Source organism: Halopseudomonas sp., assembly GCF_038130085.1.
GTDB lineage: Bacteria > Pseudomonadota > Gammaproteobacteria > Pseudomonadales > Pseudomonadaceae > Halopseudomonas.
In genome coordinates this window covers 54,634-112,304 of sequence record NZ_JAYPMU010000010.1, presented here as the reverse complement: position 1 = coordinate 112,304, position 57,671 = coordinate 54,634, and the positions used below count along the sequence as shown (strand labels likewise).

53 protein-coding genes (2 of these 53 only partly in view) are annotated in these 57,671 nt (G+C 61.5%); 31 read left to right on the top strand and 22 right to left on the bottom strand.

Features of this window, described 5'->3' with window-relative positions:
• The 6 genes from AAFM31_RS09770 to AAFM31_RS09745 form a co-directional block, all read left to right on the top strand.
• Nucleotides 1-294 carry the 3' portion of a rhodanese-like domain-containing protein gene (locus tag AAFM31_RS09770; protein WP_341707729.1) on the top strand. The gene continues 129 nt to the left of window position 1, outside the view, so 294 of the gene's 423 nt are visible here — the last part of the coding sequence; its start codon lies off the left edge, out of view; its stop codon occupies nt 292-294.
• Between the two features lies 1 nt (nt 295).
• A complete protein-coding gene (grxC, locus tag AAFM31_RS09765) occupies nt 296-553 on the top strand; it encodes a glutaredoxin 3 (protein WP_341707728.1) in 258 nt (85 codons plus the stop codon).
• Between the two features lie 51 nt (nt 554-604).
• Nucleotides 605-1,093: a protein-export chaperone SecB gene (gene secB, locus AAFM31_RS09760; RefSeq protein ID WP_341707727.1), complete on the top strand. Its 489-nt coding sequence runs from the start codon at nt 605-607 to the stop codon at nt 1,091-1,093.
• A gap of 142 nt (nt 1,094-1,235) precedes the next feature.
• Nucleotides 1,236-1,745, top strand: coding sequence for a disulfide bond formation protein B (locus AAFM31_RS09755; RefSeq protein WP_341707726.1), 510 nt, complete (start codon nt 1,236-1,238; stop codon nt 1,743-1,745).
• Nucleotides 1,746-1,870: 125 nt separating this feature from the next.
• Nucleotides 1,871-2,344 (top strand): sigma D regulator, encoded by a 474-nt coding sequence (rsd, locus tag AAFM31_RS09750; protein WP_341707725.1) that lies wholly within the window; start codon nt 1,871-1,873, stop codon nt 2,342-2,344.
• A gap of 28 nt (nt 2,345-2,372) precedes the next feature.
• Complete coding sequence (locus tag AAFM31_RS09745) at nt 2,373-2,891, top strand: hypothetical protein (RefSeq protein ID WP_341707724.1); 519 nt, start codon at nt 2,373-2,375, stop codon at nt 2,889-2,891.
• Here the strand turns inward: AAFM31_RS09745 and AAFM31_RS09740 are convergent.
• The gene (locus tag AAFM31_RS09740; protein ID WP_341707723.1) at nt 2,875-3,354 is read right to left on the bottom strand and encodes a TIGR02444 family protein; all 480 of its coding nucleotides are present in this window, start codon (nt 3,352-3,354) and stop codon (nt 2,875-2,877) included. The two genes, AAFM31_RS09745 and AAFM31_RS09740, sit on opposite strands and share 17 nt — an antisense overlap.
• Nucleotides 3,355-3,395: 41 nt before the next feature.
• Between AAFM31_RS09740 and AAFM31_RS09735 the strand changes: the two genes are divergently transcribed.
• The gene (locus tag AAFM31_RS09735; RefSeq protein WP_341707722.1) at nt 3,396-5,309 is read left to right on the top strand and encodes an ATP-binding cassette domain-containing protein; all 1,914 of its coding nucleotides are present in this window, start codon (nt 3,396-3,398) and stop codon (nt 5,307-5,309) included.
• 14 nt (nt 5,310-5,323) lie between these two features.
• The gene (locus tag AAFM31_RS09730; RefSeq protein ID WP_341707721.1) at nt 5,324-5,770 is read left to right on the top strand and encodes a YaiI/YqxD family protein; all 447 of its coding nucleotides are present in this window, start codon (nt 5,324-5,326) and stop codon (nt 5,768-5,770) included.
• 4 nt (nt 5,771-5,774) lie between these two features.
• Here AAFM31_RS09730 and AAFM31_RS09725 read toward each other — a convergent pair whose 3' ends face one another.
• A complete protein-coding gene (locus AAFM31_RS09725) occupies nt 5,775-7,283 on the bottom strand; it encodes a methyl-accepting chemotaxis protein (protein WP_341707720.1) in 1,509 nt (502 codons plus the stop codon).
• The gene (locus AAFM31_RS09720; RefSeq protein ID WP_341707719.1) at nt 7,249-7,848 is read right to left on the bottom strand and encodes a DUF6436 domain-containing protein; all 600 of its coding nucleotides are present in this window, start codon (nt 7,846-7,848) and stop codon (nt 7,249-7,251) included. Before AAFM31_RS09720 ends, AAFM31_RS09725 begins: the two co-directional genes overlap by 35 nt.
• Nucleotides 7,849-8,213: 365 nt before the next feature.
• Between AAFM31_RS09720 and hemB the strand changes: the two genes are divergently transcribed.
• Nucleotides 8,214-9,227, top strand: a complete 1,014-nt coding sequence (hemB, locus tag AAFM31_RS09715) for a porphobilinogen synthase (RefSeq protein WP_341707718.1) — start codon at nt 8,214-8,216, stop codon at nt 9,225-9,227.
• Between the two features lie 16 nt (nt 9,228-9,243).
• The gene (gene ppk1 / locus AAFM31_RS09710) at nt 9,244-11,460 is read left to right on the top strand and encodes a polyphosphate kinase 1 (RefSeq protein WP_371833030.1); all 2,217 of its coding nucleotides are present in this window, start codon (nt 9,244-9,246) and stop codon (nt 11,458-11,460) included.
• Here the strand turns inward: ppk1 and ppx are convergent.
• Nucleotides 11,439-12,944, bottom strand: a complete 1,506-nt coding sequence (gene ppx / locus AAFM31_RS09705) for an exopolyphosphatase (RefSeq protein ID WP_341707717.1) — start codon at nt 12,942-12,944, stop codon at nt 11,439-11,441. The genes ppk1 and ppx overlap by 22 nt on opposite strands.
• A 151-nt stretch (nt 12,945-13,095) precedes the next feature.
• Between ppx and trxA the strand changes: the two genes are divergently transcribed.
• The 5 genes from trxA (at nt 13,096) to AAFM31_RS09680 (ending at nt 18,278) form a co-directional block, all read left to right on the top strand.
• Complete coding sequence (gene trxA / locus AAFM31_RS09700; protein ID WP_341707716.1) at nt 13,096-13,422, top strand: thioredoxin TrxA; 327 nt, start codon at nt 13,096-13,098, stop codon at nt 13,420-13,422.
• 213 nt (nt 13,423-13,635) lie between these two features.
• Nucleotides 13,636-14,901, top strand: a complete 1,266-nt coding sequence (gene rho, locus AAFM31_RS09695; RefSeq protein WP_088276203.1) for a transcription termination factor Rho — start codon at nt 13,636-13,638, stop codon at nt 14,899-14,901.
• Between the two features lie 169 nt (nt 14,902-15,070).
• Nucleotides 15,071-16,537: a 4-hydroxy-3-polyprenylbenzoate decarboxylase gene (ubiD, locus tag AAFM31_RS09690; protein ID WP_341707715.1), complete on the top strand. Its 1,467-nt coding sequence runs from the start codon at nt 15,071-15,073 to the stop codon at nt 16,535-16,537.
• Complete coding sequence (locus AAFM31_RS09685; RefSeq protein ID WP_341707714.1) at nt 16,537-17,508, top strand: 2Fe-2S iron-sulfur cluster-binding protein; 972 nt, start codon at nt 16,537-16,539, stop codon at nt 17,506-17,508. The genes ubiD and AAFM31_RS09685 overlap by 1 nt, the downstream gene beginning before the upstream one ends.
• An 8-nt stretch (nt 17,509-17,516) precedes the next feature.
• Complete coding sequence (locus tag AAFM31_RS09680; RefSeq protein WP_341707713.1) at nt 17,517-18,278, top strand: ABC transporter substrate-binding protein; 762 nt, start codon at nt 17,517-17,519, stop codon at nt 18,276-18,278.
• Here AAFM31_RS09680 and AAFM31_RS09675 read toward each other — a convergent pair.
• The 6 genes from AAFM31_RS09675 to AAFM31_RS09650 form a co-directional block, all read right to left on the bottom strand.
• Nucleotides 18,275-19,510 (bottom strand): heme biosynthesis HemY N-terminal domain-containing protein, encoded by a 1,236-nt coding sequence (locus AAFM31_RS09675; RefSeq protein WP_341707712.1) that lies wholly within the window; start codon nt 19,508-19,510, stop codon nt 18,275-18,277. The genes AAFM31_RS09680 and AAFM31_RS09675 overlap by 4 nt on opposite strands.
• Nucleotides 19,503-20,633, bottom strand: a complete 1,131-nt coding sequence (locus AAFM31_RS09670; protein WP_341707711.1) for a uroporphyrinogen-III C-methyltransferase — start codon at nt 20,631-20,633, stop codon at nt 19,503-19,505. The genes AAFM31_RS09675 and AAFM31_RS09670 overlap by 8 nt, the downstream gene beginning before the upstream one ends.
• 14 nt (nt 20,634-20,647) lie before the next feature.
• Nucleotides 20,648-21,403: a uroporphyrinogen-III synthase gene (locus AAFM31_RS09665; RefSeq protein ID WP_341707710.1), complete on the bottom strand. Its 756-nt coding sequence runs from the start codon at nt 21,401-21,403 to the stop codon at nt 20,648-20,650.
• Nucleotides 21,400-22,338 carry a hydroxymethylbilane synthase gene (gene hemC, locus AAFM31_RS09660; protein ID WP_341707709.1) on the bottom strand — a complete coding sequence of 313 codons (939 nt, stop codon included), beginning with the start codon at nt 22,336-22,338 and terminating at the stop codon, nt 21,400-21,402. Before hemC ends, AAFM31_RS09665 begins: the two co-directional genes overlap by 4 nt.
• 78 nt (nt 22,339-22,416) lie before the next feature.
• Complete coding sequence (locus AAFM31_RS09655; RefSeq protein WP_341707708.1) at nt 22,417-23,166, bottom strand: LytTR family DNA-binding domain-containing protein; 750 nt, start codon at nt 23,164-23,166, stop codon at nt 22,417-22,419.
• Nucleotides 23,147-24,286 carry a sensor histidine kinase gene (locus tag AAFM31_RS09650; RefSeq protein ID WP_341707707.1) on the bottom strand — a complete coding sequence of 380 codons (1,140 nt, stop codon included), beginning with the start codon at nt 24,284-24,286 and terminating at the stop codon, nt 23,147-23,149. Before AAFM31_RS09650 ends, AAFM31_RS09655 begins: the two co-directional genes overlap by 20 nt.
• Before the next feature lie 52 nt (nt 24,287-24,338).
• On the opposite strand from AAFM31_RS09650, the gene argH reads away from it, so the two are divergent.
• Nucleotides 24,339-25,733, top strand: coding sequence for an argininosuccinate lyase (gene argH / locus AAFM31_RS09645; protein ID WP_341707706.1), 1,395 nt, complete (start codon nt 24,339-24,341; stop codon nt 25,731-25,733).
• A gap of 110 nt (nt 25,734-25,843) precedes the next feature.
• On the opposite strand, the gene AAFM31_RS09640 is transcribed toward argH, so the two are convergent.
• The 7 genes from AAFM31_RS09640 to AAFM31_RS09610 form a co-directional block, all read right to left on the bottom strand.
• Nucleotides 25,844-27,196, bottom strand: a complete 1,353-nt coding sequence (locus AAFM31_RS09640; RefSeq protein ID WP_341707705.1) for a hypothetical protein — start codon at nt 27,194-27,196, stop codon at nt 25,844-25,846.
• A 140-nt stretch (nt 27,197-27,336) separates the two neighbouring features.
• Complete coding sequence (gene aguA / locus AAFM31_RS09635; RefSeq protein WP_341707704.1) at nt 27,337-28,437, bottom strand: agmatine deiminase; 1,101 nt, start codon at nt 28,435-28,437, stop codon at nt 27,337-27,339.
• A gap of 4 nt (nt 28,438-28,441) precedes the next feature.
• Entirely contained in the window at nt 28,442-29,320 is an 879-nt protein-coding gene (aguB, locus tag AAFM31_RS09630; protein ID WP_341707703.1) for an N-carbamoylputrescine amidase, read from the bottom strand.
• 165 nt (nt 29,321-29,485) lie between these two features.
• Entirely contained in the window at nt 29,486-30,265 is a 780-nt protein-coding gene (locus tag AAFM31_RS09625; RefSeq protein ID WP_341707702.1) for a M90 family metallopeptidase, read from the bottom strand.
• Nucleotides 30,266-30,892, bottom strand: a complete 627-nt coding sequence (locus AAFM31_RS09620; RefSeq protein ID WP_341707701.1) for a TetR/AcrR family transcriptional regulator — start codon at nt 30,890-30,892, stop codon at nt 30,266-30,268.
• Between the two features lie 9 nt (nt 30,893-30,901).
• Nucleotides 30,902-32,164, bottom strand: coding sequence for an FAD-binding oxidoreductase (locus AAFM31_RS09615; RefSeq protein ID WP_341707700.1), 1,263 nt, complete (start codon nt 32,162-32,164; stop codon nt 30,902-30,904).
• A gap of 93 nt (nt 32,165-32,257) precedes the next feature.
• Nucleotides 32,258-33,679, bottom strand: coding sequence for a glutamine synthetase family protein (locus tag AAFM31_RS09610; RefSeq protein WP_341707699.1), 1,422 nt, complete (start codon nt 33,677-33,679; stop codon nt 32,258-32,260).
• A 277-nt stretch (nt 33,680-33,956) separates the two neighbouring features.
• Between AAFM31_RS09610 and AAFM31_RS09605 the strand changes: the two genes are divergently transcribed.
• The 11 genes from AAFM31_RS09605 (at nt 33,957) to AAFM31_RS09555 (ending at nt 45,590) form a co-directional block, all read left to right on the top strand.
• Complete coding sequence (locus AAFM31_RS09605) at nt 33,957-34,718, top strand: gamma-glutamyl-gamma-aminobutyrate hydrolase family protein (RefSeq protein WP_341707698.1); 762 nt, start codon at nt 33,957-33,959, stop codon at nt 34,716-34,718.
• A gap of 7 nt (nt 34,719-34,725) precedes the next feature.
• A complete protein-coding gene (locus tag AAFM31_RS09600; protein WP_341707697.1) occupies nt 34,726-36,072 on the top strand; it encodes a glutamine synthetase family protein in 1,347 nt (448 codons plus the stop codon).
• Between the two features lie 62 nt (nt 36,073-36,134).
• A complete protein-coding gene (locus AAFM31_RS09595; RefSeq protein ID WP_341707696.1) occupies nt 36,135-37,499 on the top strand; it encodes an aspartate aminotransferase family protein in 1,365 nt (454 codons plus the stop codon).
• A gap of 116 nt (nt 37,500-37,615) precedes the next feature.
• Nucleotides 37,616-38,710 carry an extracellular solute-binding protein gene (locus AAFM31_RS09590; RefSeq protein ID WP_341707779.1) on the top strand — a complete coding sequence of 365 codons (1,095 nt, stop codon included), beginning with the start codon at nt 37,616-37,618 and terminating at the stop codon, nt 38,708-38,710.
• Between the two features lie 120 nt (nt 38,711-38,830).
• A complete protein-coding gene (locus AAFM31_RS09585; RefSeq protein WP_341707778.1) occupies nt 38,831-39,922 on the top strand; it encodes a polyamine ABC transporter substrate-binding protein in 1,092 nt (363 codons plus the stop codon).
• Nucleotides 39,923-40,056: 134 nt separating this feature from the next.
• On the top strand, nt 40,057-41,193 hold the full coding sequence (locus tag AAFM31_RS09580) for a polyamine ABC transporter ATP-binding protein (RefSeq protein ID WP_341707695.1): 1,137 nt from the start codon (nt 40,057-40,059) through the stop codon (nt 41,191-41,193).
• Nucleotides 41,190-42,089: an ABC transporter permease subunit gene (locus tag AAFM31_RS09575; RefSeq protein ID WP_341707694.1), complete on the top strand. Its 900-nt coding sequence runs from the start codon at nt 41,190-41,192 to the stop codon at nt 42,087-42,089. Before AAFM31_RS09580 ends, AAFM31_RS09575 begins: the two co-directional genes overlap by 4 nt.
• A complete protein-coding gene (locus AAFM31_RS09570) occupies nt 42,086-42,952 on the top strand; it encodes an ABC transporter permease subunit (RefSeq protein WP_341707693.1) in 867 nt (288 codons plus the stop codon). The genes AAFM31_RS09575 and AAFM31_RS09570 overlap by 4 nt, the downstream gene beginning before the upstream one ends.
• A gap of 222 nt (nt 42,953-43,174) precedes the next feature.
• A complete protein-coding gene (locus AAFM31_RS09565) occupies nt 43,175-43,780 on the top strand; it encodes a TetR/AcrR family transcriptional regulator (protein WP_341707692.1) in 606 nt (201 codons plus the stop codon).
• A gap of 38 nt (nt 43,781-43,818) precedes the next feature.
• A complete protein-coding gene (locus AAFM31_RS09560; protein ID WP_341707691.1) occupies nt 43,819-44,325 on the top strand; it encodes a DUF4334 domain-containing protein in 507 nt (168 codons plus the stop codon).
• 140 nt (nt 44,326-44,465) lie between these two features.
• A complete protein-coding gene (locus AAFM31_RS09555; protein WP_341707690.1) occupies nt 44,466-45,590 on the top strand; it encodes an aminotransferase class V-fold PLP-dependent enzyme in 1,125 nt (374 codons plus the stop codon).
• Nucleotides 45,591-45,655: 65 nt separating this feature from the next.
• Here the strand turns inward: AAFM31_RS09555 and AAFM31_RS09550 are convergent, their stop codons facing one another.
• Nucleotides 45,656-46,375: a VC0807 family protein gene (locus tag AAFM31_RS09550; RefSeq protein WP_341707689.1), complete on the bottom strand. Its 720-nt coding sequence runs from the start codon at nt 46,373-46,375 to the stop codon at nt 45,656-45,658.
• A 95-nt stretch (nt 46,376-46,470) separates the two neighbouring features.
• A complete protein-coding gene (locus AAFM31_RS09545) occupies nt 46,471-47,442 on the bottom strand; it encodes a calcium/sodium antiporter (RefSeq protein WP_341707777.1) in 972 nt (323 codons plus the stop codon).
• A gap of 186 nt (nt 47,443-47,628) precedes the next feature.
• Here AAFM31_RS09545 and AAFM31_RS09540 point away from each other — a divergent pair, with 186 nt between their 5' ends.
• Entirely contained in the window at nt 47,629-49,251 is a 1,623-nt protein-coding gene (locus AAFM31_RS09540) for a methyl-accepting chemotaxis protein (protein ID WP_341707688.1), read from the top strand.
• 15 nt (nt 49,252-49,266) lie between these two features.
• On the opposite strand, the gene AAFM31_RS09535 is transcribed toward AAFM31_RS09540, so the two are convergent.
• Complete coding sequence (locus AAFM31_RS09535; protein WP_341707687.1) at nt 49,267-50,964, bottom strand: long-chain fatty acid--CoA ligase; 1,698 nt, start codon at nt 50,962-50,964, stop codon at nt 49,267-49,269.
• 255 nt (nt 50,965-51,219) lie between these two features.
• Here AAFM31_RS09535 and AAFM31_RS09530 point away from each other — a divergent pair, with 255 nt between their 5' ends.
• Both AAFM31_RS09530 and AAFM31_RS09525 read left to right on the top strand, forming a co-directional pair.
• Nucleotides 51,220-52,464: an HlyD family efflux transporter periplasmic adaptor subunit gene (locus AAFM31_RS09530; RefSeq protein WP_341707686.1), complete on the top strand. Its 1,245-nt coding sequence runs from the start codon at nt 51,220-51,222 to the stop codon at nt 52,462-52,464.
• Nucleotides 52,461-55,589, top strand: a complete 3,129-nt coding sequence (locus AAFM31_RS09525) for an efflux RND transporter permease subunit (protein ID WP_341707685.1) — start codon at nt 52,461-52,463, stop codon at nt 55,587-55,589. Before AAFM31_RS09530 ends, AAFM31_RS09525 begins: the two co-directional genes overlap by 4 nt.
• Before the next feature lie 199 nt (nt 55,590-55,788).
• Here AAFM31_RS09525 and AAFM31_RS09520 read toward each other — a convergent pair whose 3' ends face one another.
• Nucleotides 55,789-56,709: a stomatin-like protein gene (locus tag AAFM31_RS09520; protein ID WP_341707684.1), complete on the bottom strand. Its 921-nt coding sequence runs from the start codon at nt 56,707-56,709 to the stop codon at nt 55,789-55,791.
• A gap of 26 nt (nt 56,710-56,735) precedes the next feature.
• Nucleotides 56,736-57,209 (bottom strand): NfeD family protein, encoded by a 474-nt coding sequence (locus AAFM31_RS09515; RefSeq protein ID WP_341707683.1) that lies wholly within the window; start codon nt 57,207-57,209, stop codon nt 56,736-56,738.
• A gap of 148 nt (nt 57,210-57,357) precedes the next feature.
• Here AAFM31_RS09515 and AAFM31_RS09510 point away from each other — a divergent pair, with 148 nt between their 5' ends.
• Nucleotides 57,358-57,671 carry the beginning of a transporter substrate-binding domain-containing protein gene (locus AAFM31_RS09510; RefSeq protein ID WP_341707682.1) on the top strand. Its footprint extends 775 nt past the window's final position, so only the first 314 of its 1,089 coding nucleotides appear in the window; the start codon lies at nt 57,358-57,360; the stop codon falls past the right edge of the window.

The following is a 57,671-nucleotide window of genomic DNA, read 5'->3' as shown; positions in this document are numbered from 1 at the left end:
CAGGCAACTACCCTGATCAACCGCGAACAGGCGGTGGTAATCGATCTGCGCTCGAAGAAGGACTTCAGCGCCGGCCACATCGTCGACTCGGTGAACATCCCGTACGACGCGCTGAAAGGCCGCATGTCCGAGCTGGACAAGCACAAGGGCAAGCCGCTGCTGCTGGTTTGCGCTGCCGGCCAGCACGCCGGTTCCTGCGCCAAGGAGCTGAAAGCAGCCGGCCACGAGAACGTCGCTCGCCTGGCTGGCGGCATCTCCGGCTGGCGCGCCGACAACCTGCCACTGGTCAAATAACATGGCTGACGTCGTCATCTACAGCAGTGACTACTGTCCGTTCTGCATGCGCGCCAAGCAACTGCTGGCCAGCAAGGGCGTGAAGTACCGTGAAATCCGTGTCGATGGCAAGCCGGCCGTGCGCGCCGAGATGACCCGTCTGGCTGGCGGCCGCACCTCGGTTCCGCAGATCTGGATTGGCGACACCCACGTCGGCGGCTGCGACGAGTTGTTCGCCACCCAGCGCGCTGGACAACTGGATGCGCTGCTGGCAGGGTAAGCAGCGCTTTCAACACGCAACAACAACCATCACACCAAGGATTTTTTCACGATGGCCGAAGAACAGAACAATCAAGCCGCCAACGGTGCACAGGCAGGTCAGCCGCAGTTCAGCCTGCAGCGTATCTACGTCAAAGACCTTTCCTTCGAGTCGCCGAAGTCGCCGGCCGTTTTCCAGAGCCAGTGGAACCCCCACATCAATCTGGACCTGAACACGCGCAACACCGAACTGCAACCGGGCATCTACGAAGTCGTGCTGACCGTCAACGCCACGGTTACCAGCGGCGAAAACGAAGTCTGCTTCATCGCGGAAGTGCAGCAGGCCGGCATTTTTGCCATCGACGGTCTGGAAGACGCCGCCCTGCGCCACACCCTCGGCGCCTTCTGCCCGAACATTCTGTTCCCGTACGCCCGTGAAGCCATCGACAATCTGGTTCTGCGCGGCAGCTTCCCTCCCCTGATGCTGTCTCCGGTCAACTTCGACGCCCTGTTCGCCCAATCCGAACAGCGTCGCGCCACCGAGGCTGCAGGCACCGCCTGATCGGGACCTGTGCCGGGCCTCAAGGCCCGGCAACCGCCAAGCCGCGCGCCTGCGCCGTGCAAAGCAATGATCTGATCTTGTGCGCTCACCAGCGCATGCTCTAAGGTAGGCGTCCGCAACCCGAACGAAGACGGAACCACGCATGACCCTGCCGGCCTCTCGCCCCCTGTACCTGCTTGCCCTGATCGTGTCTGTTCTGCTGATGGCCGCTGCCCTGTATCTGGAGCACGTCGTCGGTCTCGAGCCCTGCCCGCTGTGCATCATCCAGCGTATCGCCGTCATCGTGGTTGGCCTTATCTGCCTTGCCGCCGTGCTGCACAACCCCAGTCCCAAGAACGGTAAGCGCACTGGTGCGCGCGTTTACGGCGTTCTGGTGACTCTGGCCAGCCTGCTTGGTGCCGCCACTGCAGGCCGCCAGGTGTGGCTGCAGCACTTGCCGCCAGATCAGGTACCATCGTGCATTCTGCCGCTGGACTACATGCTTGAAACCCTTCCGTTCTGGGATGTCCTGAGTCAGGTCTTCAGCGGCACCGCCCAGTGTGCAGAGGTGACCTGGACCTTCTTCGGCCTGAGCATCGCCGAAGGCACCCTGATCGCCTTCATCTGCTACACCGTGTTCGGCCTCATGCAGGTTCTGCGCAAGGTCGACTGAGCCGGCGCAGCGAGCCGCATCAGAAGCCTTGATGCGGCAACACCGACTGGCCTATTCTGTTGCGACCCGGGAATGACTCACACCCAACATGTCGGTAGAGCCGACACTGCCAAAAGAGGTGGAAGATGCTGGAAACTTGCACAACCTCCCAGGAACGCTGGGGCGGCGTCCACCAGCTGATCGACCGCTGGCTGGCCGAACGCAACCAGTTGGTCATGGATTACACCCACCTGCGTCAGCGCGCGCCCACGCCCGACTCTGCCGACACAGCCCTCTCAGCCTTTTGCGACGTACTGGTCGACTACGTATCGGCTGGCCACTTCGAAATCTACGAACAGCTACTGCGCGAAGCAGAGGATTTTGATGATCAGCGCGGCATCGACTTGGCCCATCAGGTCTATCCGCGTATTGAAGCCATCACCCTCGAAGCCGTTGCCTTCAACGACACCTACGGCCAGACGACAAGCATCGTCGACGAGGAGCAGATGCAGCAAAGACTGCAACAACTGGGCGCCCTGCTGCATGAACGTTTTGAGCTGGAAGACTGTCTGATCGAAGTACTGCATACCGCTCACAAGGATCTGCTCAGCGCCGTCTGAGCGATCCGTGCACAAGGAACATCTGCTCGTGACCAGCACAGACAAGCCCAAACCAACTGACAAGGTTTCCTCTCCACTGCACTTGCTGCAGACCCTGACGCGCACCCTTAACGAACACCTGACCGAGGCGTGCGAAAAGGCGGTCAAAGACGCCGGCAAGGCGCTGGAAAAGCTGCAGCGCCAACAGGAAAAGCTGGAAGACAAGCTCAAGCAGAGCGAAGCCAAGTTGGCTGATCGCACCGCCGAAGACCCGAACAAGCCAGCCAGCAAGACCCGACGCAAGATCGCTGACCTGCAGGCCGCCTTGCTGGAACTCAAGCAAGCCCGCAGCAGTGCGGAAAGCTACATCGAGAAACTGGAAGCCGACGTACGGCAGACCCTGCGCCTGGCCAAGGGGCTCGACCGTATCGATGCGCAGGTAAGCCAGGCTCTCGACAAACGCGACGCCCCGAAACCGGCAGCCAAACCACGCAGCCGCCGTGCTCCAGCCAAGCGCAAGCCCTCAGCAGCAAAGCCCGCAGCCCAGCCCGCTACTGAAGCGAACTAAGCTGTCGTTCAAGACATAGCGCCAGCTGCGCGAGCAGCTCGGCGCGGCGTCCTTCCAGCGCCCCCTCACAAGCACCCGCCAGACAAACCGACAAGTCAGCCGCAGTCAACTCGCTGCGCTCCTTCCAGACGGCCAGCCGCGCCAACTGACTCAGTTCCGCCTCAACCTCCGCCCGCTTGGCGATCTGGTACAACGCCTGCGACTGTGGATCGCCTGCCAGGCCGCGACGGGCCTCACGTGCCGGCAAGATGACCGCTTTACGCCAGGCGCCCTGCTCCAGCTTCAGCGCTCGCCATTGCTCCTCAGGCAGCGCACGCCGTTGCAGCCACAGCCAGATGGCCGTCAGCAGCAGCAGCACGTCTTCGTCGCACTCATCCTGCAGCGCTAACAGCAGCGGTGCCGCACCCGGCCTGGCATACAGCCACTGCGCCCATTGCGGCAAGCCGATGGTTGTCTTACTCATTGTGCTTCTCCCGCCTTGCGGCGCTGATATACTCCCGCCCCATGATCAGCATCGACTCCCTTACTCTGCAGCGCGGCCCCCTGCGACTGCTCGAACACGCCAACCTCACCCTGCACGCCGGCCAGAAAGTCGGCCTGCTGGGGACCAATGGTGCCGGCAAATCCAGCCTATTTGCCCTTCTCCGCGGCCAGATCGAACCTGACGCCGGCAGCTGCAGCGTACCGGCCGATTGGCGCATCGCCCACATGCAGCAGGAGGTCAGCGCGCTCGATCGCAACGCGGTCGACTATGTGCTCGACGGCGACCAGCGCCTGCGCGACATCCAGCAACGGCTGGCCGAGGCCGAGCGCCTGGAGCAGGCCGAGCAACTCGGCGCACTATACGCCGAACTGGAAAGCCATGGTGGCTTCAGCGCCGACAGCCGCGCCCGCACCCTGCTTGCAGGCCTGGGTTTCACTACCGAGCAGTGCAGTCGCCGCGTTGGGGACTTCTCCGGCGGCTGGCGGATGCGTCTGAACCTGGCGCAGGCGCTGATGTGCCCGTCCGACCTGCTGCTACTCGACGAACCGACCAACCACCTGGATCTGGACGCCATCCTCTGGCTCGAAGACTGGCTGCGCAACTATCCCGGCACCCTGCTGCTGATCTCTCACGACCGCGACTTTCTCGATGCAGTGGTCGAGCACATCGTGCACTTCGAGAACCGCTCGCTGCACCTGTACCGCGGCGGCTTCAGCCAGTTCGAGCGCACCCGCGCGGAGCGGCTGGCGCAGCAGCAATCGGCCTTCGAGAAGCAGCAGGCCGAGCGTGAGCACATGCAGAGCTACATCGCCCGCTTCCGCGCCAAGGCCAGCAAGGCCAAGCAGGCGCAAAGTCGCCTGAAAGCACTGGAGCGCATGGAAGAACTGAGCCCAGCGCATATCGACTCGCCCTTCTCGTTCAGCTTCCGCGAAGCCAGCAACCAGTCGACGCCGCTGCTCGATCTGCATCAGGGCACCCTCGGCTACGACGGCACCGCCATTCTCGAACAGGTCAAATTGCAACTGGCGCCGGGCGCGCGCATCGGCCTGCTCGGCCCCAACGGCGCGGGCAAGTCAACGCTGATCAAGTCACTGGCCGGCAGCCTGCCGCTGCTTGGCGGCGAGCTGAAGACCGGCGAGCACCTGGCCATCGGGTACTTTGCCCAGCATCAGCTCGACAGTCTCGACCCGGCCGCCAGCCCGCTACTGCATCTGGCCCGCTTGGCGCCGGACGAACGCGAGCAGGTACTGCGCAACTTCCTCGGCGGCTTTGACTTCAAGGGCGACCGCATCGAAGAGCCGGTACTGAATTTCTCCGGCGGCGAGAAGGCCCGCCTGGCGCTGGCGCTGATTGCCTGGCAACGCCCCAACCTGCTGCTGCTGGACGAGCCGACCAACCACTTGGACATGGAAATGCGCCACGCGCTGACCGTTGCCCTGCAAGCCTTCGAAGGCGCCATGCTGCTGGTATCGCACGACCGCGCACTGATCCGCGAAACCACAGACGAGCTGTGGTTGGTCGCCGACGGCCGCGTGCGCAGCTACGAAGAAGACCTCGACAGCTACACCCGCTGGCTGGCGCAGTTCCGTCAGCAGCAGGCGGCGGCCGCTGCGCCCGAGCCAGCCTCCAGTGCACCCAAGGTTGATGCCAAGGCGCAGCGCCGCGCGGCAGCCGAACAGCGCCAACTGCTGGCACCGCTGAAAAAAGCGGCGGAGAAACTCGAGAAGGAGCTGAACAAGGTCAGCGAGCAGAACGCCGAAGTCGAGAACGCGCTGGCCGACAGCAGCCTGTACGAGGCCGCCAACAAGGACACGTTGAAAGAACTGCTGAATCGCCAGACCGAATACCGCCAGCAGATCGCCCAACTCGAAGAAGACTGGCTACTGGCTCAGGAAGAGCTGGAAGCACTGCAACAGGAACTCGGCAACAGCTGAGTCGAGGAGCCATCATGACCATCTGGATCGACGCCGACGCCTGCCCCCGCCCGGTACGCGACGTTACCGTCAAAGCCGCACGGCGCAAGCAGATTGAGCTGGTGCTGGTGGCCAACAGCGCCCAACAGTTGCCGCCGGGCCCGGGCGTTCGGCAGGTGACAGTCGCTGCCGGGGCAGACGCCGCAGACCATTACATCATCGAGCATTCACGCCCGGGCGATCTGGTGGTCACCGCGGACGTACCGCTGGCCGCAGGACTGGTTGATCGCGGCGTGACCGCCATCAATCCCCGTGGCCAGATCTACGACAAGGCCAGCATCGGCGAGCGCCTGGCAGTGCGCAACCTGATGGACGAACTGCGCGGCGCCGGCCTGGCCGGGCGCGGTGGCCCAGCGCCCTACAGCGACAAGGACAAGCAGGCATTCGCCAACGCACTGGACCGGCTGATCGCCCGCCTGTAAGCCCTCAGCGCGTGGTGCGGAACTGGCTCGCATCGCGCGTCAGCACCAGCCGCACCTGCTCCAGCTCCGCCGCGAGACGATCCAGCTCGACCGCTTCGGCGGTATTGGCCAGCGCCACCTCTTCGACTTCGTGCAGATGCTTGGCGACATCCTCGCCGACCGCCGACTGCTGTTCGGTCGCCGCTGCGATCTGAGTATTGCGCCCAACGATACTGGCGATCTCGGCGACAATCCCGGCCAGGATCTCGGCACTGTTCTGCGTCACCTGCAGGCAGCGATGGACCGAGCTACGACTCTGATCCATCGCGTTGCGCGCCGACTCGGATGCCTGCTGCAGACGGGAGATGAAGTCCTGGATCTCGCTGGTTGACTGGGCCGTGCGCTGCGACAGGTTGCGCACCTCGTCAGCCACCACGGCAAACCCCCGCCCCTGATCACCGGCACGGGCAGCCTCGATGGCGGCATTGAGCGCCAGCAGGTTGGTCTGCTCGGCGACGCCCTTGATCACATCGACCACCTGGTCGATGTCGACCGCCAACTGGGCTGCCCCGTCAACGGCCTCGCCGGTCAGCGCGATATTGCCTTCCAGCGACGCGACTTCACGGGAGATCTCCTGCATCGCCGCGTGACCGTCCTGGGCGCGCCTGTCTGCCTGACTAGATGCCTGCGCCGCATCAGCGGCGTTGCGCGCAACCTCTGCGGTAGCCTGGCTCAGCTCCAGCATCGCGCGCACCATATAGCGAGTCTTGTCCTGCTGCTGCTCGGACCCCCGACGCAGATCGCTTGCGCCCTTGCTGACCGAGCTACCCAGTTGCCCCAACTGCTGCATACTGCCGCCCAGATCGGCGACCATGTGGTTCATGATATCGAGCAGACCATTGAAGGAATCCAACATCGGCGTGCGCATGTCCGCCCGACGGGTCAGGTCGACACTGTTGCCGTCGCCGATGATCTGCGCCACCGTCTGCCCCATGACTTCCCCTTCGCGCGCCTCGTTAAATGCCATACGCGCCAGATAGACCAGTACCGCCGCCTCGACGATCACATAACCGGCGTGTACCAGCACCAGACCGAAGGTCACCCCCTGCGCCAGCCAGACGCCAGCCTCGCGCATCTGCAGCACATAGAAGGCAAGGTGATGAACCGCAATCACCGCGGTGGCGACCACAATCGGCAACCAGTCACGGTAAATAATCAGAAAGGCCAGCAGCACGAAAATCGAGAAATGCATCTCCACCGTACCCTGCGCCTGATTGATATGCAGCGCCGCCATGACCATGAAGGCGGCCGCCACAACGCAGCGGAACAACGGGGTGCCACGGATCAGCGCATAAAGCAGGTGGACCAGCAGCAGGGTACCGCCGCCTACCAGCAGGCCCTGCATCCAGGTGCCGTGCCAGGCGGCCAGGCCGAGAGAGCCGAGCAGGCACAACCAGAGCACGCCAAGCATGGCGCGATCAGCACGCAGGTAATGGGCTTCAAGGGTGAGACTCTTTGGAACGGGTGTCGACATCAGCAGAGTTCTCCAGCGCAGGCAGTTCACATAGACAGGCAACGGCGTCCTGCCGGGTGATGTTCACCTTGCGCCCTGCCAGCAGAGCCTGTACCACCGGCTCGACAAAACTGCTGTCAGCACTGCAATGCGCTCCGTCGCTGTATGGACCAACATAGGCCAAACTGCCGTCCGCTGCCCATATAGCGATTGACGGCGCCCCCGGCCATCCAGCCCATACCGAGGGTATCGGCCAGTAGGGCAGTTTACTCAAGCCTGGCGACATGCCGTCCGTCGAATGCTGGCCGGAGCGGGCAAAACGCACGCCCTGCGCGGCAAAGCGCGCAGTCATTTCATCAACATAGGCTTCATGCCCGGCACTGCAGGGGCAATTTGACTGCCAGACGTGCACCACCTGAACCTGCCCGCTCGGGAAGGGCGGCGCTACCTGCTCTCCCTGAAAGAACACCGGCCGTTCAAAGGCCTTGATGTAACGCCCTTCGAACCACCAGTAGGCCCACGCCAGGCCTGCAACCCAGACGAGCAGCGCCACCGCAACCAGAGCCCTGCGCAGCCAGATATTCATGTAAAGTCACCCCAACCCAAGATGCGCCATTGTGCCATAGCCAAGCATTGGAACTGCGTAGCGCGACACTCCGTCTCAGTTGCAGCGTAACGCCAGCAGCGCGGTTTCGCCGCAGCAGTAGGCCGGCCCCGGAGTAGCCTGTTCGGAGCATCACGGTTATGATTTCAGCACGTTGCGCGGCACTGCCGATGCCGCGCTCGACCGTGTCAGAGCGCCGGAACGCATTCCCATTCAAAGGGCAACTGCGCCCACTGGCCAGCCGCCGTACGCTGCCCTCGCGCTTCAGCTGTCACATTTTCGTCACAACTTCGACGTATAACGTCAATCAGACAGGTGCACTGCGGCCCGCACCCCCTGGAGTCCCCGTGAGTTATTCCCCTGTTCAGCGTCCCTTCTCCCTCAGCCGTCCCCGCCGCATGCGCAAGGATGACTTTTCCCGCCGCATGATACGCGAAAACACCCTGACCGCTGACGATCTGATCTATCCCGTTTTTGTCCTTGAAGGTGAACAGCAGCGCGAAGCGATTGCCTCAATGCCCGGCATCGAACGGCTGTCGATCGATCTGCTGCTGGAGGAGGCCGCCGAACTGGTAGAGCTTGGCATTCCGGCCATTGCCCTGTTCCCGGTTACCCCGCTGGAGAAAAAATCGCTGGACGGCGCCGAAGCCTGGAACCCTGACGGTCTCGCGCAACGCGCGGTGCGTGCCCTCAAGGCCCGCTTCCCGGAACTGGGCGTCATCACCGACGTAGCCCTCGACCCGTTCACCACTCACGGGCAGGACGGCATCATCGACGACAACGGCTACGTCATGAATGACATCACCGTTGAAGCACTGGTCAAACAGACCCTGTCGCACGCCGAAGCCGGCGCCGACATCGTTGCCCCGTCCGACATGATGGACGGCCGGGTTGGCGCCATGCGTGAAGCACTGGAAGCGGCCGGCCACATCCACACCCGCATTCTTGCCTACTCGGCCAAGTACGCCAGCGCCTACTACGGCCCGTTCCGCGACGCGGTCGGTTCGGCTGGCAACCTCGGCAAGGGCAACAAGTCGACCTATCAGATGGACCCCGCCAACAGCGACGAGGCACTGCACGAAATCGCCATGGACCTGTCTGAAGGAGCAGACATGGTGATGATCAAACCCGGCATGCCCTACCTGGATGTGCTGTACCGGGTGAAAGACACCTTCAAGGTGCCCACCTTTGTCTATCAGGTCAGTGGCGAGTACGCCATGCACTGCGCCGCCATCAACAATGGCTGGCTCAGCGAGGCGGTGATTCTGGAATCACTGACCGCATTTAAACGCGCAGGAGCCGACGGCATCCTGACCTATTTTGCCAAGACCGCTGCACGCCAGTTACGCAGCCGTCAGTAGTTGTATCGAGGAGATCATGTCAGAGCTCAACAGCACCCGTGACACCACCAAGGACGATATCGCCCCGGCAGCCGACAACGGCGCACGCAGCGATCTGGTTACCCGTCCGGCGCAGGTCAGCGAGAAGGTCGTCGAAGCCGCTCCGGTTCCCGACCTGAACGCCCCTGAGCTCTACATTCACCGCGAACTGTCGCAGCTGCAGTTCAATATTCGCGTACTGGAACAGGCGCTCGACGAGTCCTATCCGTTGCTTGAGCGCCTGAAGTTCCTGCTGATCTTTTCCAGCAATCTGGACGAGTTCTTCGAGATTCGTGTCGCAGGGCTGAAGAAGCAGATCACCTTTGCCCGTGAGCAGACCGGCCCGGACGGGCTGCAGCCGCAGCAGGTGCTCGGCAAGATCAGTGAAACCGTGCACCACCAAGTCAGCCGCCAGTACAGCATTCTCAATGACATCCTGCTGCCCCAGTTGAACGAAAAGGGCATCCGCTTTTTGCGCCGCCATCAGTGGACGCACAAGCAGACCTTGTGGATCCGCCGCTTTTTCCGCCAGCAGGTTGCGCCGATCATCAGCCCGATTGGACTGGACCCGACGCACCCTTTTCCGCTGCTGGTCAACAAGAGCCTGAACTTTATCGTTCAGCTCGACGGCATCGACTCCTTCGGCCGCGACTCCGGCATGGCGATCATTCCGGCGCCGCGCTCGCTGCCACGCCTGATTCGCCTGCCCGACGAGCTGTGCGACGGCGGCGACAACTTCGTGTTCCTCTCGTCGATGATTCACGCGCACGCCGACGAGCTGTTCCCGGGCATGAAAGTGCTTGGCTGTTACCAGTTCCGCCTGACCCGCAACGCCGACCTGTTTGTTGATCCGGACGAAGTCGATGACCTCGCCCGCGCGCTGCGCGGTGAGCTGCTGTCACGTCGTTACGGCGACGCGGTACGCCTGGAGGTGGCCGACAACTGCCCAAAACCGCTGACCGACTTTTTGCTCAAGCAGTTCGGCCTCACCGAGGCAGAGCTGTACGAGGTCAACGGTCCGGTAAACCTGACCCGGCTGTTCTCGATCACCGGCCTGGAAAATCACCCGCAGCTGCAATTCCCGCCGTTCAGCCCGGGCCTGCCGCGGGTGCTGTCCAGCGCCGACAACCTGTTCCAGGCAATCAGCAAGCAGGACATCCTTCTGCAGCATCCCTACGAGTCTTTCAGCCCGGTTGTCGATCTGCTGCGCCAGGCCGCGCAAGACCCAAACGTACTGGCAATCAAGCAGACCCTGTACCGCACCGGTGCCAACTCCGAGATCGTCAACGCGCTGGTCGACGCAGCCCGGAGCGGCAAGGAAGTCACCGTGGTGATCGAGCTGCGTGCGCGCTTTGACGAAGAGTCCAACCTGCAGCTGGCCAGCCGCCTGCAGCAGGCCGGCGCCGTGGTGATCTATGGCGTGGTCGGCTTCAAGACCCACGCCAAGATGATGCTGATCCTGCGCCGCGAGGAGAAAAACCTGAAGCGCTATGTACACTTGGGCACCGGTAACTACCACGCCGGTAACGCTCGCCTGTACACCGACTACAGCATTCTGACCTCGGACGTGGCGCTGACCGAGGACGTACACAAGCTGTTCAACCAGTTGATCGGCATGGGCAAGACCCAACGCATGAAGAAGCTGCTGCAGGCGCCCTTCACCCTGAAGAAGCGGCTGCTGGAGCTGATTAACCGCGAAACCCTGAACGCCCTGGCCGGCAAGCCCGCACACATCATTGCCAAGGCCAACTCGCTGACCGATGCCAAGGTCATCAAGGCGCTGTACAAGGCGTCCCAGTGCGGCGTGAAAATCGACCTGATTGTGCGTGGCATGTGCTGCCTGCGTCCGGGTATTCCCGGCGTCTCGCACAACATTACCGTGCGCTCGATCATCGGCCGCTTCCTTGAGCACAGCCGGGTCTACTACTTCCTGAACGACGGCCAGGAGCAGGTCTGGATGTCCAGTGCAGACATGATGGAGCGCAACCTCGACAAGCGCGTCGAGACCTGCTTCCCGCTCGAAGGCAAGAAGCTGATCACCCGCGCCAAACAGGAACTGCAGGTGTTCTTGACCGACAACACCCGCAGCTGGATTCTGCAATCGGACGGTTCCTACGTCCTCAGCTCACCCAGCGGCAACCAGATTCCCCGCAGCGCCCAGGCGACCCTGCTGGAGAAACTGGCCAACTCGCCTCAGCGTACCGTCAACCTGTAACCCGCCTTGGCCCAGTACTGCGCTTCGCGTTCGAAGTCAGCCTGGGTCAGCGGATTCTGCTCCAGCCAACCGTCGGGGAACGTCACCACCAGCGCGTCGTGACTGGCCTCGACGGCCATTTCCGGCATCGCCTGAAAACCACGAATGTGGTGATAGAGAATCGCCAGCCGCAGAATCATGCACAAGCGCAGCAGGTTGACTGCGTCATCGCCAAACTCGGTTAGCCGATCGCCGCTGGGCATGTTGCGTCGGTGCCCACGCACCAGCAGCGCCAGCGCCTGCTGATCTTGGCGGGAGAATCCGGGCAGATCGGAGTGCTCGATCAGGTAAGCGCCATGCTTGTGGTACTGGCTGTGGGCGATATCCAGTCCGATCTCGTAGACGCGCGCCGCCCAGCTCAACAACGGCGCCTGCTTGCTGTCTGCCAGTTGCCAGGCCGAATCCACCTTGCGCAGCAAGCGCTGGGCTTTGGTCTCAACGCGGGCGGCCTGCTCCAGGTCAACGTGGTAGCGCTCCATCAGCGCACTCAGGGTGCGCTCACGCACGTCCTCGTGACTGTGGCGGCCCAACAGGTCGTAGAGCACGCCTTCACGCAACGCGCCTTCGGAGTGATGCATGGTTTCGACACCGAGGGCGTCAAACAGCGCTTCGAGAATCGCCAGCCCGGCTGGCAAAATCGGCTGACGATCCGCCTTCAGCCCCTGCACGTCCAGCTTCTCGACGTGAGCCGCCTTGAGCACCTTGCGCTTGAGCCACTGCAAGCCTTCACGGGTGACCTCGCCCTGACCACGACCGCCGGCCTGAATACACTGGCCGACCGAGCGAATGGTTCCTGAAGCGCCAATCGCCTCGCTCCAGCCCAGACGCTGAATGGCCTGCTCGATGTTCATCAGCTCCAGACGGGCCGCAGTGTAGGCCTGACTGTAGCGGGCGGCGGTGATTTTGCCATCGGGGAAAAACTGCCGAGTGAACGCAACACAGCCGATACTCAGGCTTTCCCGCAGTAGCGGCTCAAAACGCTCACCGACGATGAACTCGGTACTACCACCACCGATATCGACCACCAGCCGCTTACCTTCGTCATCGGCCAGCGTATGGGATACCCCGAGATAGATCAGGCGGGCTTCTTCGCGGCCCGACACCACCTCTACACGGTGACCCAACACCTGCTGCACCTGACGAATAAACTGACCACGGTTACGCGCCTCACGCAGGGCGTTGGTGCCGACGATGCGCACTGCCCCCTGAGGCAGGCCGTTGATCAGCTGGGCAAAACGCCGCAGGCAATCGAGGCCACGTTGCATTGCTTCATCGCTGAGCAAGCTGTCTTCATCCAGCCCGGCGGCCAACTGCACCTTTTCACCCAGCCGCTCGAGGATCCGTATCTCCCCCTGATCGACCCGCGCCAACACCATATGAAAACTGTTGGAGCCCAGATCAATTGCGGCAACCAGCGAAAAATCGTTCGGCTGTGCGTCTGCCATGCACTCTTCCTGTCAGGTCTGAATTGATCCGATTCTAGCACCGGCTCGATGACAATTGCCTGCACAACGGTACCGAACGCTGCCTTTCGCAGCCGTATCCGGTGGTGCTATGATTCGGCAATTCCGCCTTTTTATCCCTCTGGAGAAACACATGAGCGATCTGATTGTGCATGTCACTGACGGCAGCTTCGAAGACGAAGTGCTCAAGTCCGATACCCCTGTACTGGTTGATTACTGGGCAGAATGGTGTGGTCCCTGCAAAATGATCGCCCCGGTTCTGGACGAGATTGCCAAGGACTACAGCGGCAAGCTGAAAATCTGCAAACTGAACATCGACGACAACGCTGAAACCGCCCCCAAGTATGGCGTGCGTGGCATCCCCACCCTGATGCTGTTCAAGGACGGCAACGTGGAAGCGACCAAGGTCGGTGCCCTGTCCAAGTCGCAGCTGGCTGCGTTCCTCGACAGCAACATCTGATGTATCGAGCCCTGGCGCACTCCGCCGGGGCTTTTTTTACGCCCGCAATGCTGGACGTCACCGGCAGGCGGTGCTAGATTTGGCTTCCAACGCCCTGACGCTCCCTGCGCAGCGGCTTCTCAAAACACACCGCAGCCAAGCTGATCGCCCCATGTTCCATGGCGGCCGAAACAAACCTTTCCTGCCGAACTCCTGACATCACTCTCCGAACCTATGAACCTGACCGACCTCAAACAAAAACCTATTACCGAACTGTTGGAAATCGCCAACCAGATGGGCCTCGAGAACATGGGCCGATCGCGAAAACAGGATGTGATCTTCGGCATCCTGAAAAAGCACGCCAAGGGCGGCGAAGACATTCTCGGTGATGGCGTTCTGGAGATTCTGCAGGACGGCTTCGGCTTCCTTCGCTCGGCTGACTCTTCCTATCTCGCCGGCCCGGACGACATTTACGTCTCCCCCAGCCAGATTCGTCGCTTCAACCTGCGTACCGGTGACACCATTTCCGGCAAGATTCGCCCACCGAAAGACGGCGAACGCTACTTTGCCCTGCTGAAGGTTGATTCAATCAACTTCGACAAGCCGGAAAACACCAAGAACAAGATTCTGTTCGAAAACCTTACCCCGCTGTTCCCCGATGAGCGCCTGGTCATGGAAGCCGGTAACGGCTCCACCGAAGACCTGATGGCCCGCATCATCGACCTCTGCGCCCCGATCGGCAAAGGCCAGCGCGGCCTGCTGGTTGCGCCGCCGAAGGCTGGTAAGACGCTGATGCTGCAAAACATCGCCTCGAACATCGCCCGCAACAATCCCGAGTGCCACCTGATCGTTCTGCTGATCGACGAGCGCCCAGAAGAAGTAACCGAAATGCAGCGCACCGTGCGCGGCGAAGTGGTTGCCTCGACCTTCGACGAGCCGCCGGCCCGTCACGTTCAGGTTGCCGAAATGGTAATCGAGAAGGCCAAGCGCCTGGTTGAACACAAGAAAGACGTGATCATCCTGCTCGACTCCATCACCCGTCTGGCCCGTGCCTACAACACCGTGATCCCGAGCTCCGGCAAGGTCCTGACCGGTGGTGTCGACGCCCACGCCCTGGAAAAGCCCAAGCGTTTCTTCGGCGCCGCGCGCAACATCGAGGAAGGCGGCAGCCTGACCATCATCGCCACCGCGCTGGTCGACACCGGCTCGAAGATGGACGAGGTGATCTACGAAGAGTTCAAGGGTACCGGTAACATGGAGATCCACCTGGATCGCAAGATCGCCGAGAAGCGCACCTTCCCGGCCATCAACATCAACCGTTCCGGCACCCGTCGTGAAGAGCTGCTGACCAGCGAGGACGAGCTGCAGCGCATGTGGATTCTGCGCAAGATTCTGCACTCGATGGACGAGATCGCTGCGATCGAGTTCCTGCTGGACCGCCTGAAGGACACCAAGACCAACGACGAGTTCTTCCTGTCGATGAAGCGCAGCAAGAACTAAGCTGACGCAGCAAACAACAAGCTGCAAGTGACCCGCTCACTTGCAGCTTGTTGCGTTTTAAGCCACCCGACAGGCCACTTTGTCGGCATAATGTGCTTCTGACCAGACACCCCAAGCTGCCGCTTTACCTGTACTGACTGCAGCTTGCCGCTTGAGGCTTGAAGCTGTCATGCAATACTCCGATCTACGCGATTTCATCAAGGGCCTGGAACAGCGCGGCGAACTCAAGCGCATCCAGACACCCATCTCTCCCGTACTGGAGATGACCGAAGTCTGCGACCGCACCCTGCGCAAGGGTGGACCCGCTCTGTTGTTTGAAAATCCCACTGGTTTCGATATGCCGGTACTGGGCAACCTATTCGGTACGCCAGAGCGCGTCGCCATGGGCATGGGTGCCGAGAGCATCAGCGAGCTGCGCGAAATCGGCAAGCTGCTGGCCTTTCTCAAGGAACCCGATCCGCCAAAGGGTCTGAAAGACGCCTGGTCCAAACTGCCGATCTTCAAGAAAGTCATCAACATGGCGCCCAAGGTGGTCAAGGACGCCCCGTGTCAGGCGCAGGTATTCGAAGGCGACGACGTCGACCTCGGCCGCATTCCGGTACAGACCTGCTGGCCCGGGGACGCCGGTCCGCTGATCACCTGGGGGCTGGTGGTGACCCGCGGCCCGCACAAGGAGCGACAGAACCTGGGCATCTACCGCCAGCAGGTGATTGGCCGCAACAAGGTGATCATGCGCTGGCTCAGCCATCGCGGCGGCGCGCTGGACTTCCATGAGTGGCAAAAGGCGCACCCGGGCGAACCCTTCCCGGTTGCCGTGGTGCTGGGTGCCGACCCGGCCACCATCCTCGGCGCCGTGACCCCAGTGCCGGACAGCCTGTCCGAATACGCCTTCGCCGGTCTGTTGCGCGGCCAGCGTACTGAGCTGATCAAGTGCCGCGGCTCCAACCTGCAGGTGCCTTCCAGCGCCGAGATCGTGCTCGAAGGGGTTATCCACCCGGGCGAAATGGCCGACGAGGGGCCGTTTGGCGACCACACGGGTTACTACAACGAAGTTGATCGCTTCCCGGTCTTCACCATCGAGCGCATCACCCAGCGCGAGAAGCCGATCTACCACAGCACCTACACCGGCCGCCCGCCGGATGAGCCGGCGGTACTCGGCGTCGCGCTGAACGAAGTATTCGTTCCGTTGCTGCAGAAGCAATTCCCGGAGATCACCGACTTCTATCTGCCGCCGGAGGGCTGCTCCTACCGCATGGCCGTGGTGTCGATGAAGAAGCAGTACCCCGGACACGCGAAACGGGTAATGCTCGGCGTCTGGAGCTTCCTGCGCCAATTCATGTACACCAAGTACGTGATCGTGGTGGACGACGATATCAACATCCGCGACTGGAACGACATCATCTGGGCCATCACCACCCGCATGGACCCCAAGCGTGACACCGTGATGATCGACAACACACCGATCGACTATCTCGATTTCGCCTCACCGATCTCCGGGCTCGGCAGCAAGATGGGTCTGGATGCGACCAACAAGTGGCCGGGCGAGACCACACGCGAGTGGGGCGTTGCGATCGAGCAGGACAAACAGGTACGCCAGCGCGTTGACGCGCTCTGGGCAGAATTGGGTATTGATTGATGAGAGTCACACTGGAGCCGGGCGGTCTGGATCTACAGGCCGAACAGGGCGAAACCATCCTCGACGCAGCACGCCGTCAGGGTTTTGATGCCCCGAACAGCTGCCGCAATGGTAACTGCCACGTCTGCGCAGCAGTCCTGTTGCACGGTCGCGTGAAGCTACCCGACAACCGCGAGGCGGGCCCGGGAGAAGAAATATTCACCTGTGTGGCCGAGCCGCTGGAAGATTGCGCGCTGCATTGGGAGGGTATCCTCGCCCCAGGCCAACTGCCAGTGCGCAAGCTCGCCTGTCAGGTAGTCGAGTGCAGCCCAATGGGTGGCGATGTCTGGCGCGTGCGTCTGCGCACCCCGGCCGGCAAGCCACTGCGCTACCACCCCGGCCAATACCTCTTGCTAGAACGCGATGGTGCCGAGCCGGCCGCCTTCTCGATTGCCTCCGCGCCCTGCGAAGAGCGGATGCTTGAGCTGCATATCCTGACCCGCGACCCGGTCACACAGGCGGTGATCGACTACCTCCAGCACCACAAGGTCGCCCACGTTCAGGCGCCCTTTGGCGAGGCGTGCCTGCCGGAGCTGCCGGACCAGCCGCTGGTATTGATTGCCGCCGGCACCGGGCTGGCACAAATGCAGAGTATCGTTGAGCAATGCCTGCAGCAGGACTTTAGCCACCCGATTCACCTGTATTGGGGCGTGCGCCACAGTGACGACCTCTACCAGGCGCCACACTGGCAACGCTGGCAGCAAGCCAGCAATATCTATCTGCACCGGGTGATCAGCGACCAACCCGACTGGCCGGAACGTCAGGGCATGCTGCATCAGGCCGTCTGCGAGGACATCGCCGATCTGGCCAAATACCGCTTCGTCGTAAGCGGCTCGCCGGGCATGGTCTACGGCACGCTGGATGCACTGGTCGCCGCCGGCATGCCGGCCGAGCAGATGCTCGCCGACGCTTTCGCATACGCTCCCCGGTAGCCGACACCATGACCCTGGACGCGGACGTATCTGAGTTGACTCATGCATACCCTCCGCGTCGCGCCAGACCACCCCGGGCGCTGCTCGCTGGCATACTGACGGCGCTAGCGTGGCTCTGTAACCCGGTCGCGGCAATCGAACTCAGCAGCCTCGAGTGGCCACCCTACAGCGGCGCCGAGCTACCCGGTCAAGGCGCATTGCCACAATTGCTGCGGCAAGCACTAAGCAGCCAGAACGAATCCCTGCTAATCCGCTTTCAGCCGTGGAATCGAGCCATAAAGTCCGCCAGCGAAGATCCTTTTGTGGTCGGTTATTTTCCTGAGTACAAGGCGGAAAACCTGCCCTGCCTGTACTCCGACAGTATCGGCACCAGCCGCCTCGGCCTGGCCCATCGCAGCAACCTGACGTTCAGCTGGCACCAACTGGACGAACTGGCGCGCTATCGGATCGGGGTGGTCAACGGATATCGCAATTCGCCCGAGTTCGACGCACTGGTTGCGACAGGCAAGCTGAAGGTGGAAGCCGCCGTCAGCGATGAACTTAACCTGCTCAAGCTATTGTATGGGCGGCTGGATTTGGTGGTGATCGACGAACAGGTGATGCAGTACTGGCTGCAGCAAGAACCCTTGCTGCGTAACGATGCAGCGCGACTGACCTTTGCGCCACAGCTGCTGGGCGAGCTGAGCCTGCATGTCTGTTTTGCCCCGGGCGACGCCGGCGAGCAGGCGCGGCAGTTGCTGAACCGCGGCCTGCACCAGATCGACCGCTAACGCTCGCTCGGCAGAGGCAGCGCCGGCAGGTGATCTTCCAGCATTTCAAAGCCATCACGAATGATGCGCTGAGAACCACCGCTATCCCCCATGCGATCAAGCAGGCGAGCCAGCTCTGCGCAGGTCTGAATATCACGGCGGCTGGCGAAGCTGGCTTCCAGATAGTCGCGCGCCTTGCCCCACAGACTGTTCCGCTGGGCGAGGCGACCAGCCGCCAGCAACAGAGTCGCGTTGTGCGGATGTTGGGTCAGCCACTGTTCAACATGCACCAGCTGTCGGGCGCAGTCCTTACCCTTGACCAGCCCGTAGAGGTTCGCGAGGCGCTCGTGGAACTGCTGCTGCAGACCCGCGCGCAGCGCCTCCTCGGCCATCTCTTCACGTCCACGGCCACGTAGCTGCAGGGCATAGGCTTCGATCAGCTCCGGGTCTTCACGCAGCCGTTTGGGCATGCGCTCCCAGGCGGCAATGACCAAACTGGCCGGATCCGCATCCGCGGCGGCAGAGCGTTGCCCCGCCTGCGCCAGCAGTGCGGCGTGCACCCGATGCTCCAGTGCCTGCTGTTCATCCTCGCGCAACACCTTGTGCTTGCGCAGTTCCGGCAACAACTCCAGCAAGCTGGCCCAGTCCTCCAGACGCAGATAAACCTGACTCATCAACTTGAGTGCATACAGGTGCTTGGGATGATCCTTGCGCAAGCGGGTCAGGGTCGCCAGCGCTTGCTCGAGCTGACCACGAACCATCTGCAGCTGCGCCTGGGTCACGGCGATAGCTACATCGGCCTTGGGCGTTGCCTCATAGGCTTCACGCAGCAGAGCGTCGGATTCGGCGTAGTCTTCCAACTCGTTAGCGGCACGGGCAGCTGCCAGATAGTTGATCAGCGGCAATTCTGAATGCGGCGCCGAGCGCTTGAGCAAACGCACCGACTGCTGCCAGTGACCTTCGGCAAACTCAAGCAGTCCGCGGGTCGCCAGCGCGCTGGCGCGCTGTTGCAGGTTGCGCTTGGACCAGGGGTTGATGCGACGACCGGACGCTGTCAGCAGGCGCCAGAGCGAGCGGGCCAGCCAGAGCAACAACCAGCACGCCAGCAGAAAGCCGATGCCAACCCAGATACTGGTCTCGATCGACACGTTGCGCCAGGCAATCAGCAGGTACCCGGGATCTTCGGCTACCGCCATGCCTAACAGCGCAGCAACCAGCACAACCGCGAGAATCGCTACATAGCTCTTACTCATCAGCAGGCTCCTCGACCTGCGGCGTCGCACGCGACTGCAGGTAATTAGCCAAGCTCTGCTGCAAGGGCGCCAGATCCGGAGGCGACAAGGTTACTGCGCGCTCATGCAACCCCTGCAATTGAGCCTGCATTGCCTGGACCTTGGGATTCTCCAGCTCGAAGTACTGGGCCAGCAGCTTTTCTGCTTGAGTCAGGCTGGCCTGATAGACCTCGTCCTCGCCACGCAGAGCTGCCCACTGGGCCTGCTCCAGCGTCAGCTGCAGGGTTCGACGCACACGCTGCAATTCAGCATCGTCCAAAAGTGGGGTAATCACCTTGCCGCGCTGGAAGTCGACTCGTACATAACGCTCAAGGCGCATCAGCACCCGATCCCAGCGATCGCGACGTTGCAGGCGGTCGGCGTACTCTTCTTCGGTGCTGACTTCATCCGGATCAAACTCGGGGACCGGCAATGCAGCAAGGGTTTCGGCTTGATCACGCAAGGCGCCAAGACGCAGGAATACGCCGGCGCGATCGAGTTCGGGCAAGCTTTCCAGTTCGGACTGATAATTAGCCAGTTGCTCGCGGACGCCGTACAGCCCGGCATCGGGCATCGACTTCAGAATGCCGTCGACGGTTTCCAACAGTTCGCGCGCGGCAGCGACGTCCTGAACGGCCAGCAGCCGCAGCGACGCTAGGCGCAGCAGATACTGCGCTTCGGCCAGCTTCCATTCATCACGGCCATCGCCCTGCAATACTTTCAACCGATCAGCCAGCGCCTGCTGACCCAGCTGCATTTCGGCGATCAGCCGCTGCGCTGCGTCCCAGTCGCTGCCCTGCGGAACACCATCGAGGCGCTGATCAAGACGAGCATTCGCGTTGTCGAGTTGACTGGCCTGCTGCTCCAGCAAATCAAGCTGGGCCTGCTGTTGCTGGCGGGCCTGTTGCCATTGCCAGCCCGACAACCCCAAAGCGGCCGCGGCCACCAACAGCGCCAGCCAGCTTACTCCACGACCACCCCCGCCACTGCGCGCCGGTTTGCGACTGGTCGCCGGATTCGGCTTGCTCGGTTCGGCCTTACTGGCCTCGGGCTTGGCCACACTTGGCGGCTGTTCGGTCTTGTTATTCGCTTCGCTCGGTTCCACACGCTTCCCCTTTGTCATCCCGACGAGCCGGTCAGCACGGCCTCGACCAGCGCGGCATCATCCGCACCTCGACAGGTTACTACATCCGTACAACCCCAAGCCGCGGCCTGCGCCGCAATCCGCTCACTCGGCACCCAGCAGCGCCAATGGCGCTGGCGTTCCCAGTCAGCACCGGCGGCTACGCGCCAGTTTGCTAAAGCCTGCACACTGAGCACCACCGCCCGATCAACCCGCGACGCCGCCTCAGCCAGCCGAGCGGCGAGATCTTCCGGTGCTCGGCGCGCATAGAGTGGCAGATAGTCCACCGTGCCACCCACAGCGCGAATCTGATCGGCCAAATGCTCACGGCCATCCTCACCACGCCAGATCAGTACCCGCAGGTCCGGCCGGGCAAAATGCTCCTGCCACAGCGGCATTGCCAGCAATGCCTCGCTGTCCTGGCCTTGCTCCGGGCATTGCGCCGGCAGTCCGTAATCACGCAGCACCTGCGCGGTCCCTGCGCCAACCGCAAGCCAGTCGATACCTACCGGCGGTTGTGGCCAGTAGCGGTCAAGCCGCTCCAACCCCAATCTGGCAGCCGTCGGGCTGACCACCACCACCGCGTGATAGCGATCCAGATCAAGCATGCGCTGCCGCTCTACCGGCCCTTCATCACACGGCTCCAGCGCCAGCAGCGGCACACTGCAGGTTTCTATGCCCTCAGCTGCAAACCGCGCAGCCAAGCGCTGATTGTCCGCCGCCTGACGGGTCAGCAGCAGGCACCCGCTCACCGCGCGGGCGCCTCCTCGTATACGGCATCCAGAATGGCCTGCGCGCCCTGCGCCAGCAGATCCTCAGCCACCGCGATACCCAGCGTCTCCGGGTCACTTTCCGGGCCGCGGGCTTCAGCGCGCAACAACCGCTGACCATCCGGATCACCCACTAGGCCGCGCAGCCACAGCTGGCCATTCTCGCGTTCGGCATAGCAGGCAATCGGTACCTGACAGCCACCGTTCAGGCGGGTATTGAGCGCCCGCTCGGCACGCACGCGCAGAGCACTATCCTCATCATTGAGTTTGGCCAGCAGCGCCTGCAGTTCACTATCAGCGCTCCGGCACTCGATGCCGACCGCGCCCTGACCGCCCGCCGGCAGACTTTCTTCCGGCGGCATCGCGTAGCGAATACGCTCACCGAAACCCAGTCGCACCAAGCCAGCCGTCGCCAGGATGATCGCGTCATACTCACCGGCGTCCAGCTTGGCCAGACGCGTATTCACATTGCCTCTCAGAAAGCGAATCTGCAGATCGGGACGACGCGCCATGATCTGCGCCTGACGGCGCAGGCTGGAGGTGCCGACCACACTGCCTGCCGGCAAGCTGTCGAGGTGATCAAAGTTGTTGGAGACAAAGGCGTCGCGCGGATCTTCGCGCTCGCAGATGGCATACAGACCCAGGCCTTCCGGGAACTGCATCGGCACATCCTTCATGGAGTGCACCGCCAGATCTGCCTCGTCATTGAGCATGGCGGTTTCCAGCTCCTTGACGAACAGCCCCTTGCCGCCGATCTTGGCCAGCGGTGAATCCAGCAGCTGATCGCCGCGGCTAACCATCGGGACCAGACTGACGCTGAGCGCCGGGTCCAGCTGTTCGAGACGCGCCTTCACATACTCGGCCTGCCACAGGGCCAGGGCGCTCTTGCGGGTGGCAATTCGCAGATGTCGACTCATGGGACTCTCGCTTCAAACCAGGTCGCATCATACGCCATGGTCAGACGGGCATCCACGCGGACGGGTGTCGCAGGCCGCTCACAGACGCTCCATCAAACGGCGCACCCCCGGCACATGGCGCCGGCTGACTGTCAGGCTCTCCCCCTCGAGATCCTTGAGACACAATTCGAAGTGGCCCATGGAGGTTCGCTGCAGGCACTCGATGCGCGCTCGCGCTACCAGCGCATTACGGTGGATACGCACAAAGCGATCTCCGAATTCCTCCTCCAGCGCCTTGAGCGGTTCGTCCAGCAACACCTCGCCGTTCACGTGGCGCAAGGTGACGTACTTATGATCGGCAATGAAATACAGCACATCCTCAATCGGAATCAGTTCAATGCCCTTGCGAGTGCGGGCACTGATATGACTACGGGCTTGCGCCCCCTCGGTCGGCGTACTGGCCTTGCCAAGGTTGGCCAGCTGCATGCGGTTGGGCCGCTGCGCCTTGGACAGCGCCTCGGCCAGCGCTTCGCTGCGCACCGGCTTGAGCAGATAGCCCACGGCGCTGACGGCAAAAGCATCCAGCGCGTATTCACCATGCGCAGTGCAAAATACGACGGCTGGAGCCTCGGCATTCTCACAGAGTTTGGCGGCAGTCTGCAGGCCGTCCAGTCCGGGCATGCGGATGTCGAGCAAAACGATATCCGGATGGTGTTCCTCTACCAGTTGCAGCGCCTCGTGACCGTTGCTGGCCATCTCCGGTAATGCCTTGTACCCCGGCAGTGAACCGACCAGTCGCGCCAGCCGCTCGCGGGCCAGCGGTTCATCATCAGCGATCAGTACTTTCATTCGATAATGACTTCTCTGCCATTGTTGGACGTTGTTTTACAGGATAGACCAGCTTACTGAAGTAGCATTCCCCATCCCGCCAGCCTTCCAGTTTCGACTGCTCGCCAAACAGCGCCTGCAGCCGGGCGCGGATATTCCCCATCGCCATATGGGCGCCCTGATGGGAGTCTGTCTCCTGAGGACAGGTATTGCGCACCACAAGTTCAACCAAGCCATCCTGCAACCGCCCTTCGATGTGAATATCGCCGCCATCCACTCGCGGCTGCAGTCCATGCAGAATAGCGTTCTCGAGCAGCGGCTGCAGAGTCAGCAATGGCATTGGCGTCTCATCAGGCAGTTCGGCAACCGCCCAATGCACGCGCATGCGCTCGCCCAGGCGATACTGTTCGATGCGCAGATACCCTTCGCACAAAACCCGCTCCTCACCCCAACTGGACAGGGTGTCCGGGCTGGCGAGATTCGCGCGAAACAAATCAGACAAATCGAGCACCGCCTGCTCGGCTTTGATCGGTGCGATTTCGATCAGGCTGGCAATGCTGTTGAGGCTGTTGAACAGAAAATGTGGCCGGATGCGTGACTGCAGGGCCTGCAGCCGCGAGCGCAATTCGGCCTGATGCTGACGCTGCCATTGTTGCTGCAGATAAAAGTAGCGCAGCAGCAGACTGGTCATGATCAGCGCGATCAGCCCATGCCGCAGCAATTGCTCAATCTCCCAGTGCAGCGCGCCACGCATGCCCCGGTAAACGACCCAATCGCCAAGCACGGTAAACAGCAGGGTCGGCGCGATCACCACGGCGTAGCAAACGGCTACCGCCAGCACCAGCGGCCTGCGCTGCATCCAGCCCCGCAAACGGCATAGCAGCGCCGCCGACAGCAGCACGATCCACTGCACGAACAGCGACGCCATCGCCAGCTGGATCCAGTCGAAAACACCGACCACGGGCTGTGCCAGGACCCACACCAGCACCACCAGTTGGGCCAGGATAATGAGGGTAAAAACAGCCACGGACGAGCACAGATCGGGGAGAAAAAAATCCTCTCCGTCGTAGGGTTGTTTGAGCAACGTCCAGAATCCGTTCTTCATCGCGCCAGTGTCTTCCAGCCGAACGCCATCGCGCAAGCGTGAAATGCTATGCTATGCGCCTTCAATACGCAGCGGACCCATCCGAGACATGAGCCAAGATAAGACAACCAACCAATCCTGGGGTGGCCGGTTCAGCGAACCGGTCGACGCCTTCGTTGCCCGTTTCACCGCCTCGGTGGATTTCGACAAGCGTCTGTACAAGCACGACATCCAGGGCTCGATTGCCCACGCCACCATGCTGGCCAAGGTTGGCGTACTGACCGATGCCGAGCGCGACACCATCATCGATGGCCTCAACGCCATCCGCGGTGAAATCGAAGCCGGACAATTCGACTGGCGCGTCGACCTCGAAGACGTGCACATGAACATCGAAGCCAAACTGACCGACCGCATCGGTATCACTGGCAAGAAACTGCACACCGGCCGTTCCCGCAACGACCAGGTGGCGACCGATATTCGTCTCTGGCTACGCGAAGAGATCGACGTCATCGTCGCTGAGCTGATTCGCCTGCAAACCGGCCTGCTCGATCAGGCCGAGCGCCACAATGCGGTGATCATGCCCGGCTTTACCCACCTGCAGACCGCGCAGCCGGTGACCTTCGGCCACCACCTGCTGGCCTGGTTCGAGATGCTGCAGCGTGACCGCGAACGCCTGATCGACTGCCGCAAGCGGGTCAACCGCATGCCGCTGGGCTCTGCCGCACTGGCTGGCACCACCTACCCGATCGACCGCAGCGTTACCTGTGAGCTGCTCGGCTTCGAAGCCATCTCCGGCAACTCGCTGGACGGCGTATCCGACCGCGACTTCGCCATCGAATTCTGCGCCGCAGCTTCGCTGGCGATGATGCACCTGTCGCGCTTCTCCGAGGAGCTGGTGCTGTGGACCAGCGCCCAGTTCAACTTCATCGCCCTGCCCGACCGCTTCTGTACCGGCTCATCGATCATGCCGCAGAAGAAGAATCCGGACGTACCCGAGCTGGTGCGCGGCAAATCCGGCCGCGTCTACGGTCACCTGATGGGCCTGCTGACGCTGATGAAGAGTCAACCGCTGGCGTACAACAAGGACAACCAGGAAGACAAGGAACCGCTGTTCGACGCAGTCGACACCTTGCGCGACAGCCTGCGGGCCTTTGCCGATATGATCCCGGCGATCGAGCCACGCATTGAGGTGATGCGCGAGGCAGCCCTGCGCGGTTTCTCGACCGCTACCGACCTGGCTGATTACCTGGTCCGCAAGGGTATCCCCTTCCGCGACTGCCACGAGATCGTCGGGCATGCGGTCAAGTACGGCGTAGATTCAGGGAAGGACCTGGCGGAAATGTCGCTGGACGAACTGCGCCGCTTCAGCGACCAGATCGAACAGGATGTCTTTGACGTGCTGACACTGGAAGGTTCGGTCAACGCCCGTGACCACATCGGCGGCACCGCACCGGCTCAGGTGCTTGCAGCCGTCCAGCGCGGCCGCGCCCTGCTCAACGGCTGATCTGCCGTTATTAACCGGCAGCCCGCGCGGGCTGCCGGCTTCCTGACAAGTGCCGACTGATTCCGCCTGCGCGCTACCGGGCAAACGGAATCGATCGGTGCTGCCGTTACTTACTCGCGCTCGGCGCTGATAACGAAGCTGCCGCGACCATTGTTGTCGTAGCTGCTGGCACTCAGCGTATAGCGTCCTGCTTCCAGGTAGCTGCTGATACGCGAGTTAGTACCCCCCGCGCCATCATCATCTTCCAGCTCAACGCCGTTGCCGCTCAGCTTGAGCATGGCATCGAAGTCGCCGGCATACAGCTCTACCTTGTAAGCGCCAGCCTCACTGATCACCAGCGTCTTCTGGGCACTGGCACCTGACAGCGAGCCGGATACCGCCTCGCCCGGACGCAGACTGGAGCCCGAACCACTGATCGGCTGGGTCGCACTGGTCAGGGTGAACAGGCCGGCACTACCATCGGCAGTCGATGCGCTGATCCGGTAGCTACCGGGGCTAACCAGGGTAGTGATTGCTGCATCCAGGTTATCGCCGGCGCCATCATCGTCGGTGACGTCAACACCCGGGCCTTGCAGGCTCAGGTAGCTGTCGACGACCGGCGAGCTCATTAGCAGACGCAGCAGCGAACGCTCGGCGACGTTGACGGTGTAGATCTTCGGGCTGCTGTCAGCCAGACCGGTGATGCTGGTACCCAGTTCGATCTCACCACCATTGACCAGTTCGACACCCTCCGGCAACGGACGGCTGGTCACGTTCAGGTCATATGCGCCTTCAGCCGGATCGTCCAGCGCGGTGGCGATTACCTGATAGCTGCCCGGCTCGAGCTGCACTGTCAGCCGGGAGTTGGTGCCACCGCCGCTATCGTCGTCTTCTGCGGAAACCGAACCGCCGCTGAGCTTGAGCACGGTGTCCAGCTCGTCAGAGGTCATCAGAATCTCGTACAGACCTGCCTCGGCAACGTTCAAGGTGTAGGTATTGGCATTGCTGTTGCGGGTCAGCAGGCCAAAGACCGGCTGATCCAGCTCCAGCGCACCGCTGTTACGCGGAGTCACTTTTTCCAGCGTCAACTGGAACGGGCCAAAGGTGCTCGGGCTGCCACCGCTGACACCCAGGCGGTAGGTACCATCGATTTCCGGCGTCAGGTGCAGGGCGCCCTGGTTCGGGCCATTGACCAGTTGATTGTGCTCGTCGACCAGCGTCAGCACCGCGCCATCCAGCGCGCCACTCTGCTGAACGCGGACCAGATCACCCTGCTTCAGTTTCAAACTGAAAACCTGGTGATGCGAACCATCGCTGAAGTTGACCGGACTGCTGCTGGTGATTTCGCCTTGCAGGCGAGCCTGACCGGCGGCATCAAAACCGCTGGTGCTCTGAGTCGCTGCACAGCCAGCAAGGGTGACCGCCATACCCAGCGCCACGGCGCCACGGGCAAGCGGAAAGGGAAGAGTCTTGATAAACGACATGGAAATTCCTTCTGGACGGATTACATCCTGAAACCGCCGAGCTTGAGCGCTCGGCTCCGTATTGGTGCACGCCGATTATGCCCTCTGCCCCTGGCAGTCTCCAGTACTCAAGTACGGTATGTGAGCCAGGTCCGCCCCGATCATCCGACCAACGGTTGCTGCTGGGTGATGCAGTGAATGTTGCCACCACCAAGCAGAATTTCACGCCCGGGCACGGTTACCACCCGACGCTCCGGAAACACCTGCTGCAGAACCTCCAGCGCCTCGGCGTCACGCGGATCATCGAAGCTGGGCGCCACGATGCCGTCGTTGACGATTAGAAAATTCACGTATGAGCCGGCCAGACGAATGGCAGGGTCGCGCGCCTGACTGCCGTCCACCGCCAGCACGTCCGCACACTCCTCAGCCGTGGCATGGATCGGCCCCGGGATCGGAATCCGGTGCACGATCAGCTCCCGCCCCTGTGCGTCACGCTCGGCAGCCAGCACCTGCGCTGCAGCCTGACAACGAGGGTAATTGGGGTCCTCAGGATCGTCGGTCCAGGCCAGCAGCACTTCGCCCGGGCGGACAAAACAACAAAAGTTGTCGACGTGGCCGTCGGTCTCATCGTTGAACAACCCGTCCGGCAGCCAGATGACCTTGCTGATCCCCAAGTGCTCTGCCAGCTGCAGCTCGATTTCCTCACGCTGCAGGTGCGGGTTGCGGTTAGGGTTGAGCAGGCATTCTTCGGTGGTCAGCAGCGTCCCTTCGCCGTCGACATGAATTGAACCGCCTTCGAGCACGAAGCCCTCAGTGCGATAACGCGGACACCGCTCCATCGACAAAATCTTGCTGGCCACCTGATCATCCAGCGACCAATCCGCGTACAAGCCACCCAACTCGCCGCCCCACGCATTAAACGCCCAATCCACGCCGCGCAATCCGCCCTGCCCATTAACGACAAAGGTGGGCCCGGTGTCGCGCACCCAGGCGTCATTACTGCTCAGCTCAACGACCCGGATACCCGGATGGTCCAGCTGGGCGCAGGCGTTGGCATACTGACTCGCAGAAACGCCAACGGTGACCGGTTCGAAGCCGGCAATCGCCTGGGCGACTGCGGCAAAGGCAGCCTGCGCCGGCACGGCCTGCTGGCGCCAGTTATCCGGCCGCTCGGGCCAGATCATCCAGGTCTGACTGTGCGGCGCCCACTCGGCGGGCATGAAATAACCATCGTGGCGCGGCGTGGTATGCAGATTGAACATCGACTCAGGACTCCAGTTCGCCATCCAGGGTTTTGACCGGGCCGTACAGATTTGGACGGCGGTCACGGAATACACCCCAGGCGCTGCGAATGTGCTCCAGCTCATCCAGATCAAAGGTCTGCACCAGTACACCGGTTTCGGTTTCATTCAGCTCCTGCACCTTCTCGCCGAACTGGTTGGCGATAAAGGAAGAGCCGTAGAAGGTGATGTCGTAACCATCCTGTTCTTCGCGACCAATGCGGTTGCTGGCAATCAGCGGCATCAGGTTGGCGCCGGCATGGCCCTGCTGCACGCGCTGCCAGTGATCTCGCGAGTTGATGCTGTTGTCATGCGGCTCACTGCCGATGGCGGTCGGGTAGAACAGCAGCTCAGCCCCCATCAGCGCCATGCTACGCGCACACTCGGGGAACCACTGATCCCAGCAGATACCGACGCCGATCTTGGCGTAACGGGTTTGCCACACCTTAAAGCCGGTGTCGCCCGGGTTGAAGTAGTACTTCTCGTGGTAACCGGGGCCGTCCGGGATGTGGCTCTTGCGGTAGATACCGAGATTGCTGCCGTCGGCATCAATGATCGCGATGCTGTTGAAACGTGCGCGGCCAGCCAGCTCGAAGAAGCTGATCGGCAGAACCACCGACAGTTCTTTGGCCAAGGCCTGGAAATGTTGAATCGCCGGATTGTCTTCAACCCGCGTCGCCAGCTGCAGATAATCCGCATTCGGCTTCTGACAGAAATACGGGGTTTCAAACAGTTCCTGAATCAGAATGATCTGAGCACCCTTGGCTGCCGCCTCGCGCACCAGCGTCTCTGCCTGAGCAAGGTTGGCCTGACGATCCCAGGAACAGCCCATCTGGGTTGCAGCTACGGTAACGGTACGGGTCATGACGCACTCCTGAAGGTAAAAGCGATTTTAAAAGCCGATAAATATCGACTTATACCCAATCAACAAACGCCTAGCAATGCATGAACTGATATTTTCTCGATATTTAACCGACTCAGCTCCAGCTTCGCACGAACAAGCATAGCCCGGTCGCCGTCGAGCTGCCCCTCAGGTATGCCTGCTCAGGGGGTCTTGTCGATAAAAATCGGTCAAATGACGATACACCGCTGGCCAGGTCGTGTGCAGAACCTGCGGGCACTCGAAAAAGCTTTCCGACAGCACAGCAAAGAATTCGGCCGGCGCCTCCAGCGCGTAGGCATCCAGGGGCAGGTGCTCGCCGCGCTCGGCACGGTGGGCCAGATCATCCCAGGCGGCCTGCATGTCCCGGGCCCAGTCGGCCCGACTCATCCCCCGGTGCAGCGGTGGCGCCCCATTGGCAGAGGATGAACGCATGTCCAGCGTATGCGCCAGCTCATGAATGACCACGTTGAACCCGTCAGCCTTACCCGAATGACGCACATCCTCCAGCGACAACACGACCGGTCCATGCAGCCAAGCCTCACCACTTAGCTCGCGCACCGCTTCGTGGACGACCCCCGCTTCGTCCCGCCATTGTTGCCGGGTACGGAACGGACCATCGTAAAACACCAGCGTGCGCCAGCCGTCGTACCAGTCCAGCCCGATCTCCAGTATCGGCAGCGCCGCCATGCCGGCGACTCTCAGGCGCAGCGCATCATCCAGCTCGACGCCTTCCAGCGGGTGCAGGTGCTTGCGCAGCAGAAAGCGCAGAGCGGTATCGTGCAGGCGCTCGCGCTGCCGGGCATCCAGTTGACCGTAGCTGGACCAATCACCCAGCGCCTGCTGCCACAGCGCGGGATCCAGGTCACGCTGCAGACGCTGCAGTTGGCGCTGCTCGCTGCGCTCACGCCACCATCGCAACGGCCCCACTCAATCGCCCTCGACGCGCGCCAGTACCGGCGGCAGGTAGACACCAAGATAGGCTGTCATCAACCGCGTCGCCTCACGGCAGATCGGGTCAGACAACTCGCCGGCCTGTTGATAGCCGACGGCAAGCAACTTGTCCGCCGCCTGCATGGCCAGCGCAAAAATATCCACATCGTCTGGCAACGGCGGTAGCACAAAGGCATCGGCCAGGCACTGCTGAAAGCGCCGCCCCAGCAGTTGGTCGTGCTGCTGATCGGCCTGCCGAATGGCGGCAAGATCGTGTCCAGCGAGGAGTAGTTCACGGGCGGCAGGGTTACTGCGGTAGTAGCTTTGGAAACGCTGCTCGATATCCGCGACCAGTGCCATCCAGCTTGCAGGGCTGGCCGCCGGCGGCACCTGTAACACCGCATCCAGCTCAAGAAACAGGCGCTCGGCCAGCGCCGCTAACACGTCACTGACCTGCGGAAAGAAGTGATAGACCGACGACGGCGGGATACCGGCCTGCTCGGCGATGGCGTAGATCGACAGCGCGCTCAGCCCGCCCCGATCAAGCAGAGCGGTGGTCGCCTCGAGGATACGGTCGATCCGCTCCTGACTGCTGGCGCGACGTTTCGGGGCGGCTCGACTCATGAAAGCTCTCTACTGGCGACTGTCCTGCAGACGATACCACAGCAATGCCAGCGCCCGGATAGCGGTCTGCAGCGGCGTACCCGGCGGGACCGGCAAGTGGCGCCAGCGCGCCATCAGGTCAAAATTGCGCGCATCGCCCAGCACCGTCTCGGCCATCAACTTACCGGCCAAGCCAGCCAGCGCAACGCCTTGCCCAGAGTAGCCCTGCGTGAACAGCACCCGCTTGCCCAGCCGGCCAAACACCGGCGCCTTGCTCATGGTCATCGCTACCTGGCCACCCCACAGGTACTCGAAGTCCTCCCCCGCCAATTGCGGAAATACCAGCCCCATGCGCTGGCGCATGGTCTGGCGCAACGCATCCGGCCGCGCATCCCGGGCACTGGCCCGCCCGCCGAACAGTAAGCGGTTATCAGGCGTCAGACGGTAATAATCAATCAGTGTGTTCATGTCACACACCGCTGCACGCGAGGGAATGAGTTGCTCGGCCACATCACCGAGCGGTCGGGTCGCACCGATATAGCTGCCGATCGGCATAAAGCCCTTGCGATACCAGGGCAACAGCTTGCCAAGGTAGGCGTTGCCGGCCAGCAGCAGATGGCCGGCACGTACGCACCCGGCCGCTGTCTGCACCTCTACCCGCCCACCCCGCTCCTGATAGGCCTGCACCGCCGAGCGCTCGAAGATACGCACACCCACCTGCTCGGCCGCACGCGCCAAGCCCTGAGCGTACTTGAGCGGGTGCAGGTCGCCACCACCCCAATCCATGACCCCGGCGTGATAATCAGCACGCAGCAACCCCTGCAGAGCCGCGCGGTCATGGAACTCGAGGCGGTCGTAGCCCAGCTCCGCCAGCTCCTGCTGCCAGGCATGCAGCTCGGGAACCTGTCGCGCCTTGTTGGCGACCAGCAGAATCCCCCACTTGAGGTCACAGTCGATCTCATGCCGCTCCACGCGATCGCGCAGCAGATCAACCCCATCCAGCCCAAGCTGCCAAACCCGCCGCGCATCAGCCTCGCCCAGTTCACGCACCACTCGTGCGTGATCACAGGCTACCCCCGGATTGATCTGCCCACCGTTACGCCCGGAGCAGCCCCAGCCGACATCCTCTGCCTCAAGCACGATCACACTGCGCCCGGCCTCCGCCAGCTCGAGCGCAGCAGACAAGCCGGTAAAACCTGCACCCACCACACAAACATCGGCCTCCAGCGCACCGGCAAGCTGCGCGCGGGGTGACGCCACAGGCACGCTGGCCCGATACCAGGAATCATTCATCACAAAGGCTCTCGCATAAAGCACAATCCCGCCAGAAGGCGGGATTGTGATAGGTAACGTTCACAAGGAAGCGCTAACCAGCTCCGCACGCCCTTAGACGGTGTGCAGGTACCACATGTACTCAAGATCGGAGATCGTCTTTTCGAACTCCTCCATCTCGCTTTCCTTACACAGCACGAAGACGTCCAGATATTCCTCGCCGATGTATTCCTTCATCACCTCGGAACCCTCCAACTCGCGCAACGCGTCGCGCAGGTTGGTCGGCAGCGACGGTTCGTGTTGATCGTAGGCGTTGCCCTCGGTCATCTCCGGCGGCTCGACTTTGTTGCTGATGCCATAGTGGATGGCCGACAGCAATGCTGCCATCAACAAATACGGGTTGGCGTCAGCACCGGCCAGTCGGTGCTCGATACGCATCGCCTCAGGCTCGCCGCCCGGTACGCGTACGGCCACCGTACGGTTATCGATACCCCAGGTCGGCGCACACGGCACGAAGAAGCTCGGGCTGAAGCGGCGGTAGGAGTTAACGTTGGGGCAGAGGAACGCCATGTACTGCGGCAGCGTTTCCAGCAAACCACCAATCGCCCAGCGCAAGGTGTCGCTCAGGCTGCCATCCGGATTGGGCGCGAAGATGTTACGACCATTCTCATCCATCAGGCTGATATGCACGTGCATGCCGTTACCGGCCTGATCGTAATAGGGCTTGGCCATGAACGTGGTGTCCATTTCATGGTCATACGCGACGTTCTTGATCACCCGCTTGAGCAGCACGTTGAAGTCACAGGCCTTCACCGGATCATCGACGTGATGCAGGTTGACCTCGAACTGCCCCGGAGCCGACTCGGCTACGATGGCGTCAGCGGGGATGCCCTGCTCGTGGGCAGCTTCGATGACGTCCTCAAGAAACTCGGCGTATTCGTCCAGATCATCCATGGAGTAGACCTGAACCGAATTCGGACGCTTGCCGGACATCGGAGAGCGCGGCGGCTGCGGACGACCGGTGATGTTCTCCTGGTCAATCAGGTAGAACTCCAGCTCGAAGGCAGAAACCGGGGTCAGTTTGAGGTCCTTGAAGCGCTCTACAATACGTTGCAGAACATAGCGGGGGTCAGCGAAGAAGGGGGTCTTGCGGTCCAACTCGTACATAGTCATCAGCAGCTGTCCGGTTGGACGCTTCTGCCATGGCTCGACCGTCAGCGTTCCAGGGATCGGCAAACAGATGCGATCTGCATCGCCGATCTCCAGACCGAGGCCGGTCTCTTCTACGGTCGTACCTTGGATATTGAGCGCAAAGACCGATGCCGGCAATGCGATGCCCTTCTCGAACGCTTTAGCCAACGCAGAACGATCAATACGCTTGCCGCGCACAATACCGTTCATATCAGCAATAAGAAGGTCAATAAAATGAGTTTCCGGATGCGCGGCCAAAAAGGCCTCCGCTTCCTGGATGCCTACCGGCTCACTGGACGTGGCGGCGATGGCGGTTACAGCATCCGCTCCGGCTTGGGGCTGCATGGGATTTCACCTGTTATTTGTAAAATATATCAATCACAGAACTTACCAGCTGTGAGTTAATCCGAAAGGCCCTTCGGAGTCAATAGAACTGATACCGCACAAACATGGTGCGCACTGCACTATTAAAGGCCACGCATGGCGAATAATGACGAAAATCAGCGGCCCATGTGTTCGTTATTTTTGGTCTTTGTGTTAATTATTTTTTATTGCTATTGTACGAAAAAACGAACAACAATGCTGTCGCATACAACGTGTAACTGACTTTCTGGAACCGCCAATGTCCGCCGTACGCAAACCCGTCATCGGAATCGTCTGCTGCTCAGAACAGCTCGGCCTCCACCCCTTCAACATCGTCGGTGAGAAGTACATTCTCGGCGTTGTAGATGGCGCCGAAGGCTTGCCGCTGCTGATTCCAGCTCTTGGCGAACGCTTGGACAGCGATCAGTTACTCGACCTGCTGGACGGCATTCTGTTTACCGGATCCCCGTCCAACGTCGAACCCCATCATTATAGTGGGCCGGGCAGTGCCGAAGGCACCAAGCACGACCCCAAGCGCGATGCCACCACGTTACCGCTGATTCGCGCCGCCATAGACCGCGGCGTGCCGGTACTCGGCATCTGTCGCGGCTTTCAGGAAATGAACGTCGCCTTCGGCGGCACACTGCACCAGCGACTCTATGAAGTCGGCGGTTATATCGAACACCGCGAAGACAAGGATCAGCCGGTCGACATTCAGTATGGACCAGCTCACGAAGTAAGGCTCGAGCCCGGGGGGTTGCTCTACGAAATTTCAGGCTGCAGTTCGGCCCAGGTCAATTCCCTGCACACTCAGGGAGTCGCTACACTGGGAGCCGGTCTGCAGCCTGAAGCGACAGCACCCGATGGACTGATCGAGGCTTTCTCGGTCAGTCAGGCAACCCAATTCGCTGTCGGCGTACAGTGGCACCCCGAATGGCAGGTAACCCGCAACCCATTTTACCTGTCGATCTTCCAGGCGTTCGGAAACGCCTGCCGGGCCCGCGCGTCGCGGCACTCCTGAGGCAGTTATGAACAAGATTGAAAGCTGGCTGAAAGAAAACAAGATTACTGAAGTGGAATGCATGGTTGGCGACCTGACCGGCATTGCACGGGGCAAGATTGCCCCTACCATGAAGTTCATTTCCGAAAAAGGCATGCGCCTGCCCGAAAGCATTCTTCTGCAATCGGTTACCGGCGACTATGTAGAAGACGACATCTATTACGACCTGCTCGATCCGGCTGACATCGATATGATCTGCAAGCCGGACGAAACCGCCATGTTCATGGTGCCGTGGGCGCTGGAACCGACCGCACAGATCATCCATGACTGTTTCGACAAGATGGGCAATCCCATCGAGATGGCCCCGCGCAACGTGCTCAAGACCGTTCTCAAGCTGTATGAAAAGAAGGGTTGGAAGCCGATCGTTGCACCGGAGATGGAGTTCTACCTGACCCGCCGCAACGAGGATCCGGACCTACCGCTGCAGCCACCGATCGGCCGCTCCGGCCGCCAGGAAACCGGTCGCCAGTCCTTTTCCATCGACGCCGCGAACGAATTCGATCCGCTGTTCGAAGACATGTACGACTGGTGTGAAGCCCAGGGCCTGGATCTGGACACCCTGATCCACGAGGAAGGCACTGCGCAGATGGAAATCAACTTCCGTCACGGCGACCCGCTGCATCTGGCCGACCAGATTCAGGTATTCAAGCGCACCATGCGCGAGGCCGCGCTCAAGCACGACATGACTGCTACCTTTATGGCCAAGCCGATTACCAATGAGCCGGGCAGTGCCATGCACCTGCACCAGAGCATTGTTAATGCAAAAACCGGCAAGAACATTTTCTCCAACGACGACGGCAGCATGAGCGAACTGTTCCTGCACCACATCGGTGGTCTGCAGCGCTACATTCCAGAGGTGCTGCCGCTGTTCGCCCCGAACGTCAACTCGTTCCGCCGCTTCCTGCCCGATACCTCGGCACCGGTGAACGTCGAGTGGGGCGAAGAAAACCGCACCGCCGGCCTGCGCGTCCCGGACTCCAATCCGCAGAACCGCCGGGTCGAGAACCGCCTGCCGGGCGCCGACGCCAACCCCTACATCGCCATCGCCGCCAGCCTGCTGTGCGGTTACCTCGGCATGGAAAATCAGATCTCGCCCTCGGCCCCGGTCAAGGGCCGTGCCTACGAGCGCCGCAACCTGCGCCTGCCACTGACCATTGAGTCGGCACTGGAGCGCATGGAGCAATGCAAAGACGTCGAAAGCGTTCTGGGCAGCAAGTTCTGTCGTGGCTACGTCGCGGTCAAACGCGCGGAGCACGAAAACTACAAACGGGTGATCAGCTCCTGGGAGCGCGAGTTCCTGCTGCTGTCTGTCTGAGCCCATAACCTTGCAACGGTCGCTGCCGGAGGGCAGCGACATCACGGAAATCGGAGTACCGCATGAGCAAACTCAACACCGCCGAACTGCAGGCCATGGACGCCGCCCACTACCTGCACCCGTTTACCGATCACAAGGAGCTGGGTGAGCGCGGCACGCGCATCATCGAGCGCGCCGAGGGTGTGTATCTCTGGGATAGTGAAGGCAACAAGGTGCTCGACGGGATGGCCGGTCTGTGGTGTGTAAACATCGGCTACGGACGCAAGGAACTGGCTGAAGCGGCTTACCAACAGATGCTCAAGCTGCCCTACTACAACAGCTTCTTCCAGTGCGCCAACCCGCCGGCCATCGAACTGGCCAAGGCTATCGCGGAAGTCGCTCCCGAGCACATGAACCACGTGTTCTTTACCGGCTCCGGCTCCGAGTCCAACGACACCGTGCTGCGCATGGTTCGCCGGCACTGGGATCTCAAAGGCAAGCCGACCAAGAAGACCATCATCGGCCGCGTCAACGGCTACCACGGTTCGACCGTTGCCGGCGCCAGCCTCGGCGGCATGTCGGTGATGCACGAGCAGGGCGACCTGCCGATTCCCGGCATCGTCCACATCCCGCAGCCGTACTGGTACGGCGAGGGTGGCGACATGTCTCCCGACGAGTTCGGTATCTGGGCGGCACAGCAGCTCGAAGCCAAGATTCTTGAACTGGGCGAGGATCAGGTCGCTGCATTTATTGCCGAGCCAATCCAGGGCGCAGGCGGCGTGATTATCCCGCCGGATACCTACTGGCCGGAGATCAAGCGCATCCTCGCCAAGTACGACATCCTGCTGGTCATCGACGAGGTCATCTGTGGCTTCGGTCGTACCGGCCAGTGGTTCGCCAGCCAGCACTACGACCTCAAGCCCGACCTGATGCCGATTGCCAAGGGCATGACCTCCGGTTATCTGCCGATGGGTGGCGTGATTGTCAGTGATCGCATGGTTGAAACCCTGCTCGAGCACGGCGGCGAGTTCTACCACGGCTACACCTACTCCGGTCACCCGGCATCGGCTGCTGTCGGCCTGGAAAACCTGCGCATCATGCGCGACGAAAAAATTGTCGAGTACGTTCGCGACGAAGCGGCACCGTATTTGCAGGACAAGATTGCCGGCCTGGCAGCGCATCGTCTGGTCGGTGAAGTTCGCGGTGTTGGCCTGCTCGGCGCTATCGAGTTGGTCAAGGACAAGGCAACCCGCGAGCGCTTCCAGGACAAGGGTACCGCCGGCACATTGTGCCGCGATCTCTGCGTCGCCAACGGTCTGGTAATGCGTGCGGTCGGTGACACCATGATCATGTCACCGCCGCTGGTCATCAGCCGCGACGAAATCGATGAGCTCGTCGAGAAGGCCTGGAAAGTGCTTGATCTGGTAGCTGAACAGCTGGGCGTTTGATCGCACGGCGTCCGACCAGCGGCTATGCTGGCCAGTGGACGCACTCCCCCAAGCACAGGGGATGCGTCCACGCCGACACTGCGTTTCCAAACAATGGATGGAGAGTTGAAACGATGATGAAACATCTGGGCAAGACCCTGCTGGCAACGGCCACTGCTGTATCCATCAGCACCGCAGTCACCGCAGAGGAAGTGGTAAACGTCTACAACTGGTCGGACTACATCGCCGAGGACACCCTCGACAACTTCCAGAAGGAAACCGGCATTCGCCCGATCTACGACGTCTTCGACAGCAACGAAGTACTGGAAGCCAAACTGCTGTCCGGCAGCTCAGGATTCGACATTGTCGTGCCGTCCAACCAGTTCCTCGGCAAGCAGATCAAGGCCGGCGCCTTCCTGCCGCTGGATCGCAGCAAGCTGCCAAACTGGGAAAACCTGGACCCGACGCTGCTGAAAGCGCTGGAGAACAACGATCCGGGCAACCAGTACGCCTTCCCGTATCTGTGGGGTACCACCGGCATCGGCTACAACGAAGCCAAGGTCAAGGCAGTGCTGGGTGAAGACGCCCCGGTCAACTCGTGGGATCTGGTGTTCAAGCCGGAGAACATGGAGAAGCTCGCCTCCTGCGGCGTTGCCTTCCTCGATGCACCGGCCGAGATCATTCCGTCCGCCCTGTTCTATCTGGGCCTGAATCCGAACAGCACCGATGCCGCGGATTATCCGAAGGCACAGGAGCTGCTGATGAGCGTTCGCCCGCACATCACCTACTTCCATTCGTCCAAGTTCATTACGGACCTGGCCAACGGTGATATCTGCGTTGCAGTCGGCTGGTCCGGCGACATTTTGCAGGCCGCCGCGCGCGCTGAAGAAGCCGAGAATGGCGTTGAAGTGAAGTACGTGATTCCGCAGGAAGGCGCGGCCATGTGGTTCGACATGATGGCGATTCCGAAGGACGCAAAAAATGTCGATAACGCCTACGCGTTTATGGATTATATTCTGCGCCCCGACGTGATCGCCGGCATCTCCAACTACGTTGCCTACGCCAATGGTAACGCGGCTTCCAAGCCGATGGTCGATGAAAGCGTGCTCACAGATCCGGGCGTCTATCCCAGTGACGAGACCCTGGCCAAACTCTTTACTCTGGCAGAGCTGCCGGCCAACATCGAACGCACCCGGACCCGTGTCTGGACCCGCGTGAAGTCCGGTCAGTAACTCAGAAAAAGACGGTAACAAGAAACGGTCGGCGGCAGGGCTCTCTCCCTGCGCCGACCAGAACCAAAGCAGGGCCGGCACGCACCGGCGCCTGAATCAGGAGACACCATGAAGCATGCAATGCAAAAGTCGCTGTTGGCACTGACCACTGCCGCCCTGCTGGGCGGGACCGGTGTCGCCAATGCCGCAGGACAGCTGAACATCTACAACTGGTCGGACTACATCGCCGAAGACACCATCGCCAACTTCGAAAAAGAAACCGGCATCAAGGTGACCTACGACGTCTACGACTCCAACGAAGTGCTTGATGCCAAGCTGCTGACCGGTCGCTCGGGTTTCGACATTGTCGTGCCGTCAAATAACTTCCTGACCAAGCAAATCAAGGCCGGCGTCTACCTCGAGCTGGATCACAGCAAGCTGCCGAATATGGTCAACCTCACGCCTGAGCTGATGAAGCAGATGGAGAGCATTGATCCGGGCAGCCAGCATTCCATTCCGTACCTGTGGGGCACCAACGGCATCGGCTACAACGTCGAGAAAGTTAAAGCCGCGCTGGGTGACGACGCGCCGCTGGACTCCTGGGCACTGATCTTCGATCCGCAGTACGCCAGCAAGCTGGCCAGCTGTGGCGTGAGCGTGCTGGACTCGGCAGATGAAATGCTGCCCTCCGCGCTGAGCTACCTCGGCTTGGATCCGAACAGCAACGACGCTGAAGACCTGAAGAAGGCCGAAGAGCTGATGCTGGCGGTGCGTCCGTACATCACCTACTTCCACTCCTCACGCTATATCTCTGACCTGGCAAACGGCGATATCTGCGTCGCTGCCGGTTACTCCGGTGACGTATTCCAGGCCGCGTACCGTGCCGAGGAAGCGGAGAACGGTGTAGAGATCAGCTACATCATTCCGAAGGAGGGCACCGCCCTGTGGTTCGACATGATGGCCATCCCGAAAGATGCCCCGAACCCGGAAGAGGCCCACGCCTTCATCAACTACATCATGCGTCCGGATGTCATCGCGCCGATCACCGACTACGTTGCCTACGCCAACCCGAACAAGGCGTCTGACGAACTGGTCGACCCTGAAGTCCGCAACGACCCGGCGATCTACCCGAGTGATGAGGTCATGAACCGACTCTATGTCAACGTGCCGCGCCCAATGGCCGCACAGCGACTGATGACCCGCACCTGGAGCCGCATCAAGTCAGGTCAGTAACACACGAGGGGCTGCCAACCGGCAGCCCCTTGTTGAATCAACAGTACAGAACGCGCCAGGTGCCGCTTCGGCGACCTGCCAATATCTTTGTGTGCAGCGGCGCTGCACAGGTGTAATGAGATCCGGAGACGAATATGGTTGGTGCAGCAGGAGCCATGAAACAGGCAATGGCCAAGGCCGAGCCCAATGACTTTGTGAAGATTGAACGTGTCAGCAAGCGGTTTGATGAATCGCTGGCCGTCGACGACGTCAGTCTGAGCATCAATCGCGGCGAAATCTTCGCCCTGCTCGGCGGCTCGGGTTCGGGCAAGTCGACGCTGCTGCGCATTCTCGCCGGATTTGAGCGACCGACCGAAGGTCGCGTACTACTCGACGGCCAGGACATCACCGATCTGCCGCCCTACGAGCGCCCGATCAACATGATGTTCCAATCCTACGCGCTGTTCCCGCACATGACTGTGGCCCAGAACATCGCCTTCGGCCTCAAGCAGGACAAACTGCCCAAAGCCGAAATCGACGAGCGCGTGAAGGAAATGCTCAAGCTCGTACACATGACCGAGTACGCTCGCCGCAAGCCGGACCAGCTCTCCGGTGGTCAGCGTCAGCGCGTGGCCCTCGCCCGCTCACTGGCCAAGCGGCCGAAGGTTCTGCTGCTGGATGAGCCGATGGGCGCACTGGACAAAAAGCTGCGCACCCAGATGCAACTGGAGCTGGTCGAGATCATCGAACGCGTGGGCGTAACCTGCATCATGGTGACCCACGATCAGGAAGAGGCCATGACCATGGCCCAGCGCATCGCGATCATGCACCAGGGCTGGATCGCTCAGGTCGGCACGCCGATGGACATCTATGAAAGTCCGGTCAGCCGTCACGTCGCCGAATTCATCGGCAGCGTGAACATTTTTGAAGGCGAAATCACCGCCGACATGGAAGACCACGCCATCATCCAGTGCGACTGCCTGGACAAGCCGATCTACGTCGGTCATGGCATCACCACCCGCGCCCAGGACAAGAACATCATCTACGCCCTGCGCCCGGAAAAAGTCTGGGTCAGCACCGAGAAGCCCGAAGGTGAGCACAACAGTTCCCACGGCGTGGTGCACGACATCGCCTACCTTGGCGGCCACTCTGTCTATTACATCAAGCTCGACAGCGGCAAGATGGTCCAGGCCTTCTTCGCCAACTCCGAACGCCGGCTGCCTCGCCCCACCTGGGAGGACGAGGTGTACATCAGTTGGGAAGACGACAGCGGGGTTATTCTGCACTCATGAAAATGCCACGCCTGACACCGCCTGGACGCTTCTGGGTCATCAGCGTCCCTTACCTGTGGCTGTTCCTGTTCTTCCTGATGCCCTTCGCCATCGTGCTGAAGATCAGTTTCTCGGAAGCCGCGATCGCCATTCCACCCTATCAGCCGATTTTTCAGTACGTCGAGCAGAAGCTCAACGTCATGCTCAATCTCGGCAACTACATCTTCCTCAGTCAGGACGGGCTCTACCTGTCCGCCTATCTGGGCTCGTTGAAGATCGCCCTGATCTCGACCCTGATCTGCCTGCTGGTTGGCTACCCGATGGCCTACGCCATTGCCCGCGCGCCGCGTGAAAAGCAGCTGGTTTACCTGCTGCTGGTGATGATGCCGACCTGGACCGCGATCCTGATTCGGGTCTACGCGTGGATGGGTATTCTCAGTAACAACGGGCTGCTGAACAGCACGCTGATGAGCCTCGGCCTGATCAGCGAGCCAATGCAGATCCTCAACACCAACACGGCAGTCTACATCGGCGTTGTCTATGCCTATCTGCCGTTCATGGTGCTGCCGCTGTACGCCAACCTGGTCAAGCACGACCACAGCCTGCTGGAAGCCGCCATGGACCTGGGCGCCGGTCGCATCAAGGCGTTCTGGAGCATCACCGTCCCGCTGTCGAAAACCGGCATCATCGCGGGCTCCATGCTGGTGTTCATTCCGGTGGTTGGTGAGTTCGTCATCCCCGAGCTGCTGGGTGGCCCGGAAACCCTGATGATCGGCAAGGTGCTCTGGCAAGAGTTCTTCAACAATCGCGATTGGCCGGTAGCCTCTGCGCTGGCGATCGTCATGCTGGTTATCCTGATCGTCCCGCTCGTCCTGTTCCACTACAACCAGGCCAAGGAAATGGAGAAAAAAGCATGAGCAAGCGCCCCAACTTCTCCACCCTGATGCTGTGGTTAGGCCTGATATTCATCTACCTGCCGATGATCATTCTGGTGATCTACTCGTTCAACGCCTCCAGACTGGTTACCGTCTGGGGCGGCTGGTCGGTGCACTGGTACGTTGGTCTGCTCGACAACACGCAGCTGATGAACGCGGTCAAACGCAGCCTGCAGATTGCCTTCTTCACTGCCACAGCGGCGGTTGCGCTCGGCACCCTGGCCGCCTTCGTCATGACCCGGATCAAGCGCTTCAAGGGCCGCACCCTGTTCTCCGGGCTGGTCACCGCGCCGCTGGTCATGCCCGAGGTGATCACCGGTCTGTCGCTGCTGCTGCTGTTTGTCGCCATGGCACAGATGATTGGCTGGCCGGCGGAGCGCGGCATGGTCACCATCTGGATCGCCCACGTGACCTTCTGTACCGCCTACGTGGCAGTTGTGGTCAGCGGTCGCCTGAGCGAACTCGACCAGTCCATCGAAGAAGCAGCGATGGACCTGGGCGCCCGCCCATGGAAGACCTTCCTGCTGATCACTGTGCCGATGATCGCGCCGTCGATCGCCGCCGGCTGGCTGCTGTCCTTTACCCTGTCGCTCGATGACCTGGTACTGGCCAGCTTCGTTTCCGGGCCCGGCTCGACCACCCTGCCAATGGAGGTCTTCTCCGCCGTACGCCTCGGCGTGAAGCCGGAAATCAACGCAGTGGCCAGTCTGATTCTGCTCGCCGTGTCGATCTTCACCCTGATCGGCTGGCTGATCGCACGCGGCGCCGAAAAGCGCCGCTCGCAACCGCCGGAAGATGAAGATGTCATCACTTGGCAAGCCGTAATCGATAGCCGTCGCAACTAACCGTTGCGAGCACCGGACGGGGCGGTCCTGCCGCCCCGTTCAACCTGTCCCGCCCTCCTCCTCAAACCCACCCTGCGCAAACACCCTTGGCATTTGCCGCAAATCCGTTTAGCCTGCGACATGAATGAACATTCATTCATGTCGCAGTGCATGACCACAGACTCAACGGGAGACACCGATGATGCGCTGCACAAAACCGGCGATAGTGGCTAGAATGCGCGAATGAATACTCATTCGACTCCTGCCAAAGCACCCCGCCCAAAGATCAAGGATAAGCGTCAGGCAATTCTCGACGCGGCTCTGAAAGTCTTTGCCGCAGGTGGCGTGAACGGCGTTCCCATGCCGGCCGTGGCCGAACAGGCCAAGGTCGGTACCGGCACCATCTATCGCTATTTCAGCAGCAAGGAAGTGTTGGTCAACGAACTGTTCCGCGAACGCCGGCAGCTCAAGCGTGACCTGCTGTTCGATGGCCTTGATCGCCGCTTGTCGGCACACGAGCAGTTCCGCGTGGTCTGGCAGCGCATGGTGCACTACAGCCGTGATTATCCGGACACCTACCGGTTTCTGGAGATGCAGGACCATCGGCCCTATCTGGACGAACAGAGCCGACAGCTGGAGCAGACGTTCTTCGCCCCGCTGGTGGCGCAGTACCGGCAGTACCAGCAGCAAGGTATCTACCGCAGCGATCTGCGTCCCGAGGTGCTGATGGCGATGGTCTGGGGCGCTTTCGCCAACCTGATCAAATGCGAACGCGAAGGACTGCTGGTGTTGCAGCCAGCCGACCTCAACGCCGCCTGCGAAACCTGCTGGTCGATGCTCACTGGCTGACACCCTTGCTGCCCAACCAATAACAAGAGGCAGCAACCATGAACAAAGCAGCAAAATCCATCGGCGCACTCGGCTTGTCTGCGGCGCTGAGCGCAGGTGCAGTGGCGGGCGAGGCGGAAGATCGTTTTCTGCAGATGATCGAGAGCGGCGAGGCCTATTCGGCTGAAACACTGATGCCGCTGTTCAAGCAGCTTGAAACGGTCAGCCTGGAGTTCATGCTCGGCACCTGGCGTGGCGGCAAGTTTGACGGCGGCGCCGAACCAGACCCGCTGAACTGGTACGGCAAGCGCTTCACCAGCATCAACGATGTCGAGCCCATCCTCTACCCGGGCCCCGACGGCACTCTACAGAACTACGACAAGCTTGGCCGCGCGCAGATCCGCGAGATGGTATTTGATGGCACCGTATCCGCCGCCCTGATCTACGATCAGCAGCCGATCATCGATTACTTTCGCAAGGTCAACGACGACGTGGTAATTGGTCTTGGCGACATCAAGGGCAAACCTCTGGAGTTCTTCTTCCACCTGACACGCGACGGGCAATAGCGGCGCTGTGGCATCGGCAGTCCGCTGTTAACAAATCGCCGCTTTTCAGAACTGCGCCCGGACATAAATCGGGTTAGGATTGGCAGCACATCAACGCCGGCCACGCCGGCGTTTTCCTGTCACCCGTCTGGAGAACCCCCGTGTCCAAACTGGTCCCCGCCATCGACCCAGAAGGCCTGCTGGAATATTCAGTGGTCTTCACCGATCGCTCCCTCAATCACATGTCCCAGACCTTCCAGCAGGTCATGCGCGACATTTCTGACACACTCAAAAGCGTGTACAACGCACACGCGGTCGCCGTTGTCCCCGGTGGTGGTACCTACGGTATGGAAGCAGTCGCGCGCCAGTTTGCTCAGGACAAGAAATGTCTGGTCATCCGCAACGGCTGGTTCAGCTATCGCTGGAGCCAGATTTTCGAAATGGCGCGCATTCCGGCCAGCGAGACCGTACTCAAGGCGGTCAAATCCGACGCCGGTAACCAGCCGGCATTTTCCCCGGCGCCGATCGATCAGGTTGTCGCCGAGATCCGCGCCAGCAAACCCGATCTGGTATTTGCCCCGCACGTTGAAACCGCCGCTGGCATCATCCTGCCCGATGACTACCTACGCGCCGTCGCCGACGCCGTGCACGAAGTTGGCGGCCTGTTCGTCCTCGACTGCATCGCCTCTGGCACCGTCTGGGTCGACATGCAGGCCTGTGGCATCGATGTACTGATCAGCGCGCCTCAGAAAGGCTGGAGCGCATCGCCGTGCAGCGCGCTGGTGATGTTCAGCGAACGCGCCGAGCAGGTACTGGAGCAAACCACCAGCACCAGCTTTGCCGCCGACCTGAAGAAATGGCGCCAGATCATGCAGGCGTACGAGAACGGCGGCCACGCCTACCACGCCACCATGCCGACCGATGCACTCAAGGCCTTCCGCGATACCATGCTGGAAACCCGCGACTACGGGTTCGAGAAGGTCAAGCAGGAACAACTGGCCCTGGGTAGCGCCGTCCGTGAGCTGATGCAGGAACTGGGCTACAAGAGCGTCGCCGCCGACGGTTTTGGGGCTCCCGGCGTGGTGGTCAGCTACACCGACAACGACGGCATTCAGAGCGGCAAGGCGTTTGCTCCGCTCGGGCTGCAAACCGCCGCCGGCGTGCCATTGATGTGCGACGAGCCGGAAGGCTTCAAGACCTTCCGCCTTGGTCTGTTCGGCCTCGACAAGCTGCACAACCCGGAGCGCACCGTCGCCACCCTGCGCGACGCGTTCGGCAAGCTCTGACGCCGCAAGGCAAGCAATAAAAAACCCGGCACAGGCCGGGTTTTTTATTGCTCACACCAAAAGGCTCAGCGCTTGTTCGGCTGCTGCGCCATGATTTCTTCCATGCTCAAGCCAGTCAGGCCGTGGATAGTGCGCCAGAGGTAGAACAGGATCGCCATCATCATGATCATCGACGGAATCGCGATCATCGGATAGCTGACCAGCGTCATCTGTCCCAGTTCCTCGTTAAACGCCTCAGTGCCTGCCGGGCTGACCACAATCCACTTCGCAACGATGTAGTTCATCGCCGAGGAAAAGAAGAAGGTGCCGGCGAGAAAGTAGGTCGCACGCAGCAAGCGCAGATTGAACATGTCGACCAACCCGCGCTGCTGCAGGCGCTCGTTTACCAGCGCAACGTTAATCACTTTCTCGTTGTAGAGCATGGTGCGAATCAGCGGATAACGGGTGCGGGTCGAGATCAACACTGCCAGCCCGAGCACACCGGGTACCGCTGCTTCCTTGATCGCCAGCCATTTGGTGTCGAGCTGCAGCACCCCGATACCGCCGGTGAGCAGCACGCTCACCACGCCGAGCAGTGCGATGAAGTTGAACTTGCGGTACTGCACCAGCTCGAACAAGCCCCAGCCAACCGGCAGCGCTAGCGCCACAACCAGCGCGTTGGTCGCGCCCAGATTGTCGTCGCCACTGAGTTTCATGAGGATGATCGAAGGAATGATGATGCTGACCAGCAGGTCGATCAGCGGGCGCGGCTTGTGCTGCACCGGGGCGGTTTTCGCGTCAGACATGGCAGAACAGAGAGTCTCGGGCGGAATGAAGAGGGGCCATCATACACTGGACGAGCGGCTCGCATAGCAGTGCGGGCCGCTCAACCGCCGATCGGTCAGCGCAGCATGGTGCTGACCAACCAGCCGGTGTACCCCACATAGGTCGCCAGCAGCAGGATACCGTTGAAGCGGGTGACCTGCCCCTGCTTGCCGAAGCGGCCAATGCCCATGACCAGCAACACTGCGGTCAGTACAAACATGATCACCCAGTCGCGTTGCAGCACTACCGGGTCAACCGCCAGCGGCGCAATGCCAGCTGCAATACCGACCACCGCGAGGGTATTGAACAAGCCAGAGCCAATCACATTGCCCAGCGCCAGATCATGCTCGTTGCGACGAATCGCAGCCAGCGAAGAAGCAAGTTCAGGCAGAGAGGTGCCGACCGCAACGATGGTCAGGCCGATGATCAGATCGCTTACACCGAGACTTTCGGCGATAAATACCGCTCCCCAAACCAGCACCCGGGAGCTGACAATTAGCAGCACCAGCCCCAGCACCAGCCAAAACAGCGCCTTGGGCAACGGCATCGCGTGGGCGGCAACCTCCTCGGCGTACTCTCCGGACAAAGCGTCGTCCTTGCCGCGCATGCCTTGGACAATGGACCAGCCCATCAGTACAAAAAATACGCCGATCAGGACCCAGGCATCGTTGCGCGAAAGCTGCCCATCAAGCAGCTGGTAACCCGCCAGCAGGGTGATGCCGAGCAGAATCGGCAGCTCCTTGCGGATCACCTGCGAGTGCACTTTGATCGGGCTTATCACCGCAACCAAGCCGATGATCAGCGCAATATTGGTGATGTTCGAACCGTAGGCATTACCCAACGCCAAGCCTGGGTTACCCTGGCCAGCGGCCAACGCCGACACCACCATCTCCGGCGCCGAGGTGCCGAAGCCGATGATTAGCATGCCGATCAGCAGCGGCGGCATACCTGCATGACTGGCGGTCGCCGACGCACCGTCAACAAAGCGATCCGCACTCCAGACCAGCAGAGCCAAGCCCACAACAACCGCCGCCAATGCCAACAACATCATCAGATTCCTGTGCCAAGTTTTAAAAGGCGTCCATTATCAATGAAAGCCTTCAGTGTAGACAGGGGCAACCGCGAGCAGCCGTTACAAAAAAATTCAGCTCCCCGCGAATCGGCCGATACACTGTGCAACCGCCGAAATACCGTGGTGAAGGACCGCCCAACAACCCTGACGACAGGTGCCAACATGGCCATCAACCGCTCACTGCGACTGCAAACCCTCGTGCTCATGGCTGGCAGCCTTGCGCTCATGCTGCTGGTATCACTAGCGATCACCCTGTCGCTGGCCAACAGCGTCAGTGGCTACCGCGACCTGCTGGAGCGCCCGCTGACCAGCGCAACGCTGATCAACCGCGCCAACCTGGAATTCAAGACCCAGGTGCAGGAATGGAAGAACGTGCTGCTGCGTGGGGCGGAGCCAGCGGACAAGGAAAAGTACTGGCGCCAGTTCGAGACCTCTGAGCAGGCGGTGCAAACGACCCTGCAGCAGATCGGCACGTTGGCGCTAGCGCCGGAGACACTGGCAGAAGTACGCGCTCTGGCTGAGGATCACCGCCAGCTCGGCTCGCGCTACCGCGATAGCCTGCGCGCCTTCGAGGCCGCGGGCATGGACCCAACCGCGGGCGACCGCGCCGCCCGCGGTATCGACCGCCAGGTCAGCGAGCAAATGGATCGGCTGTCCAGCCACCTCAACGAGGCCGCGCTACAGCACAGCAGCGAAATCAACGCGTCCGCCGCCAGTACCGTCTGGATCGGGCTCGTGGTGCTGGTCGTCGCCGCATTGGTCATCGGCGTGCTCAGTCAATGGCTGGTCAACCGTCGGCTGGTCAGCCCGATTACCCAACTGATCGCCCAGATCGAGCGCCTGAGTCAGGGTCGCCTGGGTCAGCCCGTCAGTCTGCACCGCGCCGACGAACTCGGAACGCTGGCACGCGCCGCCAATCAGCTGCGCAGCTTTCTGGAAGACACGTTCAGTCAGCTGCAGCGCAGCACCAGCGAGCTGGACCGTGCCAGTGGCGAGCTGAATACCATCGCCACGCGCATGGCCCACGGCAGCCGAGAGCAGTTCTCGCGCACTGATCAGGTGGCTACCGCCATGCAGGAAATGTCCGCGGCGGCTGCCGAAGTCGCGCAGCATGCCGCCGAAGCCGCCCGCGCCGCAGACGATGCCGACAGCAACGCACAGGAAGGCGGTCAGGTGATGCAGGACACCATTCACGCCATGCGCGACATGCTGGCACAGATCACCCAGACCACCGAGGTCATTCGCCGCCTTGAGGGCGACAGCAATCGCATCGGCAAGGTGCTGGATGTGATTCAGGGGATCGCCGAACAGACCAACCTGCTGGCCCTCAACGCGGCCATTGAGGCGGCGCGGGCAGGCGAAGCGGGCCGCGGGTTCGCGGTAGTGGCGGACGAGGTACGCACCCTCGCCCAGCGCACGGCCGAATCAACCGCCGAGATCCAGCAGATCATCCACGATGTGCAGTCCGGCGCGGGTGAAGCAGTCAAGGCCATCGCCGTCGGTCAGACCCGCAGCGAAGCGGGCATGCATCAGGTCAACCTGGCGGGCGAGCGCCTAACCCAGATCACCGTAGCCATCGAGTCGATCCGCGATATGAACCGGCAGATCTCCACTGCCGCCGACGAGCAGACCAGCGTCGCGGAAGACATTACCCGCAACATCACTGAAATCACCGACATCGCCGCCGCCAACCAGAGCGAGGTGGACAACACGGCTCGCGCCAGCCAGTCGCTGCATGACCTGTCCGGCGAACTGAGCACCCTGACCCAGCGCCTGTCGGCCTGAGTCAGGGCTGCAGCGTCAGGCCGTCGCTACGGCAGCCTGACGCTGGCGCTCTTCCTCGTAGAGCTCCTTCTTCGACAGCTTGCCAACCGGAGTCTTCGGCAGCTCGCTGCGAATCTCCATGGCGCTCAAACGCTCGTGCTTACCCAGCCGGGTAGCAAGAAACGCCTGCAGCGTCTCGAAGTCGAAGGGCTCAACGCCGGTGCGCAGTTTAATGAAGGCCTTCGGCGCCTGGCCGCGATACGGATCATCAATCCCGATGACCGACACTTCCTCGACGCCCGGATATTCGTAGATCGCTTCCTCGATCACCCGCGGGTATACGTTGTAGCCGCTGCAGAGGATCATGTCCTTGGTGCGGTCAACGATGTAGACGTAGCCGTCTTCGTCCATGTAACCCACATCACCGGTACGCAGGAAGCCGTCGGAGGTCATCGCCTCGGCGGTCGCATCTGGTCGTTTCCAGTACCCGGCCGTGATGTTCGGTCCCTTGATGCAGACCTCACCACGCTCGCCGAGCGGCAACTCGGTTTCACCCCCATCCAGCGGCAGGATACGAATCTCGCTGCCCGGCACCGGCACACCGCATGAGCCGGGCCGTGGTTGGGCGTCACGCGGCGTGAAGGTGCCGCTGGTGGTGGTTTCGGTCATGCCCCAGCCCTCACGCAGTGCGCAGCCCGAACGTGAGAAGTACTGCTGCTGCACCTCAACCGGCAGCGGCGCGCCACCGGAGTTGGACATTTTCAGCGACGACAGATCGAACTGGTCGGTCTGCGGGTGAGCAAGCAGGCCAATGAACATGGTCGGCACGCCCGGGAAGGTGGTAATGCGGCTTTGGCTGATTTCACGCAGCACGGTCAGCACGTCGAAGCGCGGGTGCAGATAAATCTCGGCAGCCGCACGCAGACCAAAGATCATGTTTACCATCAATGCGTAAATGTGGAACGGCGGCAGCACCGCCAGCACGCGCTCTTGTCCCGGCACGATGGCCGAGCTGAGCACTTCACGCAACTGGGCACAGGAGGCGGTGATGTTGCCGTGGGTCAGCATCGCGCCCTTAGGTACGCCAGTGGTGCCGCCGGTGTACTGCAACACGGCCAGCGTATCGGCCGGATCCGCCAGCGGGTGTGTCTGGTAGCAACCATCGTTGGCGAGCAACTCGGCAAAGCTGCAGCACTGAGCGTTCCACTCCACCGCGGCAGGTTGCCCGAGCAACGTGCGCTGTTCATCGCTCACCGCACCACAGAACTCGACCAGATTACCCACCACCAACTGACGCAGGCGAGTACGTGCCATCAGCGTCACCATCCGCGGGTAAAACGCCTCCAGATCAAGGGTCAGCATGATGTCGGTCTGGCTGTCTTCGATCTTGTGTTCCAGGGTGCGCTCGGCATCCAGCGGCGAATAGTTCACCACGGTACCGCCGGCACGCAGCACGCCAAGGAAGCCGATGAAGTAATGCGGGCAGTTCGGCAGATACAGACCGACATGAACGCCGGGACCCACCCCGAGTTTCTGCAGACCGGCGGCCGCGCGGGACACCAGATCGTCGAGTTCGCGATAGGTCAGCTTGTGACCAAAGAAATCAATGGCGGGGTTATCCGGAAACTCGGCCACCGCCGCGTCCAGCAGGGCAGGAATGGCCTCGGGGGTGTAGGACAGGTCCCAGCTTACGTCCTCGGGATACGACTTCAACCAGCGCAGTTCGGTAGGCACAGCACGTTCTCCATATCCGGTCTCGGCGACTTTGGCTCGAGGCCCTTTCTTGTTTCCCTCAACCCTAGTCCCGGTAGCCGCCATCAGAGAAGCTCGATTGACTGCGGATATGTCGCTCCATAGCTCCGGCCACCCCGAAAGTCGCCAAGTTGACACTTTCAGACACTCCACAGACTCCCCTGACTATTGCTCGCATCGCGCGCACAGGCTATACAGGGAGACCCTACGCCCGCAGGAAAGAACAAGAGAAAAGGAATGCGTAAACGTCTCACCCCGCTATTGATCGTAGTAGTTGGAATCATCGTCTTCATCCTGCTGCGCGTAACCCGAGATCAACCCGAACCGCTGGGCACCCAGGAACGCTCCTGGCGCGTAGCGACCGAAACCATAGCGCCTGATGCCTTTCAGCCGCGCCTGACCCTCTACGGCCAGCTGGAGTCGCCGCGCCGCTTTACCGTCGTCGCGCCCTTGGCCGGACGCATCGCGGCACTGCCCGCTACCGACGGCAGCCAGCTGAAAGCAGGCGAACTGGTAGTGGCGCTGGATGAGGCCGACATCAAACCGCGGGTCGAGCAGGCCAAGGCCGAACTGGCTGACGCCAAGGCCCAGCTGGAAAGCGAGAAACTCGCCCACGCCGCCGATCAGCAGGCCCTGCGCATGGAGCAGCGCCTGCAGGAAAACGCTCGCAAGACCCTCGACCGCATGCAGCAACTGGTGGCCCGTCAGATGGTCTCCACCGTCGAGGTCGACAACGCCCAGGACGCGTTGGATCGCGCTGCACTGACCGTAGCCAACCGCCAGCGCAGCCTGTCTACCTACCCGTCACGTCTCGCCGCCCAGCAGGCTCGGGTCGAGCGCGCCAGCGCCAACCTCGACAGCATCCAGCGCGACGCCGAGCGCAGCCGCTTTGTCGCGCCGTTCGACGGTGTAGTGGGCGCGGTGCAGGTTGCCGTAGGCGATCAGGTCAACACCAACGCGGCGCTGCTCGACTTCTACCCGCTGGAAGGCATGGAGCTGCGCGCCCTGGTGCCGCAAATCCATAGTCAGGACTTCATCTCCGCCCTGAGCCAGGGCCAGAAACTCGACGCTCACAGCCTCGACAGCACACCGCCGATCGAACTGACCCTGACCCGCATTGCCGGCAAGGCCGACGCCCGCGGCATCGAGGCCATCTTCCAGGTCGAGAACCCGCGCCCGGAACTTCGCCTCGGCACCCTGCTGGCCATCAGCGTGGCCCGTCCGGCCCACGACAACAGCGTCGCCCTGCCCTACAGCGCGCTGTACGGCAATAACACCGTTTACACCGTCAACGACAGCCGCCTGCAGGCCATCGCCGTCGAGCGCGTCGGCGAAACCCTCGACGAGCAGGGCAACCGCCGGGTACTGGTGCGCTCCGACGACCTCCAGAGCGGCATGCAAATCGTCACCACGCACCTGCCCAACGCCATGTCCGGTCTGAAAGTGGACACCGGTGAAGCGGTGGCGGAGCCGGCCAAATGAGCAACACCGGACCGCTAGGCTTCTTTGTTCGCCACAAGGTTGCCGCCAACCTGCTGATGCTGGTCATGCTGATGGGCGGTGTGATCGGCCTGTCGCGGATGAATATCCAGTTCTTTCCGACCTTCGCGCTCGACTTCGTCACCGTGCGCGTGGTCTGGAACGGCGCGGCCGCCGAGGACGTCGAGCAGGCCATTACCATTCCCCTGGAGCAGCGCCTGCGTAGCCTCCAGAACCTCAAGAACATGACCTCGACCTCCGCCCAAGGGGTCTCCAGCATCACGCTGGAGTTCCGCGAGGGTACCGACCCGATTGTTGCGCTGGACGACGCCCGCCAGCAGGTCGACGAATTCCGCAATCTACCCGCCGCCGCCGAGAAGCCCGTGGTCGTGCGGGTTGCCCGCTACGACCCGATCGCCAACCTGCTGCTCTACGGGCCATTCGAACCGCATGAGCTGCGCACCATCGCCAACCGCATGGAAGACGATCTGCTCAACCACGGCATCGACCGGATCGTCATCAATGGTGTGCCCGAACAGCAGATCAGCATCGAAGTACCGAATGCCGAACTGCGTCGCCTTGGCATGTCGCTGGATCAGCTGGCCAGCCGCATCAACGCCGAATCCCGCGACCTGCCCGCCGGCCAGGCCGGCGAACTGGACTCCGCCAGGGAACTGCGCGCCATCGAGCAGCGCCGTGACCCGCAAGCCTTTGGCAGTATTGCCCTGCAGCCGGAAGGCGACAGCTACCTGCGCCTCGGCGACATCGCTGATATCCGCCAGGAGCCACGCCGCAATCAGGTGTTATTGCGTTACGACGGCCAGCCCGCGGTCGAGCTGCAGCTAGAGCGCAGCGAAGATGGCGACTCGCTGGAGTCAGCCAAGATCCTCAACGACTGGCTGGAAGAGATTCGCCCGACACTACCGCCGCAGCTGCAGATTCACGTCTACGATCAAGCCTGGCAGCTGATCGACGACCGTATCCGCCTGCTGGTCAATAACGGCCTCGGCGGCTTGGTCCTGGTGCTGATCCTGCTCTACCTGTTCCTTCCGGCCCGCGTGGCGCTGTGGGTTGCCGTCGGCATTCCAACCGCCTTCCTCGCCGCCATGGCGGTGTTCTGGGTGATCGGCGGCTCGATCAACATGATCTCGCTGTTCGCGCTGATCATGGCGCTCGGGGTCATCGTCGACGATGCCATCGTCGTCGGTGAGGACGCTGACGCCCACCACCGCAGCGGCGAAGCCTCCGAGCGCGCCTCCGAGGGCGCCGCCAAACGGATGCTCTGGCCAGTCGTCGCCTCATCACTGACCACCATCGCGGCGTTTATGCCGCTGCTGATGGTTGGCGGCATTTTCGGCAACATCCTCGGCGACATTCCGGTGGTAATGATCTGCGTCTTGATTGCGTCGCTCCTGGAGTGCTTCGTCGTCCTGCCGCATCACCTGCGCGAAGCCTTCCGCCCGAGCAAGCCGCGGACAGGGCGACTCGCATCCATCGGCAACCGTCTCGACGATGTGCGAGGCCGTTTCGACAGGGCCTTCAACCGCTTCCGCGACGGCCGTTTCCGGCGCCTGTCACAAGCCGCATTGGCGAACCGCGGTACCACCCTGGCCTGTGCACTGGTCAGCGTGATCATCACCTTCGGCCTGCTCAGCACCGGACGCATCGGTTTCAGCTTCTTCCCCACCCCCGAGCCGCAGGTGCTGTACGCCAACGTCAGTTTTGTTGCCGGCACGCCGCGCACCAGCATGGTCGAGTTCATGCGGGAGCTGGAGCAGAGCCTGGGAGAGACCGAAGAAGCGCTGGGCGGGGATCTGATTCTCACCGCGCTGACCCGCGAGGGCGAAATTCTCGGCGACAACGGCGTTGCCCGTCAGGGCGACAACCTCGGCTCGCTGATGGTCGAACTGGTCTCGCCCGACCACCGCGATGTCCGCAACAAGACCTTCATCCGCGAATGGCAACAGCGCATTCAGCGCCCACCCGGCATCGACCGCATCAACATCACCGAACAGCAGAGCGGCCCGCCCGGCAAGGACGTCGATATCCGTCTGACCGGCTCTGACCCGCAACAGCTCAAGGACGCAGCCGACGCGCTGTCGGTGATCCTCGCCAGCATCGAAGGCGTGGTCAGTACCGACGACGACATGACCTGGGGACGCGAGCAACTGGTCTACAGTCTGACGCCCTACGGTCAGGCGCTGGGGCTCAGTATCGAGAGCGTCGGCAATCAGCTGCGCGCCGCCTACGATGGCCGGCTGGCACAGATCTATCAGGACAAGCGCGATGAAATCGAAGTCCGCGTTCAACTGCCCCGCACCGAACGGGAAAGCCTGGCCAGCCTCGGCGACCTGAACATCCGCCTGGATGACGGGCGCTTCGTCCCGCTCCGTCAGGTAGTGACTTTCTCCAGCAACCAGGGCTTCTCGGCCCTGCGCCATGCCGACGCGCAGCTGGCCACCGACGTTACCGCCGATATCGACAGCAGCCAGACCACCGCGGGCGTAGTGCTCAAGGCCGCGGCGCAGGAGCTGCCAGCCTTGGCCAGCCAGTACAACGTGCGCTACAGCTTCGAAGGCCGCTCGGTCGACCAGCAGGAAACCCTGGCCGACATGCGCGACGGTCTGATCATCGGCCTGCTGCTGATGTACGCCGTGCTGGTGTGGGTGTTCTCCTCTTGGAGCACACCGCTGATCGTCATGTCGGTTATCCCGCTCGCGCTGGTTGGTGCGCTGCTCGGCCACTGGGCCATGGGGCTGAACCTGACCATCCTGTCGCTGTTCGGCCTGTTCGGCCTGTCCGGCATCGTGGTCAACAACTCGATCATTCTGGTCAGCTTCTATCAGGAGCAACGCAAGCGCGGGCTGGACGTCAACGAAGCGCTCAACGAGGCCGTGGTGCAGCGCCTGCGCGCGGTACTGCTGACGTCGCTGACCACCATCGGCGGCCTGCTGCCGCTACTGTTCGAGACCTCGCTGCAGGCGCAGTTCCTGATTCCGATGGCCACCTCGATCGCCTTCGGCCTCGGCTTCTCGACCCTGCTGGTGCTGCTGGTGGTACCGGCGCTGCTGTCGCTGCTGGAGGGATGGAAAAATCGCCGCGCGGAGCGCAAGGCCCAGATCGCCTGAACCGGGCGGGTCGAGCGCCAGCTTGGCCCGCCAGCCTGGGTGTAGTGCTTTGGCGGTATGGCCCTACCGGCAGCCACAGCGGCTGGCAGGCGCGGCTGGGCTGAAAGCAAAAAGGGCCCCGCCATGCGGAGCCCTTTAATTGCCCGGTAGCCATCCAGCGCAGCGAAGACCATTCGCTGCGCTGGCCACCCTTGGCGCGTTACTTCTTGGCGGTTTCCAGCGTTTTGGTAATCGCCGCGACCGCAGAACCGATGTTGCTCAGCTCGGCAGGCAGGATCATGGTGTTGTTGGTCTGCGCCAGCTTGCCGAACTCTTTCACATACTGCTCAGCAACGCGCAGCGAAACAGCCTCCTGACCACCCTGGGTGTTGATCGCCTCGGCAACCCGACGCAGACCTTCTGCCGTGGCGGTGGCAATCAGCTCAATCTCGCGGGCCTTACCTTCAGCCTCGTTGATCTGGCGCATCTTGTCGGCTTCGGACAGGTTAATGGTTTCCTGCTTCTGACCTTCGGAGATGTTGATCTTGGCTTCCCGCTCACCTTCGGACTGCGCTACCACGGCACGACGTTCCCGCTCGGCGCGCATCTGCTTTTCCAGCGCGTCGAGAATGGTTGCCGGCAGTTCGATGTCGGCAATCTCGTAGCGCAGCACCTTCACGCCCCAGGGCTTGGCCGCTTCGTCCAGCGCCTCAACCACCTGCACGTTAATGGTTTCGCGCTCTTCAAAGGTCTTATCCAGATCGATTTTGCCGACTACGGAACGCAGGGTAGTCTGGGCCAACTGGATTGATGCATAGCGGTAATCATTGATGCCGTAACTGGCCAGTTTCGGATCGACTACCTGCAGGTAGATGACGCCGTCGACAACCACCTGAATGTTGTCCTTGGTCACGCACGCCTGACTCGGCACGTTAATGGCCTCTTCCTTCAGCGTGTGCTTGTAGGCCACCCGGTCAATAAACGGGATCAGGATGTGGAAACCAGCTTCGAGGGTCTTGGCGTACTTACCCAGACGCTCAACGATGAAGGCCGAACGCTGCGGCACGATACGCGCGGTTTTGGTGAGGGTGATGATGACCAACACCAGAAAACCAAGGGAAAGCATTGTTGCAACTTCCATATGAAACACTCCGTTGTCCTAAGAAATCAGTTGGTATCAGGGCTAGTGGCACTGACCCGCAGCACAATCCCCGCATGGTCTGTTACCCAAGCCGAGTCGCCTGTTTTTAGCGGATCATTTGACTCCGCGTCCCACTTGGCGCCGTTTAGCTGCACATGACCGACGCCATCGACGAAGTCGGTCAGTACCTTGACGCGCACGCCCAGAAGGCCCGCGTCATCCTGATCCTTGGCGGCCAGATCCGCCTCGCTACCGCGTAGCCAACGCTGGAACCGACGGCGCAACAACCACAGCGCCGCGATGCTCGACAGCGCAAACACCGTCACCTGCGCGGGCAGCGAGTCGATCACGCCGACCAGCGTCAGCAGCCCCACCAGCAAGGCGCCGATACCAAAAAAAGCCGCGATCAAACCGGGGACAAAAAACTCCGAGGCCAGCAGCAGCAAGCCCAGCAACAACCAGAAGGCATAACTTTCCAGATAACCCGTCAACATCTGCATTCCCTGCCCTTTTGTTCAGACTGCAGGAAGACTACCAGATGGTTGCCGGCGGCGCGCTGGGAAAAACGCGACAGCGTTAGCGGGTACGCAAACTGGCACCCTGATCTCAGTCTGGTACCCTGAGGGCACCGTCGACAGGGAGTTGCCCATGCCAAATCGCCTTATCGCACGCCTGCTGCTGTGCTTGCTGTTGTTCACTCCGCTGGCTGATGCCAACCAGCCCGAGCCCCACATGCAGCCCACGCTGCGTGTGGGCATCACCGAAGTGCCACCCTTCGTCATCGCCGACGGCAGCGGGGGTTGGGAAGGCATCAGCATCGACCTCTGGCGCGCTATCGCCGAGCGTCAGGGCTGGGCATTTGAATGGCAACCGATGGGCTTCTCCGAACTACTGCAGGCCGTCGAGGCCGGCAATGTGGATGTCGCCGTTGGCGCCCTGACCATGACCGCAGAACGCGAACT

What these genes read in the sequence shown, in the direction of transcription:
- grxC (WP_341707728.1), top strand. Translation starts at nt 296, where the DNA reads ATGGCTGACGTCGTCATCTACAGCAGTGACTACTGTCCGTTCTGCATG.
- secB (WP_341707727.1), top strand. Translation starts at nt 605, where the DNA reads ATGGCCGAAGAACAGAACAATCAAGCCGCCAACGGTGCACAGGCAGGT.
- AAFM31_RS09755 (WP_341707726.1), top strand. Translation starts at nt 1,236, where the DNA reads ATGACCCTGCCGGCCTCTCGCCCCCTGTACCTGCTTGCCCTGATCGTG.
- rsd (WP_341707725.1), top strand. Translation starts at nt 1,871, where the DNA reads ATGCTGGAAACTTGCACAACCTCCCAGGAACGCTGGGGCGGCGTCCAC.
- AAFM31_RS09740 (WP_341707723.1), bottom strand. Translation starts at nt 3,354, where the DNA reads ATGAGTAAGACAACCATCGGCTTGCCGCAATGGGCGCAGTGGCTGTAT.
- AAFM31_RS09735 (WP_341707722.1), top strand. Translation starts at nt 3,396, where the DNA reads ATGATCAGCATCGACTCCCTTACTCTGCAGCGCGGCCCCCTGCGACTG.
- AAFM31_RS09730 (WP_341707721.1), top strand. Translation starts at nt 5,324, where the DNA reads ATGACCATCTGGATCGACGCCGACGCCTGCCCCCGCCCGGTACGCGAC.
- AAFM31_RS09725 (WP_341707720.1), bottom strand. Translation starts at nt 7,283, where the DNA reads ATGTCGACACCCGTTCCAAAGAGTCTCACCCTTGAAGCCCATTACCTG.
- AAFM31_RS09720 (WP_341707719.1), bottom strand. Translation starts at nt 7,848, where the DNA reads ATGAATATCTGGCTGCGCAGGGCTCTGGTTGCGGTGGCGCTGCTCGTC.
- ppk1 (WP_371833030.1), top strand. Translation starts at nt 9,244, where the DNA reads ATGTCAGAGCTCAACAGCACCCGTGACACCACCAAGGACGATATCGCC.
- ppx (WP_341707717.1), bottom strand. Translation starts at nt 12,944, where the DNA reads ATGGCAGACGCACAGCCGAACGATTTTTCGCTGGTTGCCGCAATTGAT.
- trxA (WP_341707716.1), top strand. Translation starts at nt 13,096, where the DNA reads ATGAGCGATCTGATTGTGCATGTCACTGACGGCAGCTTCGAAGACGAA.
- rho (WP_088276203.1), top strand. Translation starts at nt 13,636, where the DNA reads ATGAACCTGACCGACCTCAAACAAAAACCTATTACCGAACTGTTGGAA.
- ubiD (WP_341707715.1), top strand. Translation starts at nt 15,071, where the DNA reads ATGCAATACTCCGATCTACGCGATTTCATCAAGGGCCTGGAACAGCGC.
- AAFM31_RS09685 (WP_341707714.1), top strand. Translation starts at nt 16,537, where the DNA reads ATGAGAGTCACACTGGAGCCGGGCGGTCTGGATCTACAGGCCGAACAG.
- AAFM31_RS09680 (WP_341707713.1), top strand. Translation starts at nt 17,517, where the DNA reads ATGACCCTGGACGCGGACGTATCTGAGTTGACTCATGCATACCCTCCG.
- AAFM31_RS09675 (WP_341707712.1), bottom strand. Translation starts at nt 19,510, where the DNA reads ATGAGTAAGAGCTATGTAGCGATTCTCGCGGTTGTGCTGGTTGCTGCG.
- hemC (WP_341707709.1), bottom strand. Translation starts at nt 22,338, where the DNA reads ATGAGTCGACATCTGCGAATTGCCACCCGCAAGAGCGCCCTGGCCCTG.
- AAFM31_RS09655 (WP_341707708.1), bottom strand. Translation starts at nt 23,166, where the DNA reads ATGAAAGTACTGATCGCTGATGATGAACCGCTGGCCCGCGAGCGGCTG.
- argH (WP_341707706.1), top strand. Translation starts at nt 24,339, where the DNA reads ATGAGCCAAGATAAGACAACCAACCAATCCTGGGGTGGCCGGTTCAGC.
- AAFM31_RS09640 (WP_341707705.1), bottom strand. Translation starts at nt 27,196, where the DNA reads ATGTCGTTTATCAAGACTCTTCCCTTTCCGCTTGCCCGTGGCGCCGTG.
- aguA (WP_341707704.1), bottom strand. Translation starts at nt 28,437, where the DNA reads ATGTTCAATCTGCATACCACGCCGCGCCACGATGGTTATTTCATGCCC.
- aguB (WP_341707703.1), bottom strand. Translation starts at nt 29,320, where the DNA reads ATGACCCGTACCGTTACCGTAGCTGCAACCCAGATGGGCTGTTCCTGG.
- AAFM31_RS09620 (WP_341707701.1), bottom strand. Translation starts at nt 30,892, where the DNA reads ATGAGTCGAGCCGCCCCGAAACGTCGCGCCAGCAGTCAGGAGCGGATC.
- AAFM31_RS09615 (WP_341707700.1), bottom strand. Translation starts at nt 32,164, where the DNA reads ATGAATGATTCCTGGTATCGGGCCAGCGTGCCTGTGGCGTCACCCCGC.
- AAFM31_RS09610 (WP_341707699.1), bottom strand. Translation starts at nt 33,679, where the DNA reads ATGCAGCCCCAAGCCGGAGCGGATGCTGTAACCGCCATCGCCGCCACG.
- AAFM31_RS09605 (WP_341707698.1), top strand. Translation starts at nt 33,957, where the DNA reads ATGTCCGCCGTACGCAAACCCGTCATCGGAATCGTCTGCTGCTCAGAA.
- AAFM31_RS09600 (WP_341707697.1), top strand. Translation starts at nt 34,726, where the DNA reads ATGAACAAGATTGAAAGCTGGCTGAAAGAAAACAAGATTACTGAAGTG.
- AAFM31_RS09595 (WP_341707696.1), top strand. Translation starts at nt 36,135, where the DNA reads ATGAGCAAACTCAACACCGCCGAACTGCAGGCCATGGACGCCGCCCAC.
- AAFM31_RS09590 (WP_341707779.1), top strand. Translation starts at nt 37,616, where the DNA reads ATGAAACATCTGGGCAAGACCCTGCTGGCAACGGCCACTGCTGTATCC.
- AAFM31_RS09585 (WP_341707778.1), top strand. Translation starts at nt 38,831, where the DNA reads ATGCAAAAGTCGCTGTTGGCACTGACCACTGCCGCCCTGCTGGGCGGG.
- AAFM31_RS09580 (WP_341707695.1), top strand. Translation starts at nt 40,057, where the DNA reads ATGGTTGGTGCAGCAGGAGCCATGAAACAGGCAATGGCCAAGGCCGAG.
- AAFM31_RS09575 (WP_341707694.1), top strand. Translation starts at nt 41,190, where the DNA reads ATGAAAATGCCACGCCTGACACCGCCTGGACGCTTCTGGGTCATCAGC.
- AAFM31_RS09570 (WP_341707693.1), top strand. Translation starts at nt 42,086, where the DNA reads ATGAGCAAGCGCCCCAACTTCTCCACCCTGATGCTGTGGTTAGGCCTG.
- AAFM31_RS09565 (WP_341707692.1), top strand. Translation starts at nt 43,175, where the DNA reads ATGAATACTCATTCGACTCCTGCCAAAGCACCCCGCCCAAAGATCAAG.
- AAFM31_RS09560 (WP_341707691.1), top strand. Translation starts at nt 43,819, where the DNA reads ATGAACAAAGCAGCAAAATCCATCGGCGCACTCGGCTTGTCTGCGGCG.
- AAFM31_RS09550 (WP_341707689.1), bottom strand. Translation starts at nt 46,375, where the DNA reads ATGTCTGACGCGAAAACCGCCCCGGTGCAGCACAAGCCGCGCCCGCTG.
- AAFM31_RS09545 (WP_341707777.1), bottom strand. Translation starts at nt 47,442, where the DNA reads ATGTTGTTGGCATTGGCGGCGGTTGTTGTGGGCTTGGCTCTGCTGGTC.
- AAFM31_RS09540 (WP_341707688.1), top strand. Translation starts at nt 47,629, where the DNA reads ATGGCCATCAACCGCTCACTGCGACTGCAAACCCTCGTGCTCATGGCT.
- AAFM31_RS09530 (WP_341707686.1), top strand. Translation starts at nt 51,220, where the DNA reads ATGCGTAAACGTCTCACCCCGCTATTGATCGTAGTAGTTGGAATCATC.
- AAFM31_RS09525 (WP_341707685.1), top strand. Translation starts at nt 52,461, where the DNA reads ATGAGCAACACCGGACCGCTAGGCTTCTTTGTTCGCCACAAGGTTGCC.
- AAFM31_RS09520 (WP_341707684.1), bottom strand. Translation starts at nt 56,709, where the DNA reads ATGGAAGTTGCAACAATGCTTTCCCTTGGTTTTCTGGTGTTGGTCATC.
- AAFM31_RS09515 (WP_341707683.1), bottom strand. Translation starts at nt 57,209, where the DNA reads ATGCAGATGTTGACGGGTTATCTGGAAAGTTATGCCTTCTGGTTGTTG.